Source organism: Azonexus hydrophilus DSM 23864 (genome assembly GCF_000429605.1).
GTDB classification, from domain to species: Bacteria; Pseudomonadota; Gammaproteobacteria; order Burkholderiales; family Rhodocyclaceae; genus Azonexus; species Azonexus hydrophilus.
On sequence record NZ_AUCE01000011.1, the window covers coordinates 617,738 to 675,408 of the forward strand.

Here is a 57,671-nt window from a genome sequence, read left to right on the forward strand (position 1 = left end):
TCTCTTTTTATCTGTTCGGCCAGTTGCCGGCCATTGCAACTGCCGGGCATCAGGATGTCGCTGACGACAATCCCGATGTCGGGAATCTGTCCGACCATGGCCAGCGCCTGGTCGGCATTTTCGGCCTCGATGACCGGGTGGCCGAGGTCGATCAACTGCTGGCGAACGACCTGGCGGACGTTCGGGTCGTCCTCGACGAGCAGGACCAGCTCGCCGCTGGCTTCCGGCAGACCGGGGTCGTCTGGTAAAGGAGTGGCAAGCGGCGCCGCGGTAGCCGGCAGGACGACGCTGACCTGCGTGCCATGGCCGGGCGTGCTCGACAGGCGCATGCCACCGCCCGACTGACGGATGAAGCCGGCGGCCATCGACAGGCCGAGGCCGCTGCCGAGACCGAGGCGCTTGGTGGTGAAGAAGGGTTCGCAGGCACGGGCCAGCGTGTCGCTGTCCATGCCGCAGCCGGTATCGCTGACTTCGATGCACACGTAGTCGCCCGGCGGGCAGTCGTAGCCGGCGGCGTCGGCCGCCAGCCTGGCGGCGCGAGCGGCAATTTCCAGCCGGCCGCCGTCGGGCATGGCGTCGCGGGCATTGACGGCGAAATTGAGCAGGGCGCTTTCCAGTTGCGCTGGATCGACCCGCGCGTAAAGTCCGGAATCGTCGCAGCGGATGGCGATGCCGATGTTTTCCGGCAGCGAACGACGGATCAGCCGGCCGAGGTCGTCGATCAAGCGGCTGATCGCCACCGCCTGCGGCTCCGGCGGTTGTTGCCGGGAGAAACTGAGCAGACGCTTGATCAACTGGGCGCCTCGGCGTGCCGATTGCAGCGCCGGGTCGACGAAATCGGCCACAGCCGGGTCGTTCGGGCGTTGGTCGCTGAGGGCGGCGAGGTTGCCGATGATGACCGTCAGCAGGTTGTTGAAGTCGTGGGCCAGGCCGCCGGTGAGCTGGCCGATGGCTTCCATCTTCTGCGCCTGCAGCAGCGCCGCCTGCATGCGTTTTTGTTCGGTGATTTCGTGCGAGAAAACGAAGAAGCCGAGGGTTTCACCCTGCGCGCCGCGCTCCGGGACCAGGGTGCTGTGGGCGAAGACCTGCTGTCCCTGGCGTTGCATGTGGTACTCGTAACTGACCTGCTGGCCGGCCAGCGCCCGGCGCACGAAATCGCCGACCTGGGCATAGACTTCCGGGCCGGTCACCTCGATCACCGAGCGCCCGGTGACCTGGCCTTCCGGCAGGCCGTACCAGTCCGAATAGCCCTTGTTGGCGTACTGGTAGATCTCGTTGTGGTCGACGTAGCCGATCAGGATCGGGATGGTGTCGTTGATCAGGCGTAGGCGCGCCTCGCTGCGACCGAGGGCGGCGGCGATCTGCTCCTTCTCGGCATTGGCCCGGCGCAGGTTGGCGTTGGCGTTTTCGAGCTGGGCGGTGCGCCGGCGAACCTTCTCGTCGAGTTGCAGGTTCTGGTGTTCGCTCAGGTGTTCGAGGTAGCGCTGCTCGGTGACGTCGCTGTAGAGCGTGACGAAACCGCCGTGCGGCAACGGTTCGCCGCGCAGCAACAGCAGCCGGCCGTTGGGGCGACGGCGTTCGCTGACATGGGCGGCGAAGGCGCCGGCAGCAGCCAGGCGCTCGCCCAGCAGCGCTTCGGCATTGCCGGGATCGTATTCGCCACGCTCGATGTTGTAGCGGATGAAGTCGGCGAAGGGTGTGCCGACCCGGGCCAGGTCGGTGGGAAACTCGAGCAGGTCGAGGAAGGGACGGTTCCACGCCACCAGCCGCAACTGGTCGTCGAAGACGCTGATGCCCTGATCGAGCAGGTCAAGGCCGGCCTGCAGCATGTCCTGGCAGCGGGCGGGTTCGGCAGGCGGGGCGGTGAATGGCATCGCCGGATTCTAGAACATGGCGCAATCATTGGCAGAGTCTGCAATGATTCGTTACATTGCGCCAATACTTGCGCAAGAGTGTTCTGCGATGCTTCTGCCACCAAAAAATAAGACTTGCATAAAGGGAGAACAGCACTCCAAGCAAGTAACGAGAGGAGATGGGCCGGGCCGTCAGGTCCGGCCATCCTTTTCAGTTGATGTCGTAGCCAGGTCCGCATTGCGGGCTGCCGGGCGCCTGTACGCCACGGGTGCCGTCTACCCTGAAAGGAAGCTGTGAATGAGTAATTACATTGCCCCGCTGCGTGACATGCAGTTCGTGCTCAAGGATATCGCCGGTCTGGAGGAGATCTGCGCGCTTCCCGGCAACGAGGAATGCTCGGTCGACCTGGTCGAATCGATTCTCGAGGAAGCCGCCAAGTTCGCTTCCGGTGTGCTCGACCCGATCAATCGCAATGGCGACAATCAAGGCGCCGTGGTCAAGGACGGTGTCGTCACCACCTCGCCGGGCTTCAAGGACGCCTATCAACTGTTCTGCGAAACCGGCTGGAACGCCATGCCGTTCGCCCCTGAATTCGGCGGCCAGGGCCTGCCGGCAGCGGTGACCCTGGCGGTCAACGAAATGTGGAAGTCGGCCAACATGGCCTTCGCCCTGTGTCCGATGCTGACCGGCGGTGCCATCGAGGCGATCGCCCATCACGCGTCCGACGAACTCAAACAGAAGTATCTGCCGAAGATGGTCGAAGGTACCTGGACCGGGACCATGAACCTGACCGAGCCGAACGCCGGCTCCGACCTCGCCGCGATCAGCACCAAGGCCGCGCGCGCCGCCGACGGCACGTTCCGCATCACCGGCACCAAGATCTTCATCACCTGGGGCGAACACGATGTTGCCGAAAACATCATTCACCTGGTGCTCGCCCGTCTGCCGGACGCGCCGCCGGGACTGAAGGGCATCTCGCTGTTCCTGGTGCCGAAGTTCCTGGTCAATGACGACGGTTCGCTCGGCGCCCGCAACGACCTGATCTGTTCGTCGCTCGAACACAAGCTTGGCATCCACGGCAGCCCGACGGCAGTGATGTCCTACGGCGACAAGGAAGGCGCCGTCGGCTACCTGATCGGTGAGGAAAACAAGGGCGTCGGCTACATGTTCACGATGATGAACCACGCCCGCGTCAACGTCGGTCTGGAAGGCGTCGGCATTGCCGAGCGCGCCTACCAGCACGCGCTGTGGTACGCCAAGGAGCGCATCCAGGGCGCCATCATCGGCGACAAGTCGGGCGAGAAAAAGCCCATCCTGCACCATCCGGACGTTCGTCGTCTGCTCATGGAATGCAAGGCCCGTACCGAAGCCATGCGCACGCTGGCCTATTACGCCGCCGCCCAGATCGACAAGGCGCACGCCGGCGATGCCGCCGCGCAGGCGCGCATCGACCTGCTGACGCCGGTGGTCAAGGGCTGGAGCACCGAGCAGGGCGTCGAGCTGTCGTCGACCGCGCTGCAGGTCTTCGGCGGTGTCGGCTTCGTCGAGGAAACGGGGGCCGCGCAGTATTACCGCGATTCGCGCATCACCACCATCTACGAAGGCACGACCGCAATTCAGGCCAACGATCTGGTCGGCCGCAAGCTGGCCCGTGAAAAGGTGCCGGGCGCCGGCATGAAGGCCATGCTCGCCGAAATCAACGCCACTGCCGACGAACTGGCAGCGAGCAGCGAACTGGCCGGCATCGGCGCCAACCTCAAGGCGGCTGCCGCCGCGCTGAACACCGCCACCGACTGGATTCTCGCCACCTATGCCGAGCAGCCGCAGGCCGTGCATGCCGGTTCGGTGCCCTTCCTCAAGCTGACCGGCATCGTCACCGGCGGCTGGCTGATGGCCAAGTCGGCCGCGGTCGCCGCGGCCCGCATCGCGGCCGGCGATGCCGATCCCTTCTATCGCGCCAAGCTGGCGACGGCCGATTACTTCGCCGCCCACCAGCTGCCGTTTGCTGCCGCCTACGCCGCCGAAGTCATGGGCGGTGCGGCGTCCGCACTCGGCCTGGCCGAAGACCTGTTCTGAGCGCCATCATGCGTAGCGATCGCGATGCGATGGAATACGATGTCGTGATCGTCGGCGGCGGCCCTTCGGGGCTGTCGGCGGCGATCCGCCTCAAGCAGCAGGCGGCCGCCGCCGGTCGCAAGGTGTCGGTGTGCCTGCTCGAGAAGGGCTCGGAAATCGGCGCCCATATCCTGTCCGGTGCCGTCATCGAGACCCGGGCGCTGGCCGAACTGTTCCCGGACTGGCAGGAACGCGGTGCGCCGCTGAACACGCCGGCCGGCGAGGATCGTTTCCTGTTCCTCACCGAAGGCGGTTCGTTCAAGCTGCCGACGCCGCCGCAGATGGCCAACCACGGTAACTACATCGTCAGCCTGGGCAATTTCTGCCGCTGGCTGGGCGAGCAGGCGGAAGCGCTCGGCGTCGAGATCTATCCCGGCTTCGCCGCCGCCGAAGTGCTCTATCACGAGGACGGTTCGGTCAAGGGTGTCGCCACCGGCGACCTCGGCATCGGCAAGGATGGCCAGCCCGGCCACAACTTCCAGCCGGGCATGGAACTGATCGCCCGCCAGACGATTTTTGCCGAAGGCTGTCGCGGTTCGCTGACGCGCGAGTTGTTCGAGCGCTTCAATCTGCGCGACGGGGCCGATCCGCAGACCTACGGCATCGGCATCAAGGAACTGTGGGAAATCGACCCGGCCAAGCACCAGCCGGGGCTGATCGTGCATTCGGTCGGCTGGCCGCTGAGCAACGACACCTACGGCGGTTCCTTCCTCTATCACCTGGAAGACAACCTGGTCGCCGTCGGTTTTGTTGTTGGCCTCGACTACCAGAATCCCTGGCTGTCGCCGTACGAGGAATTCCAGCGTTACAAGACGCATCCCTCGATCCGCGGTTTCTTCGAGGGCGGCCGGCGCATTTCCTACGGCGCCCGGGCACTGTCCGAAGGCGGTTTCCAGTCGGTGCCCAAGCTGACTTTCCCCGGTGGCCTGCTGGTCGGCGACACCGCCGGCTTCCTCAACGTGCCCAAGATCAAGGGGACGCACATGGCCATGCAGTCGGCGATCCTGGCTGCCGACAGCGTGCTGGAGCTGCTGGCGCGCGAAGACTGGGGCATGGAAGCGACCGGCTACAGCACGCAGGTCAGGCAGAGTTGGTTGTCGGACGAACTCCATCGCGTGCGCAACATCCGCCCGGCGTTCAAGTGGGGCCTGTGGGGCGGCCTGGCCTATGGTGCGGTCGATACCTTCCTGTTCCGTGGCAAGGCGCCGTGGACCTTCGCCCATCACGACGATCACAGCCAGCTGGGCAGCAAGACGGCTTACGCCAGGATCGAGTATCCGAAGCCGGACGGCAAGCTGACCTTCGACCGTCTGTCGTCGGTCTTCCTGTCGGCGACCAATCACGAGGAAAACCAGCAGAGCCATCTGCGCCTGAAGGACGCTTCGGTGGCCCTGTCGGTAAATTACGCCAAGTACGGCGCGCCGGAAACCCGTTATTGCCCGGCCGGTGTCTATGAAATCCTCGGTGAAGACGAAGGCGCGCCGCGCCTGCAGATCAACGCGCAGAACTGCCTGCACTGCAAGACCTGCGACATCAAGGACCCGACCCAGAACATCGTGTGGACGGTACCGGAAGGTGGCGGTGGGCCGAATTATCCGAACATGTAAGCGCAGTACCCGCAGCAAAAAAACATAAAACACACAGGAGAACAGCATGGCAATGCAACGCGAGCACGGGGCAGAACACCCCTATTGGCCGCTGGGTCCGTTCAAGATCCGGCTACCGTTCATCCACTACCGCTGGGAATTCCCGGAAATGATCCAGGGCCTGATCATGTTCGTGGTCAGCCTGGCAATGATTCCGCTGCTGATGAAGTATCTCGGCATGCCTTATGAGGCAGCGCTGGCCTTCTGCGTGATCGCCGGCATCGGCTACCTGCTGCCGGCGCTGATGGGGGTGCCGCTGGTGCCGGGCTGGATCACGCCGGCGATTCCCGTCGTGCTGCTCTATCTGCAGGGCTTCGAGCCGGGGCCGGAAGCGGTCAAGGCAATGTTTGCGCTGCAGGTTGAAGTCTTCGTCATCTTCCTCTTCCTGGGGCTGACCGGCCTGGGCAACAAACTGGTCAAGGTGATTCCCAATTCGCTCAAGTCGGGCATCATCATCGGCGCCGGTATCGCCGCCATGATGGGTGAGCTGAAGGCCGGCGGGCGCATCGACAGCACGCCGATCTCGCTGCTGATCGGTTGCATCGTCTCCGCTTACATCCTGTTCTCGCTGTCGTTCAAGCATGTGGTCGAAAGCAGCAAGCTGGCCAAGGCGATTTCCAACTTCGGCATGATTCCCGGGATGATTCTCGCCATGCTGGTTGGCTGGGCGGTGAGTGAGTACCCGCTGCCGGAAGTTCAGTGGGGAATCACCCAGCCGGACTTCGGGCTGATGATGAACTTCCTCGTCTTCAATGTCGGCATGCCGAGCATGGACATGTTCCTGCTGGCAATTCCAACCGCGATCATCGCCTACGTCATTGCCTTCGGCGACATCCTGGTCGGTTTCACGCTGTGCAAGCGCGTCGATCACCTGCGCGAGGACGAGAAGATCGAACTCGACGTTACCCGTGTTCACCTGGTGACCGCCCTGCGCAACGGCCTGCACGCCTTGCTCGCGCCCTGGCCCGGCCTGGCCGGCCCGTTGTGGACGGCGGCGCATGCCACGGTGGCCGAGCGCTATGCGCTGGGGCGCAAGGCGATGGATTCAATCTACAGCGGTGGCGGGACTTTCTGGATCACCGGCCTGATCGCCATCTTCATCCTGCCGCTGGTCAGCATCTTCAAACCAGTGCTACCGATTGCCTTGTCGCTGACCCTGGTGCTGACCGCCTACATCTGCATCATGGTCGGCATGGAGGAACTGAAGAACTCCACCGAACGCGGCGTTGCCGGCATTGTCGCGGTAACGCTGGCGATGCCCGATCCGAAGGCGACGGTCTACGCCGTGGTGATCGGCCTCGTCCTGTACTGGCTGATCGAGCGCCCGAACGCGGCGCAGCGGGCCAAGGAGGACTTGTCCATCCTTGGCGACAATACCTCTGATATCGAAGCCGGCGACAGCCACGGCGTCGCCCAGAAATAGGAACTCTGCGCAAGAGACCAGGGAGAACAGCAATCGACTTGAGTCTCTTTCCTTTCACGGGGCCATAGGCCCCGTTTTTTTTGTATGATGTCAGGCCGTTCGCCAAAAAAAAGCAAGCTCATGCGTATGTTGACCAACGCCAATCAGTTCCGGGTGCCGGGTTTGCTCGGCAAGCTGGGCATGATGACCTCGATCCGCGATACCGAGTTGCTCGAGCAAAGCCTGCTGCGCACGCTCGGTCCTTTGCTTGGCGTGCTTGATACCTCGCTCTACCGCCTGGACGATGGGCAGTTGCTGGCGCGGGTGATCCACTATCATCGTTCCAAGGTCGTCGAGGCCGACGGCGTGGCCCGTATGGTGGAGCGTATCGAGGAAATCGCCCAGGTTTCCGATGTGCAGCCCGAGATCCTTGCCTTGATGGAGAATGTTCGCCTGCTTGGTAAACCCTGCACGAGATCCTTCGCCGGTGACATGCTGACCGCCTATCCTCTGCTTGGTGGTGATGAAGTGCTGGGTTACTTCGTTTTCAAGCGCGATCATGAAGCTTCGCCCAATGAGGATGCGACCATACGCGGCGTTCTCGAAGTGTTCTCGAATTATTACGCACTGCTCGACGTCAGCCAGCGTGACCGCCTGACCGGTCTGCTCAATCGCCAGGCGCTGGAAAACAATTTCGAGCGCATCTGGTCGGCGATGGCACGACCGGACAGCTTCCATGAACGTGCTGACGGAAGGCGCAGCCAGTTGTCCGGCAAGTTCTGGCTGGCGGTCATTGACGTCGATCACTTCAAACGCATCAACGATACGTTCGGCCACATGGTCGGCGACGAAATCCTGTTGCTGGCTACGCGGCTGATGCAGGCCACTTTCCGTTCCTCGGACCTGCTTTACCGTTACGGGGGCGAGGAATTCGTCGCCATCATCTCGGCCGAGAACGAGGCCATTGCCCGCAATGTCTTCGAACGCGTCCGCCTGGCGATCGAAGCCCATGTCTTCCCGCGTATCGAATCGATGACGGTCAGCATCGGCTACGCCGAAGTCGATCCCGAAGTCCTGCCGGTGGAAGTGCTCAGCCGGGCCGACCGCAGCCTCTACCAGGCCAAGCAGGACGGCCGTAACCGTATCTACGACTTCCGCGAACTGGTCGAACGCGGCACCTTCGCCAGCCCCAGCTACGGCGAGACCGAACTGTTCTAGGTTTCTGCCGACTGGACGATCGGTAGCCAGATGCGGAAGGTCGTGCCTTTGCCCGTTTCACTGTGCACATCCAGGCGTCCATGGTGGCGCTTGACGATGATGTCGTAGGAAATCGACAGGCCGAGGCCGGTGCCTTTACCGACCGGTTTGGTCGTGAAGAAGGGCTCGAAGATGCGTTGCCGGGTTTCTGCCGACATGCCGCAACCCGTGTCCTCGATCTCGAACCAGACGTGATCGCGCTCGACGCCTGAACGCACGAAAATCTTGCCGCGCTCGGGGATGGCCTGGGCGGCATTGACCAGCAGGTTCATGAATACCTGGTTCAGTTGCGCCGGCACGCAGTCGATTTCCGGGATATCGCCGAGCTCGACGATGACGTCGGCCTTGTACTTGAGTTCGTTGCGGACCACGTTCAGCGTGCTGTTCATCGCTGCATTGAGGTCGGCCCGCTGGTGTTCGGCCTGGTCCACGCGGGAGAAGTCCTTGAGATCCTGAACGATGCGGGTGACCCGGTCGAGGCCTTCCTGCGACTCGGCCAGCAGGGATGGCAGGTCTTCGCGCAGGAATTCCAGATCGGCCGCCTGGCGGGCGGCAGCAATGGCCTGAGGCTCTCCGCTTTCGTAGGCGTCGATCAAGCGCAGCAGGTTGCCGGTATAGCTTTTCAGCGAGCCGAGGTTGGAATTGACGAAGCCGACCGGGTTGTTGATTTCGTGGGCGACACCCGCCGCCAACTGGCCGATGGCGGCCATTTTTTCCGACTGCAGCAACTGCTGCTGGGTTTCGTCGATCTTGCCGAGGAGGGTAGTCAATTCTGCGTGTTCGCGTTCCAGTTGGCGGTTGGTGCTGGCCAGCTCCCGGGTTCGAGCTTCGACCTGGGCTTCCAGCTGTTCCTGGTATTTCAGCAGTTCATCCTCAGCCAGATGGCGGTCAGTGACATCCTGCAGGGTCTCGATGGCACCGATGATGCGGCCTTCGCCGTCACGGATCGGGGCGGCGGTGAAGAACAGCCAGCGCCCGTTCTCGCCGAGGTTGGGGAAGAAGCTTTCTGCCTCGAAGGCATCCTCAATGGTTTTCGAGCGCCGGAAGAGGTTGTGATAATAAGTGTTGAACCGTTCCTCGAGGCTACCATCGACGATCAGGTCGGCCATGATCGGTCGTGCCGCAGGATAGAACGCCATCCATTGATCCCAGGTGCCGACCATGCGTTCCGCCGGCAGGCCGCTGATGTTGGCGCAGGCCTTGTTCCAGTGGGTGATGCGGTGCGAGGCGTCGATCACCAGGGTCGGTACCGGATCGCCGTCGATGATCTGCGACAGGAACAGTTCCAGATTGCGCCGGGTTTCGGTCGAGCGCCGGTGTTCGGATTCGAGCAGGCGCCGGTTGCTCTCCTTGAGGGCTTCGGTGCGTTCGGCGACTTTGGCTTCGAGGCCGCGGTTGAGTTCGCTCAAAGCGTCGTTGCGGGCGCTGATGATGCGGTAGAGCGAGGCCATCGCATCGAGCATGCTCGACGTCGCCGGGTCGGTGGTGATTTTCGCCGCCGCGTCGTAGGCCGCCTGCGGGCTGTTGCCGCCACGGATCAACTCGATCTGGCGGACCATGGCCTTGTCCATGCCGAGGATGTGCTGGGCCAGCCAGCCGGTCAGGAAATTCAGCAGGTACTCAAGATCGCTGCCATCGGCGGAAGAATCGCGCAGGCGCACGACCTGTTCGGCAAAACTGCGATGGACGGCGGTATGGCGTTCGATGAAACGCGGATCGCAGTGGCTTTCGGCCATCAGGGTTTCTTCGTGGGCAAAGTGCACGACGGCGTAATTCACCAGCTGGTCGAGTACCTGGGTGACCGTCTCGGGCGAGGCATATTTCGATTGCAGGTCGATCAGCGCATTGATGATGCGCACCAGTTCCTGATGCTCGCCGTCGACCTGTGCTTCACCGGTCATGTAGCGTTGGTCCCAGACAAAGGCGTCCATGGTTTTCCTCGTGGCGCTGTGTGCTTCAGTTGTCGTCGTCAAGGACGACCGATCCGTCCGGTCCCCAATTGACGCGCGTGATCCCCGGTTCCAGCCTTTCCAGGCGTTCGGCTTCGATCTGTTCGGCGGTCTTGTCGCCCATTTCCACGCGCACCAGGTCGGCCAGCTGGCGGTTCTCCAGCAGCAGTTCGCGATGGGCCAGGGCCTGGGCGATGGCCGACATCAGCTCGTAATCGTTCCACGGTTTACCGATGAAACGCTCGATGCCGACTTCGTTGACCGCGCGAACCAGGGCATTCAGGTCGGCGTAGCCGGACAGGATCAGGCGGGCGGCGTCGGGCTGGAGGGCTCGCGCCTGCTTGAGGAACTCGATGCCGTCCATTTCCGGCATCCGGTAGTCGCTGATGAACAGGTCGAACTCGCCCTGCCGCGCGTGCTTCAGCGCTTCGCTGGGAAATTCGCAGGCCACGACTTCGAGCGAGAACTGCTTGTTGCCATAAACGCAGGGGGCGACCCGGAGCAGGCGCTGCAGGGCTTTCAGGATGGAGATTTCGTCGTCGACGATCAGGATGCGGCTCATTTTTCTTCCTGGCGAATGTAAACCGTGAGGTGGTGTTGTTCGACCTGTTCCATGCGTTCCAGCTGGGCGATGATTTCGGCCTTGAGGAGGCTGCCGGTGGCCAGCAGCAGGTAGCCATCGCGATGCATCAGGTCGCGGCTGACGACCATGCCGGGTTTCAGGTGCATGGTGCGTAAAGGGATTTCGACCGGCCCGGTCTTCAGCGTTTCGGCAATCATCGGCACAAAGGCATCGACGGCCGCCGGGTCGTAGCGCTTGCCCCGGTTCTCGACCAGAAAATCGAGCGCTTCGGCGGGTTTCAGCGGGCGTTGCACGAGTGTGCCGACCTGCAGCGAATCGTAATCGTTGGCTACCGCCAGCAGCCGCGCCCCCTGGGGGATGGCGATGCCGGCCAGGCGGTCGGGGTAGCCGCTGCCGTCGTAGCATTCGTGATGATGGCGGACGATCAGCGCGGCATCGCGGAAGCGCTCGATGCCGAGCAGGATGTTCTGGCCGATGATCGGGTGCTTCATTACCTGCGTGCGTTGTTCGACACCGAGCAGGTTGTAGGGCTTGCCGAGCAAGTCGTCGGGCAGACCGAGCTTGCCGATGTCGTGCAGCAGGCCGGCGAGCATGATGTTCTGAACCTCGGCTTCGCCCAGGTCGAGGCGCTTGGCCAGCTTGCGGGCATTTTCGGCGACGCGTCGACCGTGCCCGGCCAGTTGCTTGCCGGCCGGGCCGCTGCGTAGTTCGATCAGGCCGGCAAAGACCTGGACGCTGGTCATGAAGGATTTCTTCAGTTCGCCGTGTGCCTGTTCGACGAAGGTCAGGGCCTGGCGCAATTCCGCCGTGCGGTCGGCGACCTTCTGTTCCAGGCTGGCATTGAGGGTTTTCAGTTCCTCGTTTTGCGCCTGCGTCAGCGCGGTCAGCCGGCGGTTCTCGGACTCCAGGCGCTGGCGCGCCAGGGCTTCGCGGACGACGGTCTGGATCTCGCTGTCGTCCCAGGGCTTGGCGATGTAGCGGTAGATTTCGCCTTCGTTGATCGCGGCCACGGTCGAACTGATGTCGGCGTAACCGGTAAGCAGGATGCGCATGATCTGAGGCCAGCGCTGCCTGACCTGCTTGAGGAAGGTGGCGCCGTCCATTTCCGGCATGCGCATGTCGGAAATGATCAGATCGACCGTTTCGCGTTCGAGAATTTCCAGGCCGGCGGCACCGCTTTCGGCTGTCAGGATGCGATAGCCCTGCGGACGGAACAGCCGGCGCAGGGCGGACAGGATGCTGGCTTCGTCGTCGACGAGCAGCAGGGTGGGCGCGTCGCTGGTCTCGCTCATGATGTTTTCTCCTGGGCGGCGCTGGTGTCGGGGTGGATGGGCAGGGTGATGCGGAAGGTCGTGCCGCGGCCGGGTTCGCTGTCTACGGTGAGCTGGCCCTGATGGCGCTGGACGATGTTATAGGACACCGACAGGCCGAGGCCGGTACCCTGGCCGACCGGCTTGGTGGTGAAGAAGGGTTCGAAGATGCGGCGCAGGTTCTCCGGCGGAATGCCCTTGCCGGTGTCGGCGATCTCGATGCATACCTTGTCCGCGTCCACTCGGCGGGTACGGATGGTGATCGTTCCCTTCTGCTCGATGGCGTGCCCGGCATTGACCAGCAGGTTCATGAACACCTGGTTGAGTTGCGAGATCAGGCAGAACACCGGCGGAAGCTCGCTGTATTCCTTGACTACCTGGCATTTGTACTTGAGTTCGTTCCAGACGATGTTCAGCGTCGAATCGAGTCCCTGGTGCAGGTCGGCCTCCTGCCACTCCTGCTCGCCGACGCGGGCAAATGTCTTCAGGTCCTGCACGATCTTGCGCACCCGGCCCAGGCCGTCCTTAGACTCGGCGAGCAACTTGAAGATGTCATCGCGGAGGAAGTCGAAGTCGCGCTCCTCGCGCAATTGCTCGATGGCTTTCAGGTTGGGACAGTTTTCTCCCTGGCGCGCCGCCGCGTCGGCGTAGGCGTCGAGGATGGTCATCAGGTCGTCGACATAGCCGCTCAGTGTGCCCAGGTTGGAATGAACGAAGCCGATCGGATTGTTCAGCTCGTGGGCAATGCCCGCGGCCAGCTGGCCGATCGAAGCCATTTTTTCCGATTGCAGCAACTGGTTGTTGGCTTCTTCCAGACGCTTGTTCAGTTGCTGCTGGCGGGCCAGGTTATCGGCGATCAGGAGCTGCTGTTCCTTGCGCTCGGTGATGTCGGTCAGCACCCCGTCGTAGAAAACCGGCAGTCCGTGCGCGTCGCGGGTCACCTTGGTCCGGTCGACCACCCAGATCACCCGGTTGTCGGCGGTGATCAGGCGGTATTCCTGTTCGTAACCGCTGGCCCCGGCTGCTGTATGGCGCATGACCTCGTCGCCGACCCGGGTCAGGTCGTCGGGGTGCACGATGCTGGCAAAGGCGGGCTGGTTGGATTGTAGTTGTTGCGGCGTGTAGCCCCACTGGCTGACATTCTCCGAAACGAAAACCACCGGCCAGCCGTTGCTGGCCGCCCAGCGGAAACAGACCACCGGGCTGGCGTTGACGACCTGCATGGCCAGCCGCAGGTCGCGGTCAGCACGCTGGCGGCGGACGATGCGCCAGGTTTCGTTGGCCAGCAACTGGACGGTTTCGACATCGTAGTTGTCGTAATCCTCGCGGCTGTTGCCGACGCTGAAGACCATCCGGACATGCTGGTTCTCGATTACGGGTACGCTGACCAGGCGATGGAGTGTGGGTAACTCCTCATCAGCAAATGCATTGATCAGCAGCGGACTTGCAGTGCTCGCAACGTCGTTCCAGGGGCCGCCAGGATTGCTGCGATAGCTTTCCGGTGTCTTGCGGGAGCACGCTTTCAAAAGGATCTGGTTTTCGCCGTCGTTGACAACATGCAACAGGGCGATCTGACTGGCGGTAAGCGATTCCGCGCGTTCCAGCGCTTGCAGCATGAACTCCTCTTCGTTCAGCGTTTCTGCTTGCTGCGGGAGCTCGATCAATGCCAGCGAACGATTGACCTGGTTGGCAAACTGCCTTTCGGCAAGCTGGCGCTGGGTGATGTCTTCGATGACCACGGTAAAATAATCGACCTGGCCGTTGTTCAGACGGACGGCCCGGGCTGCCAGGTTGACGAAGACGATGCTGCCATCAGGGCGGAGGAAGCGTTTTTCCAGCAATATTTCGTCCCGTTCGCCAGCCAGTGCGGCGTTCAACAACTGCAGGTTGTGTTCGCGATCCTCGGGATGGGTCAGCGTTATCCAGTCGCACTGGGTCAGGAAGTCCTGAGAGTAGCCGAGTATCCTGCAGAGCGCTGGATTGACCTCGATCCAGCGACGGTCGATGGTCGAGCGCGCCATGCCGACCATGGCTTGCTCGAAGAAAGCACGGAATTGACGCTTTTCGCGTTGCAGGCGGTTCTGCAACAAGCCAGGCAAGATCAGGGCGAGCAGGCCGATCAGGGCAAGCAGCAGCCAGATCAGGGGGGACTCAGTACCGGGCTCGGTCAGGGTCAAGGGGTTTCTCCATCATGGCTGTCACGCTGCTTGTCCTTGGCCAGCCGGAAGGCCTCCCGGATCTCCTCACGTAGCTGGTCGTCGTCCCAGGGTTTGGTCAGGAACTTGTAGATGGCGCCCCGGTTGATGGCACCGGTGATCGAGTCGACATCGGTGTAGCCGGTAAGGACGATGCGGATGGTTTCCGGATAAAGCTGGCGAACCCGAGCCAGGAACTCGGTGCCGGACATGTCGGGCATGCGCTGGTCGGACAGGATCACCTGGACCGGTTGTTTGGCCAGATGTTCGAAGGCGTCGAGCGGCGAGGTTGCGGTCAGGATATGGAAACCTTCTCGGCGCAACAGACGCGACAGGGCGTTGAGGATGTTCGGTTCGTCATCGACGATGAGCAGTGTCTGCTTGCCGCTCGACGGGATGTCGGCGATCGGCAGGCTGGTCCGTCCGGCGAGCAGTTGTTCGAATTCGGCAGCCGGCAGGGCCGGGCTGAACAGGAAGCCCTGGATCGCGTCGCAGCGCCGGCCGCGCAGGAAACGCGCCTGGGCTTCGGTCTCGACGCCCTCGGCAAGTATCGCCAGATTCAGGCTGCGGGCCATGACGATGGCGGCCGTGGCGATGGCAGCGTTTACCGGGTTCTCGATGATGTCTTCAACAAAGCTCTGGTCAATCTTGATCTTGTCGAAGGGAAAACGCGAAACGTAGGAGAGCGAGGAATAGCCCGTGCCGAAGTCGTCGAGCGAGAGTTTGACCCCAAGCTGCTTGAGCTTGCGGCACATGGAAATGGCATCTTCTGCGTCGTCGATGAAGGCGCTTTCGGTAATTTCCAGTTCGAGCAAGTCGGCGGGCAGACCGCTTTCGGCCAGTGCCCGGGCGACAGTCCGGTCCAGGTCGGATTGGCGGAACTGACGTGCCGACAGGTTCACTGCCAGGCGCAGGGGCATGGTCAGGCCCAGGTCGAGCCAGCGGCGCGCTTGTGCACAGGCCGTTGACAGTACCCACTCGCCGATTGGAATGATCATCCCGTTATCTTCGGCAAGGGGGATGAACTCGCCCGGGGAGACCTTGCCGAAAGCCGGGTTCTGCCAGCGCAGCAGAGCCTCCATGCCGATCACCCGGCCGCTTTCCAGGCTGACCTGGGGCTGGTAGTGAACCGCCAGTTCATTGTTCTTGAGCGCGCCGCGCAGGGCGCTTTCCAGGCCGAGTCGGCGGGCTGCGTCGGCATCCATTTCCGGCGCATAGAAGCGGAAGGTGTTGCGTCCAGCCTGCTTCGCGCGGGACAGGGCGATATCGGCTGTTTTGAACAGGTCGTCGGCAGCGTTGCCATCCCGCGGCGCCAGGCTGATGCCGATGCTGGCCGTGAGCAACAGCGTCTGATCATCTACGGTGAAAGGTTCGGCGATGGCGTCGAGCAGGCGTTGAGCCAAGTCGATGGCGTCACGCTCGTGGCTGAGGTTGGCCATGACGAAACCGAATTCGGCACCGGAGCGGCGGCCCAGGGTGTCGCCTTCACGCAGCAGGCCTTGTAGACGGCGAGCGACTTCCTGCAGCAGGGCGTCGCCGATCGGGGGGCCGTAGCTTTCGTTGACCAGGCGGAAATGGTCGAGGTCGAGCAGGATCGCTGCCGTCTGGCGCTCAAACCGGTCAGCGTTGATCAGCGCCTGGGCCAGGCGGTCGCTCAGCAGATTGCGGTTGGGCAGATCGGTCAAGGGGTCGTAGCTCGACAGGTACTGGATGCGTTCGGCGGCCTCGCGTCGTTCGGACAAGTCGCTGAACAGGCCAACGTAATGCGTCAGCTTGCCATTGCTGTCACGGACGGCGGAGATGTGCAGCCACTCGGTGACCAGTTCGCCATTCTTGCGTCGGTTGGTGATTTCACCCTGCCAGCTATCTTCGTGATGGAGGTTGTCCCACAAACCCTGGTAAAAAGCCTGGCCATGTACGCCTGACTTGAGCAGTGCCGGCGTCTGGCCGATGGCCTCCTCGGCGCTGTAGCCGGTGACCTGAACGAAAGCTTTGTTGACGGTGAGAATGCGGGCCTCCGGGTCAGTGATGCAGATCCCGTCGCTGATTCCCGTGAATACGACAGAGGTGAGTTGGCGTTCGCTCTCGATCTGCTTGCGCCGGCTGATGTCGGTGATCGTGCCAGCGCTGAGCAGCGAGCCGCCGCCTTCGTCGAGGCGCAGGGACTGACCGCGCCCCTCGACCCACAGCCAGTGCCCGTCGGCATGGCGCAAACGGAATTCCTCGACGGATATTTCGGTGCCGGGCGGTGGCGGATTCCGGATGGCGTGTTCGATGCGGGGGCGATCTTCCGGATGCAAATAAGCCAGGCTGGCATTCAATGTTTCCGGCGATTCGCTCAGGCCGAGCATCCGGCAAAGGTCGGGATTCCACACCATGCGCTCGCCGTCGCGATGAAATTCCCAGATGCCCAGGCCGGAGGCTGACAAGGTCAGTTGCAGGCGGGTGGCCAGTTGCTGATTTTCCAGCAGGCGCCGGGAAACCTCCTCCTCCAGCGAGGCGTTCTGCCGCGCCAGTTGGTCCCTGGCCAGCTTGAGCTCCAGGTGGTTGCGAACGCGAGCCCGGAAAACCGGCGCCTGCAGGGGCTTGGCGATGTAGTCGACGGCGCCTTCAAGCAGCCCGGAATGTTCGTCGCCGGGGCTGTCGAGGGCGGTGACGAAGATCACCGGGATGTGCTGGGTGGCCGGATTGCTACGCAGGCGCGCCAGCACCTCGTGACCATCCATGCCGGGCATCATCACGTCGAGCAGGATGAGGTCGGGTTGCGGAGCGAGTTCCGCGTACTGCAGCGCAGTTCGGCCGTTCTCGGCGAGGCGGATGTCCACATCCAGTTCTTCCAGCATGGCCGAGGCCACCGCGAGATTCGATGGTAGATCATCGACGGCCAAAACCACCGGGCGGGCTGTCCTGCTTGTCAGGGAATCTCGTTCTGCCATTGGTGCATCCTTGTGATTTTGTTATTATTGTTACTTATTTCATCTGTCTCGGTCAAGGCAAGCTGTCAAGGTTAAAATGTGCAACTTTTACGTGTCATGAGCAAGCGTCTGACGGCCTTGCCAGTTCGTCGGATCAATTTTCCGCAGGAAACTTTCATGCTGCAAAAACTCGCTGCTTTTCCCGGCGTTGCCGGTCCCGTCGTCGTGATCGTCATGGATGGCTACGGTTTGCCGGCCAATGATGCGGGCAGTGCCATTGCCGCTGCCCGAAAACCAAACCTGGAGCGGCTCTTCGCGATCTGTCCGAATATCCGCTTGCGGGCACACGGGACGGCAGTCGGCATGCCGTCCGACGACGACATGGGCAATTCCGAAGTCGGCCACAATGCCATCGGTGCCGGTCAGGTCTATGCTCAGGGGGCGGCGCTGGTCGCCAATGCGATAGCCGACGGCGGCATCTGGGCCGGCGAGGCCTGGCAGCAGATCGTTGCCGGCGCCAAGGCCGGGCGTGGCGTGATCCACTTCCTCGGGCTATTTTCTGACGGCAATGTGCATAGCCACATCGATCATCTGAAGGCCATGGTCCTGCGCGCCAAGGCGGAAGGCGTTGCCAGCGTGCGCATCCACGCCCTGCTCGATGGCCGTGACGTGCCGGAAACCAGCGCGCTCGACTACGTTGTACCCTTCGAAGCCTTCCTGGCCGAGCAATCGACCGGAGGGTTCGACGCCCGCATCGCCTCCGGTGGCGGGCGCCAGTACATCACCATGGACCGCTACGACGCCAACTGGGCGATGGTCGAGAAAGGCTGGAAGACGCATGTTCTGGGCGAAGGGCGGCAGTTCCCGAATGCAACGGCGGCGGTGAACGGCCTGCGGGCAAGCCATCCCGGCACCATCGATCAAGACTTGCCCGAATTCGTCATCGCCGACGACGGCCAGCCGATCGGCACCATCGAGGACGGCGACTCCGTCGTCTTCTTCAACTTCCGTGGCGACCGCGCGATTGAGATCACCCGCGCCTTCGTCGAGGCGGATTTCGACAAGTTCGACCGCATCCGCTACCCGCAGGTGACTTACGCCGGCATGCTCCAGTACGACGGTGACCTGCAGTTGCCCAAGCGTTTTCTAGTAGCGCCGCCGGCGATCAAGGACACCTCTGGTGAGTGGTTCAGCAAGCTGGGCCTGGCGCAGTTCGCCTGTTCCGAAACGCAGAAGTTCGGCCATGTCACCTATTTCTGGAACGGCAACCGTTCCGGCAAGTTCGCCGGCGAAACCTGGCAGGAAGTTCCGAGCGATGTCGTGCCCTTCGAGCAGCGGCCGTGGATGAAGGCGGCCGAAATCGCCGACGCCATGATCGCGGCGATCCAGTCCGGCCAGTACCGGGTGCTCCGCTGCAATTTCGCTAACGGCGACATGGTCGGCCATACCGGTAATTTCCGCGCGGCGACGATGGCCGTGGAAGCCGTCGACCTGGCGCTCGGGCGTTTGCTGAAAGCGGTCGAGGCAGCCGGCGGCGTGGCGCTGATCACCGCCGATCACGGCAACGCCGACGAAATGTTCGAACTCGACAAGAAAACCAGGCAGCCGGCGCAAAACCCGGATGGCTCGTTCAAGGCCAAGACCGCGCATACGCTCAATCCAGTGCCGCTGATCCTGTTCGACGCCGCCAGCGGTGGCCGGCTGGCCCTGCGTCAGACGGAAACTGCCGGCCTGTCGAACATTGCGGCGACGGTCGCCGCCTTGCTTGGCTACGACCGGCATCCGGCCTGGGACGAGAGCTTGTTGGTCACGATTTAGCCGATCGCGGACGTTCTCGTGGATACCTTACTGGCTCGGACCCTGCATGAACGCGAGCATGAATTGCAGATCATTATCGACAACATGCCGGCCCTGATCGGCTGTTGGGATAAGGAACTGCGCAACCGTTTCGGCAACCACGCTTATCGGGAATGGTTCGACATTGATCCGCAAACCTTGCCAGGAAAGCACATCAGCGAAGTGATCGGCGAGGCGCTTTACCAGAGCAACCGGCCGCGTATCGAAGCGGTCCTTCGCGGGGAAGCACAGGTTTTCGAGCGGCTCATCCCAAGACCGCACGGTGGTCCGCCACGTCATGCGCTGACACACTACGTGCCGGATTGCCTGGGCAGCGAGGTGCGTGGTTTTTTTGTCCTGGTGACAGACATGTCGGACGTCAAGGAGGTCGAGCAGAAACTGCGCGAGAGTGAAGAGCGCTACCGGGCGGTGCTCGAAGCGCAGACCGACGCTATTTCGCGTCTGCGGGCCGATGGCGTTTTTCTTTACGCCAACGATGTGTACTGCCGGTTTTTTGGCAAGGAATTGAGCGAACTGCTTGGCCAGTGCTGGCATCCGGTTGCCCATCCGGACGATCTGCCGCTGATCAATGCGAAGCTCGCTGAGTTGTCGCCTGACAATCCCGTGGTGACGATCGAAAACCGGGTGTATGCGGGGGACGGGACGCTGCATTGGATGCAGTTCATCAATCGCGGATTTTTCGATACCGACGGGAAATTGCTGGAAGTGCAGTCAGTCGGGCGTGATGTCACCGCACGCAGACAAGCCAAGCTGGCCTTGCTGGAGGCCAATGAGCAGCTTGAGCAGCGTGTTGTCGAGCGGACTCAGGCCTTGCGACGCCTGGCGGTCGAAATGGCGCTTGCGGAAGAAAGGGAACGACGGGAAATTGCTCGCGACCTGCACGATGATCTCGGGCAGTTGCTGCATGTCGTGAGATTGAAATTCGATGCGCTGACCAGCCATTGCCAGGAAGGCGAGGCACTGACCTTATGCCGGCAGCTGGATATCTTTCTGGATGATGCCAGTTCCCGGGTCCGATCGCTGACCAGCCAGCTATCTCCTCCGGTGCTCGATCAGCTCGGGCTGCTGCCGGCACTGTACTGGCTGGCCACGGAAATGGGGGATGCGTATGGACTGGAGGTTCAGGTCTCGTCTGGGAATGCAACATGCACTCGGCTTGAGCCGGTGCAGGCATCGATGCTGTTTCGCTGCATTCGCGAATTGCTGATCAATGTGGCGCGTCACGCCGTCACCGGGCAGGCTCATGTCGGGGTTGTCGAAAGCGTATCGGAAGTTGTGTTCGTCATCGAGGACAGCGGGCGTGGTTTTCAGAATGACTCATCCAGCGCGGGCTTCGGGCTGGCCAGCATCCGGGAGCGCATGGTCTATATGGGCGGAAGTTTCGAGATTGAGAGTCAGCCTGGCCAGGGAAGCCGGATCACGCTACGCATGCCCTTGAGTGGGGAGGGGTGATGCCTATACGGATCGGTTTGATCGACGATCACCGGATATTTCGTGAAGCCCTGCAGCTTGAATTGCAGCGTGTTTCCGACATCGTGATTGTCGGGGGGGCGGCCAATGCGGCAGAGGCGCTGGTGCTGGTCGACACCCAGCGACCGGATGTTGCGGTGCTCGATGTCGGTTTGCCTGACCTCGGCGGGGTCGATCTTGCCGGCCAGTTGCTGCAGTTGATGCCCAGCCTGAAGATCGTTGCCTTGTCAGGTTATGCGGAACGATTTTTCATCGAGGCAATGCTGCAGGCAGGCGCCGGTGCTTACGTCGTCAAATCGGCAGGCGGGGAAGATCTGCTGGCCGCCATCCGGGCCGTCATGGCCGGTAGTACTTATCTATGTGCCGATGCCTGCCGGGCGCTGAAGCCGAATGCCGCTTGCGGGAGCTCGCCGCTGACGGCGCGCGAAATATCCGTCCTGCGTTGTGTCGCCAGCGGCATGCGGGCCGCTGAGATTGCCGGGTTTCTGGGCATATCGACCGGGACAGTCGAGACCCACCGCAAGAACATCAAGGCCAAGCTGGGGCTTGGTTCAATTGCCGAACTGACCCAATACGCGCTGCGCGAGGGTCTGCTCAAGGGCTGAAAACCCCTTCCCGGCAGGGGCTTCTACCCGGAAATGGGGATAGTCCCTTTTCCCGATTACTTATAGAGTCGGGCCATGTTTGTCATTCGCCAAGCCGGGAGGATCCATGAATTGGTTCGATAATCTGTCAATCCGCATGAAACTGATGGTCAATTTTGCCCTCAGTGGCGGTGTCCTCATTGCCGCGATCATTTTCGCCGTGTATGAATTGCATCTGGTCCATGACGATGTCGATGTGATTGCCGAAAAGGAAGTTCCGGCATTGAAACTCGCGGCCGATATCAGTGAGCTGCGTCTGCGTTACCGTGTGCGCAGTCTGGAGTACATGTTGCCGGGATCGGCTGAGGCAAAAGCCAGGATGGCGAAGGACCTGGAGAAACTCGACGGTACGATGCGGGCGGCTTTCGCCGATTACGAGAAGTTGCTGTCCAGCGAGCGCGAGCGCCAGGTCTTCCAGGCCGCACTCAAGGCGGCCGATGCCTACAAGGCCAGTGTGGAGAAGGCCATTGCGCTGGCTGCCGGTGGCGACGAAGCCGGCGCCCAGGAGTTGCGCCGAACCGAGTGGGTCAGCAACGCCAACCAGTTGCGTGACCGGGTTGGCGAGCTTGCCGAACTCCGGCGCGAGGACACCAAGGGCTACATCGATCAGGCGCGCAATGAGCTTGATACGGGGCGAAATGCAGCATTTGCCGGGCTGATCTTCGGCTCCCTGATGGCCTTGCTGGTCGCTTATCTTATCGCACAGCGCATGACGATCCAGCTCAATGTGGCGGTCGAGGCTACCGAGCGTATTGCCGGGGGCAATCTGACCGAGCGGGTGCCGGTGGGCGGAGCCGACGAGATCGGCAAATTGCTGCAGGCGGTCAGCCACATGCAGGAATCCCTGCGCCAGACCATCAGCGAATCGCTGCAGGGCGCAGCCAAGGTGCTCGAAGCCTCCGGTTCGCTCAAGCACTCGGTTGAAATGATCGATGAGTCGTCGTCGATCCAAAGTTCCGCAGCATCGGCGATTGCCGCCAATGTCGAGGAGCTGACCGTATCGATCAACCATGTCTCCGACAGTACCGGGGAAGCGGCGCGTCTTGCCGCGGCTTCCGACAATCAGGCCGGACAGGGGCACGATGCCATTCACCGGCTGGTTTCCAGCATCAACCAGGTTTCCTCGGTGGTGCGCGATGCAGCGACCCAGATCGAGGAACTCAAGAGCGAGTCGGAGAAGATATCGAGCATTGTTCTGGTCATTCGCGACATTGCCGACCAGACCAATCTGCTGGCGCTCAATGCCGCGATCGAGGCGGCGCGGGCCGGTGAAAGCGGGCGTGGGTTTGCGGTTGTTGCTGACGAAGTGCGCAAGCTGGCTGAGCGGACCTCCGTGTCAACCGGCGAGATCAGCGCCATGGTCAAGGCAATCCAGCAATCGACCGGGCAGGTTGTCGGCGGTGTCAGTCACGGGGTGGAACTGGCCGACAGCAGCGTCAAGCTTGCCGGACAGGCGGGGGATTCGATTGCTCAGTTGCGCGACCTGGCGCAACAGGTGGCTGAAGTCATCCGCGATGTCGATAGCGGGCTGCGCGAGCAGTCAACCGCTTCCAATGACGTTGCCGTCAGGATTGAGCAGATCGCCACCCAGGCCGAGGAAGCCAGCGCCATTGCCCATGAGACGTCGAAGGCGGCGGAAACACTGGATACCACCGCCCGACAGTTGCAGTCGGCTGTTTCCCGGTTCCGCGTCTGAGTCTTGGCGCCATGCCTTCATTGACCCCTCTCGCGCAAACAGCGGGTCCGCAGCTTGTACCCGATGCCGAGCGTGCGCTTTCTCCGGCGATGCGCAGGATCCTGGCGCTCCTGCAATCCAGAAGCCCGTTGTCGGCAAAGGAAATCTCGCAGCATGCCTTTGTCGCGGCGAAAACCCTGGAGGGTGGGGGCTATCTGAAAAAAATGAAGGCCATGGGCTTGATTCGGGTGGAGGGGTGGGCAAAGAACCACAATGGATTCACCACGCCGATCTATGCAGCGGGCGCCGGTCCGGATTGTCCGCGGCCAAAATTTCAAACCAGGGATCGCGATTCGGTGGGGATGGCAAGAATCGTTGCCGCACTTGAAGGCTCAGCCAATCTTGGCTACCGGGATATTGCCGAACTGGCCGGCCTGTCGACCAATACCATCAAGAACGGTGGCTACATGGATGTGCTGATGAAGCAGGGGCGCGTTCATATTTCGGCCTGGCGGCGCAATCGCAAGGGCGGGCAGACTCCGCTTTACAGCGCGGGGCCGGGCGCAAACGCCGTGAAACCGCCTTTGCTTACCCGGCAGGAGATCATGAGCCGCTATCGAGAGCGCCAACGGGTGCTTTCCGGGCGAGCGATCTCGTTGGAAGGTCAATTCAAAGCCATGCTTTGCGCCCGTTGAGCTTTTGCGGCAAATAGCGTCGCTACGTCGAGACCAAGGCTGGCGCATGCTTAGGCACAATCCGAACTCGATCAAGCAACGCCTGATTGTGGGCGTTGCCCTGTTTCTGCTGCTGGTTCTGGCCATTACCGCCACGGTCACCTATATCTACTTCAAGCAGCAGATTCGCGAACAGGCCATGGCTCAGCAGTTTACCAGCCTGACCCACGTGGCCCGCGCGCTGGATGACAAACTGCTCTCTGCCCACCGCGCCCTGATTAGCGTGGCCCAGGTCTTGCCCCATAAGGTGCTGCGTGATCCGGATGCCGCCCAGGTATGGCTGGACAACCGTGCCGGCGTGAGCAGTTTCTTCAATAACGGCTTGTTCATCTTCAGGCCCGACGGCCGCTTGCTGGTGGAAAATCCGCATTTGCCGGGGCGTCGCGGTTTCGATGCATCTTTCCGTGAGTATTACCTGCGGACGCTGGAAACCGGCAAACCCTATATTTCCAAGCCGTACGCCTCGAGCAAGCATGGTCACCCGACGGTCATGCTGACGGCACCGATATTCGACGAACGTCAACGCTTGGTGGCGATCCTGGGGGGCGCGATCGACCTGCTGGCCGAGGGGAGCCTCTTCATGGACCTGGTTCGAGTCAAGTATGGGCATACCGGCTACTTCTTCCTGTATGCCCAGGACAGGACCATGATTCTTCATCCTGACTCGTCCAGGATCATGAAGCAGGATGTACCGCCCAGCGCCAACCGCTTGTACGACCAAGCCCTGGAGGGTTGGGAAGGAAGCGGTGAGACCGTCACCAGCCGGGGCCTGCACGCCATCTCGTCGTTCCAGCGCTTGACAGTCAATGACTGGATCGTCGGGGTCAACCTGCCGGCAGTCGAGGCTTACGAGCCGGTGAGCCGGTTCAGGTTTTTCTATCTGCTGGGGATGGGGTTGGCGTTGCTGCTTGGCATCGGCGGTATCTGGTGGCTGGGGCGAAGCATTACCAACGGCCTGACCCGGCTGACCGAGCGAATTGCCACGCTGGAGCCCAGCCAGCTGACCTACATCGATTTCCCGGAAGCAGGCAGCAGCTATGAAGTCCAGAAATTGACCGCCACCTTCAACAGCCTGATCAGCCAGGTTGAGGAGGCCAGGGCGCAACTGCGCCAGTCCAATACCGAGATCGCAAGCCACCGCGATCAACTCGAAGCGGTCGTTGAAAGCCGAACTGCCGAACTTGTCGAAGCCAGGGCCACGGCAGAGGCCGCGAGTCGCTCAAAGGGGGCTTTTCTGGCCAACATGTCACATGAAATCCGGACGCCGCTGAACGTCATCCTGGGGCTCGTTCACCTGCTGCGTGGAGAGGCGTCGCCAGTGCAGATCGAGCGGCTCGACAAGGTCAGCATTGCCGGCAAGCACCTCCTGTCGATCATCAACAGCATTCTGGACATCTCGAAAATCGAGGCCGGAAAATTGCAACTCGAGCAAGGAAATTTTCCGCTTTCCGCAGTGCTCGACCACGTCCATTCCATGCTCTCGGACGAGGCTCGCGCGAAAGGACTGGCGTTTCATGTCGATCCGGATGCGGTGCCGCTCTGGTTGTGTGGGGATGTCATGCGTCTTCGCCAGTGCTTGCTCAACTTTGCCGGCAACGCTTTGAAATTTACCGAAAGAGGTCATATCACCCTGGCCGCCAAACTGCTTGAAGAACGCGAGGATGATCTGCTGGTTCGCTTCTCGGTCACCGATAGCGGACCCGGTATTGCCGCAGAGAAGCTTGCCGGATTGTTCCAGCCGTTTTCCCAGGCTGACAACTCGACCACCAGGCAGTACGGCGGTACCGGCCTGGGTTTGGCGATTACCCGACGGCTGGCCGAGATGATGGGGGGCGAGGCCGGCGCCGAAAGTGTCCTCGGACAAGGCAGCATCTTCTGGTTCACCGCTCGCCTGAAGCGCGGACAAGCGATCCTGGCGCAGATGGATGGAGTGGGCGATGCGGCGCATCAATTGCGAGCCCGTGGCGAACAGGCCCGGGTGCTGCTGGCCGAGGATCATCCGGTGAATCAGGAAATCGCCTTTGAATTGCTGCGTGCGGTCAAGCTGTCGGTTGATGTCGTCGGCGACGGTGCCGAAGCGCTTGAATTCGCGCGTCGGCAGCACTATCACCTGGTCTTGATGGATATCCAGATGCCCAATATGGATGGCCTGGATGCCTGCCGTGCCATTCGCGCTTTGCCGGGGTGGCAGGATATTCCGATCGTTGCCATGACGGCCAATGCCTTCGAAGAGGATCGGCAGGCAACAGTCCTGGCGGGCATGAATGATCACATTGCCAAACCGGTCGATCCAGAGCAGCTATACGCCAAGCTGTGCAAGTGGTTGCCGGTCGTTCAGAAAAGCGAAACAGGGGATGGCCGGGGCGAGGTTCAGGTATCCGGCGAGGAGGAAGCACTGACGACCCGTCTGGCAGAGATACCCGATCTCGAACTGGCTGCGGGTCTCAGGCTGGCTCGCGGCAAGGTGGCTTTCTATCGGCGTCTGCTGGAGGTCTTTGTCGAGGCGCATTGCAACGATGCGCAAGAACTGACGCGCTTGATCGGCCAGAACCAGCTCGATGCTGCCGAAAGAGTGGCCCACCGGCTCAAGGGCGCGGCAGGGAATGTCGGGGCCGTACCGATTTTCCTGTTGGCGACCCTGCTGGATACCAGTCTCAAGCAAGGTGATCGGGCACGGGCCGAAATTGATCTGGCGCTACTGGCCGAGCGTCTGGCTCGACTGATAGATGCACTGAGAGCGGCTCTCAGGTAATCCGATTACCCGGAAACGGGGGCGGTTGATTGCCTTGGATTTCTCCCGGTGCTGGTTATTCCCGGGCTAACCACTTGTCGAGCATGGCGAACAGCACTTCCGGCTTGACCGGCTTGGCGATGAAGTCGTTCATGCCGGCCTCGAAGCAGCGGGCTTTGTCCTCGACGAAGGCATTGGCGGTCATGGCCAGGATGGGGGTATCGGCGTAGTCTGGGAGTTCGCGAATGCGGCGGGTGGCTTCCAGGCCGTCCATGTGCGGCATCTGCATGTCCATCAGGATCAGGTCGTAGGCGGTTGCTGACGCCATTTGCAGTGCCTTCTGGCCGTCTTCGGCGCAGTCGACCTGCAGGCCGATTTCGTCGAGCAGCATCTGCGTGATTTCCCGGTTGATCGGTTCGTCCTCGGCCAGCAACAGGCGGATGTTCCGGTTGCGTAGATATTGCGGGGGTATTGCCGTGAGTTCGTGCAAGCGCTCTTCACCGGCGGCCTGGCCGCGTTTCAGGCGGGCAGTGAACCAGAAGGTGCTGCCCTGGCCGGGGATGCTGTCGGCGCCGACCTGGCCGTCCATCAGTTCGGCCAGCTTGCGAGTGATTGCCAGGCCGAGGCCGGTGCCGCCGTATTTGCGGGTGGTCGAGTTATCGGCTTGTTCGAAGGCCGAGAACAAGCGTTCCAGCGCTTCGGGTTCGATGCCGATACCGGTATCGGCGACCGAGAAACGCAGCATCACGGAACTGCCGGCGTCTTCGAGTATTTCGGCCGACAGCTTGATGCTGCCGTGTTCGGTGAACTTCAGGGCATTGCCGGCATAGTTGAGCAGCGCCTGTTGCAGGCGGATCGGGTCGCCGATCAGGGTATCAGGCAGTGCCGGCACATTGACGATCAGGCGGATGTCCTTGCCTTCGGCCTTCGGTTGCAGCATCGAGACAATGTTGCCGAACAGGGCGGCGACATTCACCGTGGTGCTCTCCAGGGTGAATTTCCCGGCTTCGATCTTGGACAGGTCGAGTACGGCGTTGATGATGTTGAGCAGGTGGGTGCTGGCCGACTCCAGTTTGTCGAGACGTTCCCGTTGCTCGTCGGTCAGGCCGGCGCGACGGATGAGATGGGCCATGCCGGTGATGGCGTTGAGCGGAGTGCGGATTTCGTGGCTCATGTTGGCCAGGAACACGCTTTTCGCGACATTCGCACTCTCCGCGGCTTCCTTGGCGATTTCCAGTTCTTCGGTACGCCGCGCCACCAGTTCTTCCAGGTGCTGGCGGTAGTGCGCCAGTTCGGCTTCGGTGCGCCGGCTTTCGGTAATGTCGCGGGCGATGACCATCAGCGCCAGGCGGCTGCCATCCCTGGCCATGAGCGGGAACTTGCGGACTTCGCAGATGCGCTGCGGTTGATTGTCCGCATTCAGGTATTCGATGCTGCAGGAAATGTCGCCGGCGCCCCAGGCTTCCTCGTCGGTATTCGCCGCCTGCTCATGGAATTTGCGGAAGGCCGGACGTTCGTGCGCCAGTTCGCGGTTGGTTTTGCCCAGCCAGGGGAAGCCGTGCAGGGCCAGGAGATCCTCGGCGGCATGGTTGATCTGCTGCCAGCGGTTGTTGCCGTCCTTGATCACGACGACATCGGGCAGGGCATCGATGAAGCTGGCCAGGCGGGCGTTGCTGTCACGCAGCGCGGCGTGGGCGTTGTCGATGTCGGTGATGTCGCGGAAGGCAACCACCGAGCCGCAATGGCGGCCGTCGCGCCACAAGGGGTTGACCGTCAGGATGACCGGAAAACCGCTGCCATCCTTGCGCCAGAACCAGTCGTTGCCGCTGCGCAGCAAGCCGTCGGTGACGGTCTTGTGCACCGGGCAGTCGTGGGCCGGATAGACGCTGCCGTCGGCGTGGTGATGGTGGAACAGCGCGTGGGTGTCGGCGTTGAGGATTTCGTCGGCGCTGTAGCCGAGCAGTTCGCAGGCCGCCGGATTGACGAAGATGCAGCGGTGTGCCTCATCGAGGCCGAAAACGCCTTCGCCCAAGGCCTCGAGGATCGATTGCTGGCGGGTCAGATGGGCGGCCAGTTCCTCGATCCGGGTTTCGACCGCACTGGCCATGACCGCGAAGTTCTGACTCAGTTCGCCGATTTCGTCGGTGACCGTGGTCGGCAGCGGCGCCCGGTAGTCACCGGCAGCGATGCGGCTGCTGGCGGCGGCCAGCATGGCCAGGTGACGGGTCAGCCAGTAGCCGGCCGCGGCCAGTACCATCGTCGTCAGCAGGATGCCGACGATGGCGATCAGCGCGCCTTGCCAGACGAGTTCGCGACGGGCCTCGTTGAGGAATTTCAGTGACAGCCCGTATTGCAGGTCGCCGTAGTGCTGGCCGTAGATTTCGATGGGGAAGCGGGCGTGAATCAGGTCGTTGCCCTGCCGGCCAGGGGGTGGCAGGGCTTCGCTTTCCGGCCAGCGGCTGCTGGCCAGGCGGTGCCCTTCAGGATCGGTCAGCACCAGATAGTCGATGTCTTCGTTCTGCTGCCAGCCGTCGAGAATGTCGCGCAGCGTCGCATAATCGCGGCTGGCCAGCGGGACGACCACGGCGACGCGGTAGGCCTGCTGTATGGTTTCCTGATGGCGAAGCGTCTGCGTGTTGAGCCGGTCGTCGATCAGGCGCAAGCCGTTGGCGATCAGTACTGCGAGTACCAGCAACTCGATGGCGAGCGCGGCCAGGAGCAAGCGGAAACGCAAACTGCGGGTGAAGGCTGGAAGCTGCAAGCGGGTTACCTCATCATCTGCCGGGTCGGTTCGATGAATTCCTGCAAACTGTCGAGATCGCTTTGCGAGACCGGGATGTATGCCTTGTAGCCGGTTTCGATGAAGAAGGCCTTGCCTTCGGGCGTTTCGGGAAAAGTAGCGAAGGCGCGCCGGACGCGCTCAAGGTTGGCGCTGCCCAGGCGTCGGTGCGCCAGGGTCATGACGTGCGGGACGTGGATGTCGGTATCCAGCAGCCGGGTACGCGCCCGGAGGTCCTCCGGAATCTGGCGCAGCGGGGTGTGCGTGGTGATTGCCGCGTCGGCCGTGCCGGCGATGACGGCGGCGACGGCGGCGCCGTGAGAACTGAACTCGACAATCCGGAAGTCGCGGTTGAGGACGAAACCCTTGTCCTGCAGCCACTTGATGCCGCCGATTGAAGAGATCGACAGCCGGCTCGACAAGGCGATGGTCTTGCCGCGCAGCGCTTCTGCACTGATGATCGGGCCATCGCCGCGAACCACGAAAACCGGTTGCAGCTCGATCGCGTAGCGGAACAGCAACTGCATGTCACGATTGGCCGCCATGGCGCCGAAGTGCGGGCCGGTGATCGCCAGATCGAAGTCGCCAGCCAGCAATTGGTTGATGTGCGTGAAATAGTCCGTTGAGGTGAATACGACGACCTTGCGGCCAAGGCTGCGTTCGAGGTGAGCGGTCAGCGGCTGGTGCGTCTTGATCAGGGCCAGCGGGCTGTTGAAGGGCATGATGCCCAGTTTCAGCGGGGGCAATTCGCCAGCGTTGACGGCGTTGATCATACCCAGGCAAGACAGAACGGCAATGCGCAGGAGGCCGGCAAGTCGAGACGGGAGGGTCATGGAATATCCCTGAAGCGGCTGCGGGAATGCAGCGCTTGAATTGTCGCCCAGAAGGCCGGTGGCGGCAACTTCCCGAGACAGTGTTGCTGCTTAGTCCTGGCGGCTTGCCCAGCGTCGCCGGTAATGTGCCGGTGCCATGCCGGTCCATTCAACACAGGCGCGATAGAAAGCCGATGTGTCGTTATAGCCGAGATCAGCAGCGATGCGGGCGACCGGGTCGCGGGTCTTGACCAGCCGGGCCAGCGCCATGTCGCGCCGCAGCGCGTCCTTGATGCTGCGGAAACTTGAACCTTCTTCCTCCAGGCGGCGGTGCACCGTTCGCGGCGACAGGTGCAGCCGGGCGGCGACATCATCGAGTGCCAGCGGCGTCGGCATGGCGGCACGCAGCAGGTCGCGCACGCGGATGACCATTTCCCGGTCGCGCCGGTAGAGCGTGGTGATCTTGCCCGGCGCGCCGTCGAGGAAGGCGTTGAGCGCCGCCTCGTCGCGACGTAATGGCAGCTCCAGCAGATTGGCGTTGAAGCTGGCGATCAGGCTACCCTTGCCGCCCGGCAGGGTCGGTGCAAAGCGCGAGTCCTCGGTGAAGATCAGCGCGTAGTCGGCGGCGTGCGTCGGCCGGCGATAAGGGAAGATCACGTGGTCGAGCGCCAGGCCGCGCCCGGCCAGCCAGCATGCCAGGCCGTGCAGCAGGCGCAGCAGCCACTCGAAGGCGAAGACCCGGCCGGGGTCGTCGCCGGCCTCGGCCAGCCGTCGCGTCTCGGCGATGACCAGTTCGGCCTGGCCGTGCGTGCGTCGTACGGACACGGCGAGATCGGGCAGGACGATGTGCAGGAAGCGGCTGGCCCGTTGCAGCGCGTCGGCCAGCGTTGGTGCAGTCAGGCAGGCGCGGCAGAGGAATTCAAAACTGCCGCAACGCATTGGCTGGGAAAAGAGGCCGAAGCCTTCGTCGTCGAATTCGTGATTGATCCGGTTGTACAGGGCGGCGTAGCGCTCGACCGGAATGCGGCTGGCGGTGTCTGCAATATCGATGTCTGTGGCGAGCAGGAGCGGCGTAGGGTCGATGCCGCGTCGCGCCAGGCCAGCCAGCATGCCGGTAACAAAGCCCATTGCAACAGAGGCTTGCCTGCGATTGGTGGGGGTGGGATTGTTGCGATGCAGCATCGTGGCCGATTTCGAGTGGTCTGAAACATAGACTAACATCTTGGCGGAATTTGCACGATAGACGTCAATCCCCACAATGGTGCGATGGCCAAAGCGGCCTAAGATGGACGCCTTTCCATCTGCACTGTCGAGGTTGATGTCATGACCGATCTATCCGTCGCCAAGAAGCTCGTCCCCTACAAGCCGAAGAACAAGGTCCGTTTCGTCACTGCCGCCTCGCTGTTCGACGGCCACGATGCGTCGATCAACATCATGCGCCGCATCCTGCAGTCGACCGGTTCCGAAGTCATCCACCTCGGCCACAACCGCTCGGTGCAGGAGATCGTCAATGCCGCGCTGCAGGAAGACGCGCAGGGCATCTGCATCACCTCTTACCAGGGTGGCCACGTCGAGTTCTTCAAGTACATGATCGACCTGCTCAAGGCCAACGGTGGCGAGCACATCAAGGTCTTCGGCGGTGGCGGCGGCGTCATCGTGCCGTCCGAGATCAAGGAACTGCACGCCTACGGCGTGACCCGCATCTACGCGCCGGAAGACGGTGTGCAGATGGGCCTGCAGGGGATGATCAACGAAGTTGTCGAACAATCCGACTACGATGTCGCCGAGCAGGGCGTGCCGGGCGCCGAACAGGTGCTGGCCGGGCTGCGCGCTGGCGACCGCCGTCTGCTGGCGCGCGTCATCACGCTGCTCGAGAACGGTTCGGCGCCGCAACTCAAGGAGCCGCTGCTCAAGGCTGCCGCCGAACTGAGCACGCCGGTATTGGGTATTACCGGTACCGGCGGTGCGGGTAAGTCTTCACTCACCGACGAAATCGTCCGCCGCTTCCGCCTCGATCAGGGTGACAGCGTGAACATCGGCATCGTCTCCATCGACCCGTCGCGCAAGCGCACCGGCGGCGCGCTGCTCGGCGACCGCATCCGGATGAACGCGATCGAGCATCCGAACATCTTCATGCGCTCGCTGGCCACCCGCGACACCGGCAGCGAAATCTCGGTCGCACTGCCCGAGGTCATCGCCGCCTGCAAGTTGGCCGGCTTCGACCTGGTCGTCGTCGAGACTTCCGGCATCGGTCAGGGCAATGCTGCCATCGTCCCCTTCGTCGACCTGTCGCTTTACGTGATGACGCCGGAGTTCGGTGCCGCCTCGCAGCTGGAGAAGATCGACATGCTCGACTTCGCCGATTTCGTGGCGATCAACAAGTTCGACCGCAAGGGCGCCGAGGACGCGTTGCGCGACGTGCGCAAGCAGTACCAGCGCAACCGCGAGTTGTGGACGACGCCGACCGAGGACATGCCGGTGTTCGGCACCATGGCCGCGCGCTTCAACGACGATGGTGTCACCGCGCTTTACCAGGCGCTGGTCCCGGCGCTGACCGACAAGGGCCTGAAACTCAAGCCGGGCGCCCTACCGTTGGTCACCGTTCGTCAGTCGTCGGCCAGCCGCGCTATCGTGCCGACCGCCCGGGTCCGCTACCTGGCCGAGATCGCCGATGCGGTGCGCGGCTACCACAAGCATGTCGACGAACAGGTGACGGTTGCTCGCGAGCGCCAATCGCTGCGCATCGCCAAGACCGTGTTCGCCGGCTGCGACAAGAATGTCGCTGACTTTGACGAACTGCAGGCGTTCAAGGACAGCCAGCAGGACCCGAAGGCGAAGAAGCTGCTCGACATGTGGCCGCAGACCGTCGATGCTTATTCCGGTGACGAATACGTGGTGAAGATCCGTGACAAGGAAATCCGCACCAAGCTGACTTCCGAATCGCTGTCCGGCACCAAGATCCGCAAGGTGATCCTGCCCAAGTACACCGACGACGGTGAGATTCTGCGCTTCCTGATGAAGGAAAACGTTCCCGGTTCCTTCCCCTACACCGCCGGCGTTTTTGCCTTCAAGCGCGAGGGCGAGGACCCGACCCGGATGTTCGCCGGCGAAGGTGACGCCTTCCGCACCAACCGCCGCTTCAAGAAAGTCTCCGAAGGCATGCCGGCGCATCGCCTGTCGACCGCCTTCGATTCCGTGACGCTGTATGGCTGCGACCCGGACGAGCGTCCGGACATCTACGGCAAGATCGGCAACTCCGGCGTGTCGATCGCCACCCTCGACGACATGAAGGTGCTCTACGACGGCTTCGACCTGGTCTGCCCGACCACTTCGGTGTCGATGACCATCAACGGCCCGGCGCCGATCATCCTGGCCTGCTTCTTCAATACCGCCATCGACCAGCAGCTGGCCAAGTTTGAAAAAGAGAATGGCCGCCAGCCGACCGAGGACGAAGCCGAAAAAATCCGCGAGTGGGTGTTGAAGACCGTGCGCGGCACCGTCCAGGCCGACATTCTCAAGGAAGACCAGGGCCAGAACACCTGCATCTTCTCGACCGAATTCGCGCTGAAGATGATGGGCGACATCCAGGAATTCTTTGTGCACAACCAGGTGCAGAACTTCTACTCGGTGTCGATCTCCGGCTATCACATCGCCGAAGCCGGCGCCAACCCGATCAGCCAGCTCGCCTTCACGCTGTCCAACGGCTTCACCTACGTCGAAAGCTACCTGGCGCGTGGCATGCACATCGACGATTTCGCGCCCAACCTGAGCTTCTTCTTCTCCAACGGCATGGACCCGGAATACTCGGTCATCGGCCGCGTCGCCCGCCGCATCTGGGCCGTCGCCATGAAGAACAAGTACGGCGCCAACGAGCGCAGCCAGAAGCTCAAGTACCACATCCAGACGAGTGGGCGCTCACTGCACGCGCAGGAGATGGACTTCAACGACATCCGCACCACGCTGCAGGCGCTGATCGCGATCTACGACAACTGCAACTCGCTGCATACCAACGCCTACGACGAGGCGATCACGACGCCGACGGAAGAGTCGGTGCGCCGCGCCATGGCCATCCAGTTGATCATCAACCGCGAGTGGGGCGTTGCCAAGAACGAGAACCCGAACCAGGGCGCCTTCGTCATCGACGAACTGACCGATCTGGTCGAAGAGGCCGTGCTCAAGGAATTCGAAGCCATCGCCTCGCGCGGCGGCGTGCTCGGCGCCATGGAAACCGGCTACCAGCGCGGCAAGATCCAGGAAGAGTCGATGTATTACGAGCACAAGAAGCACGACGGCTCTTACCCGATCATCGGCGTCAATACCTTCCTCAATCCGAAGGGCATGGCCCAGCAGGAAATCGAGCTGGCCCGTTCGACCGACGAGGAAAAGCAGTCGCAGATCCAGCGCCTGCGCGACTTCCATGCCCGCAATGCCGACAAGGCACCGGCCATGCTGGAGAAGCTCAAGCAGACGGTGATCGAGGACGGCAATGTCTTCGCCGTGCTGGTCGATGCGGTCAAGTGCTGCTCGCTCGGCCAGATCAGCTCGGCGCTGTATGAAGTCGGCGGTCAGTACCGCAGAAGCATGTAAGCAGGGCCCCGAAAGGGGAACGGCATTCCGGACCCGAACAGGGCGGAGGAGAAAATAAGACGGCGAGGCGATGTACCTCGCCGTTTTTCATTGCAGTGCCGGTTGCTGTTGCGATGCTTGCCAAGATGCACGTGCTGGGATTTAATAACTGACCAGTCAGTCATTAACGGATGTGCCAGATGTTTTTTCCTGTTTCCCGGTGCTTCGCGCGCATTGATGCACGCTCCATGGAAGGGGCTGCGTGTGTCTGATTCCGCCATTCCCGCGCAGCGCCGCCGGCGCAAGGAAGCCCGGCCGCAGGAACTGACCGCTGCCGCCCTGACCCTGTTCGTCGAAAAGGGCTATGCGGCCACGCGCCTGGATGAGGTTGCGGCGCGGGCCGGTGTATCGAAGGGAACGCTCTACCTGTATTTCGACAGCAAGGAAGCCTTGTTCCAGGCTGTCATCCGCGAGGGCGTGGTGCCGGCGATCGAGGCCGGTGAAGCGATGTTCGCCGAGCCGGGCAGCGATCCCCGCGCTTTGCTGCGCGCCTTTCTCGAAGCCTGGTGGGAGCGCATCGGCAGTACCGAACTGGGGGGCATTCCCCGGCTGATCATGGCCGAGGCCGCGAATTTCCCCGAGGTTGCGCGTTACTACAACGATGCCGTCATCCAGCGCGGCCTGGCGCTGCTGCGCGGTGCCGTGCAGCGCGGCATCGACCAGGACGTTTTCCGGGCGGTCGATACGACGGTGATTGACGTCCTGTTGATTTCGCCGCTGATCCATCTGGCCGGCTGGCGCAGTTCATTGGCGCCCTGCTGCGGTAGCAACATCGACCCCGACGCTTATGTTCAGGCGCATATCGACATGGTCCTGAATGGCTTGGCGGCAACGCCCTTGGGAGCAAATTCATGAAACTGTCAGTCAGTTACTCCGCCTTGATCCTCTCCTTGTTGGTGAGCGCTTGCTCGCCACCGCCGGCCGCGCCGCCAGTGCCTCGGGCGGTGCTGGTGCGCACGCTGGGAGCCGCCGCCGATGCGGCGCAGGCGCAGGTTTATTCCGGCGAAGTGCGGGCTCGCCATGAGAGCGAGCTGTCTTTCCGGGTTGGTGGCAAGGTGCTCGAACGCAAGGTCGATGCCGGTGCCCAGGTGCAGGCCGGGCAATTGCTGGCCCGGCTCGATCCGCAGGACGCGCGTTTGTCGTCCAGTGCGGCGGCTGCCCAGGTGGCCGCTGCCGAAGCCGAGGCCGGTCTGGCGCGGGCCGAATTCAAGCGCAGCGAAGCTTTGCTGCAGCGTAATTTCATCAGCGCTTCGGCGCTCGACCTGCGGCGCAGCGCGCTTGACGCCGCCGAGGCGCGCTTGCGGCAGGCGCAGGCACAGGCCGCCAGCACCGCCAATCAGCAGGCGTACACCGAGTTGCTGGCCGATAGCGCCGGGGTGATCACCGATGTCAGCGTCGATGCCGGCCAGGTGGTGGCAGCGGGTCAGCGCGTGCTGCGCCTGGCCAGGCCGGGCGAGCGCGAGGTGCTGGTGCATGTGCCGGAAAGCCGCCTGGCCGGTCTGGTCGTCGACGCGCCGGCCACAGTGCGTTTGTGGATGGCGCCGGAGCGCAGTCTGTCGGGCCGGGTGCGCGAAGTGTCGCCGTCGGCTGACCGGGCGACCCGGACCTACGCGGTGCGGGTGGCGATTGCCGATGCCGACGATCTGCCGCTGGGCGCGACGGCGACCGTGGCGCTGGCCGATGGCGGGCCGGCGCAACTTGCCCTGCCGCTGGCGGCGGTGACCCAGCGCGAGGGCAAGGCCACGGTGTGGCTGGTCGACGCGCAGCAGAAGGTGGTGCCGCAGACGGTCGAGATCGCAGCCTTGCGCGAGGATGCTGCGATCCTGAAGACAGCCCTGCCGGCCGGTTCGCGGGTGGTGGTGGCCGGCGTGCACCGGTTGATCGAAGGCGAAAGCGTGCGTCCGCTGGAAGCGGGTAGTGCGCCGGCCCTGGATGTACGGCGATGAAAGCCCGGCGGGAGCGCTTCAATATTTCCGAATGGGGTTTGCAGCATCAATCGCTGGTGCTGTATTTCCTGATCGCCCTGACGGTGATCGGGCTCTATTCCTATACCCGCCTGGGCCAGTCCGAAGACCCGCCGTTTACCTTCAAGGTCATGGTGGTGCGGGCCGAATGGCCGGGCGCCAGCGCGCGCGAAATGGCCGAGCAGGTCACCGACAAGATCGAGAAGAAGCTGCAGGAAATTCCCGAGATCGATGTTGCCCGCAGCTATTCGAAGCCCGGCGAGAGCATGGTCTTCTTCCTTGCCCGCGATTCGGTCCATTCGCAGCGCATGCCGGCGGTGTGGTACCAGGTGCGCAAGAAGATCGGCGACATCCAGGGTTCGCTGCCCAGCGGTGTGCGCGGGCCGTACTTCAACGATGAGTTCGGCGACACCTACGGCAACCTGTTTGCCCTGGTCGGCGAAGGGGTGTCGCCAGCCGACCTGAAGCGCCACGCCGATGCGATCCGCAGCGAATTGCTGCGGGTGCCCGATGTGGCCAAGGTCAGCTTTTTCGGCGAACAGTCGCAACGCATCTACATCGAACTGTCGAATACCAAGCTGGCCACCCTGGGCGTCGGCATCGCCGAGATCGCCAATGCCCTGTCGGCGCAGAACGCGGTCACCGGCGCTGGCTTTTTCGAGACCGACGAGGAGCGTATCTGGCTGCGCCCGTCCGGCGCTTTCGACGAGGTCGAGGCGATTGCCGACACGCTGATCCGCATCGGCGGACGCAGCTTCCGTCTCGGCGACGTCGCCGAGGTCCGGCGCGGGGTCGAGGATCCGCCGAGCGAACGCATGCGCTTCATGGGCGAGGAGGCTTTCGGCATCGGCGTGTCGATGCGCGCCGGTGGCGACATCGTCGCTCTGGGGCGCAATCTGGACACGGCAGTGCAGCGCATCGAGGCGCAACTGCCGGTCGGCATCCGTTTCGAGCGGGTCGCCGACCAGCCGCGGGCGGTGCGCAATTCGGTCAGCGAGTTCGTCAAGGTGCTGGTCGAGGCGGTGGCCATCGTCATGGCGGTCAGCCTGCTGTCGCTCGGCCTGCGTACTGGGGTCGTTGTCCTGATCATCATTCCGGTGGTACTGGCGATCACCTTCATGTTCATGCACATGCTCGGCGTCGGCCTGCACAAGATTTCGCTCGGCGCCTTGATCATCGCCCTCGGCCTGCTGGTCGACGATGCGATCATCGCCGTCGAGATGATGGCGACCAAAATGGAGCAGGGCTGGGAACGCGCCCGGGCGGCGAGCTACGCCTACACCTCGACGGCGATGCCGATGCTGTCCGGCACCCTGGTCACCGCTGCCGGCTTCCTGCCGATTGCTACCGCGGCTTCCGGGGTTGGTGAGTACACACGTTCGATCTTCCAGGTGACGGTGATCGCGCTGCTCGTGTCCTGGGTGGCGGCGGTGTTGTTCGTGCCTTATCTGGGCTTTCACCTGCTGCCCGATTTCCGTAAAAAGCACCGCCAGCCATCGCGACTGGTCAGCCTGTTGGCCCGCCTTTCCCCGTCGCTCGGCCGCCGCCTGGCTGAGCGCGAGGCGGCGCACGAGCAGGTGCATGACGAGTTTGCGATCTATCACACGCCTTTCTACGAGCGCTTCCGCCGCCTGGTCGATGGCTGCGTGCGCCACCGCTGGCCGGTGATAGGGCTGACCGTGCTGGCCTTCGTGCTGTCCATGGTCGCCTTCGTGCGCCTGGTGCCGCAGCAGTTCTTCCCCGATTCGACGCGTCCGGAACTGCTGGTTGATCTGCGCCTGGCCGAAGGCGCTTCGCACCAGGCCACCGAAGCGGCGGTTCATCGTCTCGAACAGTTCCTGGCCGAGCAGGAAGGTATCGACAACTACGTTGCCTGGCTGGGCGGCGGCAGCCCGCGTTTTTACCTGCCGCTCGACCAGCAACTGGCGCAGACCAATTTCGCCCAGTTCGTCATTCTCACGGCCGGGGTCGAAAAGCGCGAAGCCCTGCGCGGCAAACTGATCCGCCTGTTCGAGGACGAACCCTGGCCGTTACGGGCCATGATCAACCGTCTGGAAAACGGGCCGCCGGTCGGCTTCCCCGTCCAGTTCCGGGTGAGCGGCAGCGATACCGGCGAATTGCGGCGTATCGCACACCAAGTGGCGGCGCTGTTGCGCGAGCATCCCGAACTGTCGAACGTCCACCTCGACTGGGAAGAGCCGTCCAAGGTCGTGCGCCTGAAAATCGACCAGGACAAGGCCCGCCTGCTCGGCGTGTCGAGCAGCGACATCGCCCGCCTGCTGTCGACCTCGCTGCAGGGGACGACGGTGACGCAGTATCGCGAGGGCAACGAAACCCTGGCCGTGGTGCTGCGCGGTGCCCGTTCCGAACGCGTCCATCTCGGCCAGTTGCCCAACCTCGCGGTGCCTGTCGCCGGCGGGCGCAGCGTGCCGCTGGCCCAGATCGCGACCGCCGAATACGGTTTCGAGGAAGGCGTGATCTGGCGTCGCAACCGCCTGCCGACGGTGACCGTCCGCGCCACGCTGTACGGCAAGGTGCAACCGGCGGTGGTGGTCGGCCAGCTGGCCCCGGCCATCGATCAGGTGCGCAGCGCCCTGCCGCTCGGCTACCGGGTCGAGGTCGGCGGCGCCGTTGAGGAAAGCGCCAAGGGCGGCAGCTCGGTGGCGGCCGGGGTGCCGCTGTTCATCCTGGTCGTGCTGACCGTGCTCATGCTGCAACTGCAGAGTTTCTCGCGTACCGTCATGGTCGTGCTCACCGCGCCGCTCGGCATGATCGGCGTGACGCTCTTCCTGCTCGCCTTCAACCGGCCGTTCGGTTTTGTCGCCATGCTCGGGACGATCGCCCTGTCGGGCATGATCATGCGCAACTCGGTGATCCTGGTCGACCAGATCCGCCAGGACATGGCCGCCGGCCGTCACGCCTGGGAAGCCATCGTCGAATCCACCGTGCGCCGTTTCCGGCCCATCGTGCTGACCGCCGCGGCCGCCATTCTGGCAATGATCCCGCTGTCGCGCTCGGCCTTCTTCGGGCCGATGGCGGTGGCGATCATGGGCGGGCTCACCGTTGCCACCCTGCTGACCATGCTCTTCCTGCCGGCGCTCTACGCTGCCTGGTACCGGGTCCGGCCGCCTGCCTGAGCTCGCGGGCAGCAACAATTCCTTACGCAATCGTTGCCGTTTTTGCCGGACAATTCAGCTCATCAAGGATCGCCCCGAGGAGACCGCCATGTCCAAGCACGATGAACTTTCCCGCAATCTTCAGCGCAACGGCGTCACCCGCCGCCAGGTGCTCTGGCTGTTCGGTGCGGCGGCGGTGTCCGGGTGCGCGCAGTCGCCGGTCGGCGGCAAGTCCATCCTGGTCGGCATGAGCGAGGCGCAGGAGAAGAGCATCGACCAGCAGGTCTCGCCGCAGCAGTTCTCGCAGGATCTCGGACCGGTGCAGGATGCGCGGATCAACAGTTATGTCAGTTCGGTCGGCCAGCGGCTCGACAAGCTGACGCACCGGCCGCAGATGCCGTACTCGTATCGCGTGCTCAACGCCAATTACGTCAACGCCTATACCTTCCCGGGCGGGGCGATGGGGATCACGCGCGGCATCATGGTCGATCTGCAGAACGAAGCCGAACTGGCGGCCCTGCTCGGTCATGAAATGGGCCACGTCAATGCGCGCCACGCCGCACAACGCCAGGGCCAGGCGATGGTCGCCCAGGTTGCGGTGGCCGGCGCCAGCATTGCCGCGTCGAACAGCCAGTGGGGCGGGCTGGTCTCGATCGGCAGCCAGTTGGGGGCCAGCGCCCTGCTGTCGAGCTATTCGCGCGACAACGAACGCGAGGCCGATGCCCTCGGCCAGGAATACATGGTCCGCGCCGGTTATCCGGCCAGCGGCATGGTCGCCCTGCACCAGTTGCTGGTTGATCAGCAGAAGGAATCGCCGGGCCTCTTGCAGACCATGTTCTCGACGCATCCGATGAATGTCGAGCGGCGCGACACGGCGCAGCGGCTGGCCCAGGAGAAATATGCGGCCAGCCTCAAGCGCGATGCCGGACGCGAACGCTTCATGGACAGCACGGCCAGCCTGCGCCGGATCAAGCCGACCATCGCCGCCTGCCAGAACGGTGAAATGGCGATGGCCGGCAAGCAGTACGCCAAGGCCGAAGGCGAGTTCCGCTCGGCCCTGCAGAAGACGCCGCGCGACTACGCCGGCAACGTGCTGATGGCCCAGTGCCTGCAGGCCCAGAACAAGACCGGCGACGCCATGCGTTACGCCGAGGCGGCCAAGGAAATCTATCCGCAGGAAGCGCAGGCGCACAAACTGTCCGGCGTGCTGGCGCTGGGCTTGAAGGATCCGGCCGCGGCTTTCGCCAACCTTGATCGCTACGACCGCATGCTGCCCGGCGACGCCGGCATCACCTTCCTCAAGGGCGTGTCGCTGGAGGGCATGGGCAAGCGTCAGGAAGCGGCGAATCACTACGCGGCTTTCCTGCGCCGTCAGCAGCAGGGCGACGCCGCAAAGTATGCCTACAGTCGCCTGCAGGGCTGGGGTTACGTGAAGTAAGCCTCAGTCGCCGAAGCGGCGCAGGCCGTCGAGGTCGATGACGTTGATGCCGCCGTATTCGCTGCGTACCAGGCCGGCTTCTTCCAGTACCTTGAGGCCCTGGTTGGCACGCTGGCGGGAAACGCCCGCCAGATAGCCCAGTTCTTCCTGCGAAATCTGCAGCAGGCGGTTGGTGCCGGGGTAGAGCACAGGATTGAACAGGGCGGCCAGTACCCGGGCGATCCGCGTGTCGATGTCGAGCATGCGCTCGTTTTCCATCATGCCGATGAACTGGCCCAGGCGCTCGTTCAACTGGGCGATCATGTAGCGGTTGAACGGAATGCTGTGATCGAGCAGCCACAGGAAAGTGGCGCGGTTCATGAAGGCCACGCGCGTCTCGCGGATGGCCATGACATCGTAGCGGCGCGGCTCCTCCTTGAGCAGCGAGCCCTCGCCGAACCAGCCGCCGGTGGTGATGCCGGTCAGCGAGGTGGTCTTGCCGGTGGTCCAGTGGCTGGCCATCTTGCCCAGACCGCTGACGATGCCCATCCAGTGCGTGACCGGTTCGCCCTTCATGCAGATGAAGGCGCCCGGCGCAAAGCTGCGCTCGACCGTGCCGGCCAGGGCGCGCTGCATCTCCTCTTCGCTCAGTGCCTGTCCCCACTGGGATGCGCGTAGCAGTTCCTCAGCGTTTTTCATTTTTTTTCCGGATTGTCTGCCGAACGACAATTATACGCTGCACCTGTGCTTACACTGGGTCTCAGGTCAGGAAAAGCCGGCGCCTGCAAGTCTGGTGTAAGAATGCCGGCGCCACAATGAAGCAAATGACAGATGACCGCGAACAACGAGTCGCGGCGGAGGAGACAATTTATGCCCACGCAGGCGAAAATCGCCGCGCTGGATGGTTTGCACACCTTCCCGCGCCTGCTGTTGCATCACGCATCCACTCGTCCCGGTGCGCCGGCCATCCGCGAGAAATCGCTGGGTATCTGGCAGACCTGGACCTGGTTCGACGTCGCCGAGCGCGCTCGCGCGCTGGCCTGCGGCCTGGCTGAACTGGGCTTCAAGCGCGGCGACAACCTGGCGATCATCGGTGACAACCGTCCTCACCTGTACATGATGATGGCCGCCGCCCAATGCCTCGGTGGCGTGCCGGTGCCGCTCTACCAGGATGCGGTGGCCGCGGAAATGCTGTTCGTCCTGCAGGATGCCGGTGTCCGCTTCGCCATCGTCGAGGACCAGGAACAGGTCGACAAGCTGCTCGAGATCAAGGACCAGCTGCCGGCACTCGAACACATCATCTACGACGATCCGCGCGGCATGCGCCATTACAACCAGACCTTCCTGCACGACGTGCATGAACTGATGGAAATGGGCCGCATCCACGACCGCAATCATCCCGATTTCCTCAACCGCGAGATCGAGCAGGGCCATTTCGACGATGTCTCGGTCATGCTCTACACCTCCGGTACCACCGGCAAGCCGAAGGGCGTCTGCCAGACGCACGCCTCGTTCATCGCCGCCGCCCGTGGCGGCATCGAAGTCGACCGGCTGACCGCCGACGAGGACATCCTCTCCTACCTGCCGATGGCCTGGGTCGGCGACCACCTGTTCTCGTTTGCCCAGGCGATGGTCGCCGGGTTCACGATCAACTGCCCGGAGTCGGGCGAGACGGTGATGACCGACCTGCGCGAGATCGGGCCGACCTATTACTTCGCCCCGCCGCGCGTTTTCGAAGGCCTGCTGACCTCGGTGATGATCCGCATGGAGGACGCCGGCAAGATCAAGCAGAAGCTTTTTCATCACTTCATGGATGTGGCCAAGCGCTGCGGTGCCGACATTCTCGACGGCAAGCCGGTTTCCGCCGGTGACCGCCTGCAGTACGCACTCGGCAACCTGCTGGTTTACGGGCCGCTGCGCAACGTGCTCGGCATGAACCGCATCCGCGTTGCCTATACCGCCGGGGCGGCGATCGGGCCGGAACTGTTCAGCTTTTACCGTTCGATCGGCATCAACCTCAAGCAGCTCTACGGGCAGACCGAAACCTGCGCCTACGTCTGTCTGCAGCCCGACGGTCACGTCAAGTCCGACACCGTCGGCGCGCCGGCGCCGGGTGTCGAGATCAAGATTGCCGACAACGGCGAGGTGCTGGTCAAGGGGCCGATGCTGCTCAAGGGCTATTACCAGCGTCCGGACGCTACCGCCGAATCGATCAACGCCGACGGCTACTTCCTCACCGGCGACGCCGGCTTCCTCGATGCCGACGGCCAGCTGAAGATCATCGACCGGGCCAAGGACGTCGGCAAGCTGACCAATGGCGGCATGTTCGCGCCGAACTACATCGAGAACAAGCTGAAGTTCTTCCAGTTCATCAAGGAAGTGGTCTGCTTCGGCAACGAGCGCGACATGGTCTGCGCCTTCGTCAACATCGACGTCGGTGCCGTCGGCAACTGGGCCGAACGGCGCGGCATCGCCTACGCCGGCTACACCGACCTGGCCGGCAAGCCGCAGGTGCTGGAACTGATCCGCGAATGCGTCGAGGAGGTGAACGCAGCGCTGGCCGGCGATGCCATGGTTGCCGATTCGCAGGTGCATCGTTTCCTGGTGCTGCACAAGGAACTCGACCCGGATGACGACGAGCTGACGCGCACGCGCAAGGTGCGGCGCAATTTCGTCTCGGAAAAATACAAGGTGCTGATCGATGCGCTGTACGAGGGCAAGGCCTCGCAGTTCATCGAAACCGAGGTCAAGTTCGAGGACGGACGCCGCGGCAAGGTATCAGCCGACTTGAAGATCGTCGACGCCAAGACCTTCCCGGTCGCCGGCAAGACGGCGTAAGGAGAACAGAACGTGAGCAGAAAAATCGGCGACGTCATCCTTGACCTGCAGAACATCTCGCTGCGCTTCGGCGGGGTCAAGGCACTGACCGACATTTCCTTCGATATCCGCGAGCACGAAGTGCGCGCCATCATCGGCCCGAACGGGGCCGGCAAGAGCTCGATGCTCAACGTCATCAACGGCGTCTACCACCCGCAGGAAGGCAAGATCTTCTATCGCGGCGAAGAACGTCGCAAGATGGAGCCGCACATGGCGGCCAGCACCGGTATCGCCCGCACCTTCCAGAACATTGCGCTGTTCAAGGGCATGAGCGTGCTCGACAACATCATGACCGGGCGCAACCTGAAAATGAAGACCAACATCCTGCTCCAGGCGCTGTGGCTGGGTCCGGCGCAGAAGGAGGAAATCGAACACCGGCGCAAGGTCGAGGAAATCATCGACTTCCTCGAAATCCAGCATATCCGCAAGACCCCGGTCGGCCGCTTGCCCTATGGCCTGCAGAAGCGTGTCGACCTCGGCCGGGCCCTGGCCATGGAGCCGCAGATCCTCCTGCTCGACGAACCGATGGCCGGCATGAACGTCGAGGAAAAACAGGACATGTGTCGCTTCATCCTCGACGTCAATGACCAGTTCGGCACCACCATCGTGCTCATCGAGCATGACATGGGTGTGGTCATGGACATTTCGGACCGGGTGGTCGTACTCGACTACGGCAAGAAGATCGGCGACGGCGTACCCGATGAAGTACGCAGCAATCCGGAGGTCATCAAGGCCTACCTGGGTGCCGGACACTAAGCGGAGCGGAACATGGGATTCTTTGTTGAAACACTGATCGGCGGCCTCATGGCCGGCATGCTGTATTCCCTGGTGGCACTGGGCTTCGTGCTCATCTTCAAGGCCTCGGGGGTCTTCAACTTCGCGCAGGGGGCGATGGTGCTGTTCGCCGCGCTGGCCATGGCGCGCTTCTCCGAATGGGCAAACATCGCGCTGGGCGGTGACAGCCTGTTCCTGGCCAACCTGATCGCCTTCCTCGGTGCCGGCGTGGTGATGTTCATCGTTGCCTGGATCATCGAGCGGCTGGTGCTGCGCAACCTGGTCAACCAGGAAGGTGCGACGCTGCTGATGGCCACCCTCGGTATTGCTTACGTGCTCGAAGGCGTCGGCCAGACCATCTTCGGCGGGCAGATCTACACGATCGACGTCGGCATGCCGAAGGACCCGGTGATCATGTTCGAGTCGCTGTTCGAGGGCGGCATCATGATCAACAAGGAAGACTTCATCGCCGCACTGATCGCTGCCGTGCTGGTCGGTGTGCTGACGCTGTTCTTCCAGAAGACGCCGACCGGTCGTGCCCTGCGCGCGGTGGCTGACGATCACCAGGCGGCGCAGTCGATCGGTATTCCGTTGAACCGGACCTGGGTCATCGTCTGGTGTGTCGCCGGTATCGTCGCTTTGGTGGCCGGCATCATCTGGGGTTCCAAACTCGGCGTTCAGTTCTCGCTGGCGACCGTGGCGTTGCGCGCGCTGCCGGTGGTCATCCTCGGCGGCCTGACTTCGGTCCCCGGCGCGATCATCGGTGGCCTGATCATCGGTGTCGGCGAAAAGCTCTCCGAAGTCTATCTCGGCCCTTATGTCGGCGGCGGTATCGAAATCTGGTTCGCTTATGCGCTGGCCCTTGTTTTCCTGCTGTTCCGTCCGCAAGGACTGTTCGGCGAGAAAATTATCAACCGCGTCTGACCACGGCTAAACGGGAGAATACAAAGTGATTTATCGCGAAAATGGCCAGTTCAAGACGACTTACGCGGCCGACCAACAAATCTTCACCATCGCCCAGGACAAGTGGTTCGTCCTCGGCCTGATCGCCTTCGCCTTCATCGGCGTGCCGATGCTGGCCGACGAGTACATGTTCCGGGCGATCCTGATTCCCTTCCTGATCCTGTCGCTGGCGGCGCTGGGGGTTAACCTCCTGGTCGGTTACTGCGGCCAGATCACGCTCGGGGCGGGGGCCTTCATGGCCATCGGCGCCTACGCGGCGTACAACTTCATGATCCGCGTCGATGGCGTGCCGCTGGTCGCGGCCTTGCTGCTCGGGGGCGCGACGACTGCAGCGCTGGGTATCATCTTCGGGATTCCCAGCTTGCGTGTGCGCGGCCTCTACCTGGCGGTGGCGACGCTGGCGGCGCAGTTCTTCTGCGACTGGGCCTTCCTGCGTCTGGGCTGGTTCACCAACTATTCGCCGTCGGGTTCGGTGTCGATTTCCAACCTCAGTGCGTTTGGCTGGGCGATTGACAGCCCGGTCGAGAAATACCTGTTCTGCCTGCTTTTCCTGGTCGCCTTCGCCTTCTTTGCCAAGAACCTGACGCGCGCCAGCATCGGTCGGCAGTGGATGGCCATCCGCGACATGGATGTGGCCGCCGAGGTCATCGGCATCCGGCCGATGTGGGCCAAGCTGTCGGCGTTCGCCGTGAGTTCCTTCTTCATCGGCGTCGCCGGTGCCTTGTGGGGCTTCGTGCACCTGGGTTCCTGGGAGCCGGCCGCCTTCTCGGTCGACCGCTCCTTCCAGTTGCTGTTCATGGTCATCATCGGCGGTCTCGGTTCGATCATGGGCAGTTTCTTCGGTGCCGCCTTCATCGTCATCATGCCGATCTTCCTGAACCAGGCCCTGCCGGCGCTGGGCAGCCTGTTCGGTATCGCCATCTCGACGGCGGGCGTTGCCCACGCCGAATTCATCATCTTCGGTTCGTTGATCGTGTTCTTCCTGATCGTCGAGCCCCATGGCCTTGCCCGCTTGTGGGCAATCGCCAAGGAGAAACTGCGTCTGTGGCCATTCCCCCACTGACGCGGCATGCGCAGTACCCACGCTTCACTTATAACAGGAGGAGACAACCCATGAAATTTCGTTCCCTGGCCCTTGCGGCCGCCATTGCCTCGGTTGGCCTGAGTGCCGCTGTCGTCAGCCCCAGTGCTCATGCCCAGGCTAAGGAGCAGTTCTTCCCGGTGCTCGTCTATCGCACCGGTGCCTACGGTCCCAACGGCACGCCGTGGGCCAACGGTTACGTCGATTATCTGAAGCTGGTCAATGCCAAGGGCGGCATCAACGGCGTCAAGATCAGCTTCGAAGAATGTGAATTCGCCTACGCCACCGACCGTGGTGTCGAGTGTTACGAGCGCCTCAAGGGTAAAGGCGCCACCGTCTTCCAGCCGCTGTCCACCGGGGTGACCTTCGCCCTGACGGAAAAGGCGCCGGTCGACAAGATTCCGCTGGTGACTGCCGGCTACGGCCGCAGCGAGTCGCAGAACGGTGCCGTGTTCGACTGGAACTTCCCCTTGCTCGGAACCTACTGGGTCGGCGCCGACGTCGCCATCCAGCATCTGGGCAAGCAGTACGGCGGTCTGGACAAGTTGAAGGGCAAGAAGATCGCGCTGGTTTACCACGACAGCCCGTACGGCAAGGAGCCGATCCCGCTGCTGCAGGAACGGGCGAAGATGCACGGCTTCACCCTCCAGTTGCTGCCGGTTGCCCACCCGGGCGTCGAGCAGAAGGCGACCTGGCTGCAGATCCGCCGCGAGCGTCCGGACAACGTCCTGCTGTGGGGCTGGGGTGTGATGAACTCGACCTCGCTGAAGGAAGCCCAGGCGACCGGCTATCCGCGCGAGAAGATGCTGGGTATCTGGTGGGCCGGTGCCGAACCCGATGTCAAGGACGTCGGCATGGGCGCCAAGGGCTACAGCGCGATCACGCTGCAACACGGTGCCGAGCCGAATTCCAAGGTGGTCAAGGACATGCTGGCGATGGTCCACGCCAAGGGCCAGGGGACCGGCCCCAAGGATGAAGTCGGTTCCGTGCTCTACATGCGCGGCCTGATTTCGGCCATGGTCGCCGTCGAAGGCGTGCGCAAGGCGCAGGAACGCTATGGCAAGGGCAAGGTCATGACCGGCGAACAGACTCGCTGGGGCCTGGAAAACCTGAACCTGGACGACAAGGCGCTGGCCGACCTGGGCTTCGCCGGCGTGCTGCGTCCGATCCAGACCTCCTGTACCGACCACATGGGTTCGCCGTGGGCGCGTATCCATACCTGGGACGGCGCCAAGTGGAACTTCTCTTCGGATTGGTACCAGGCCGACCAGAAGGTGCTGCGTCCGATGGTGATGTCTGCTTCGACGCGTTACGCCGAGGAGAAGAAGATCACCCCGCGTACGCCGGAACAGTGCAAGCAATAAGCTGAAACAAACGTCCGCGCCCTTCGGGGCGCGGACGTACTGAACAGAGAGTCGACGATGAATGCTGCCAACGCGACATTCCTCAATGTGAACAACATCGAGGTCATCTACAACCACGTCATCCTAGTCCTCAAGGGCGTTTCCTTCAGCGTGCCGGAAGGGAAGATCGTTGCCCTGCTGGGCGGCAACGGGGCTGGCAAGACAACCACGCTGCGCGCGGTCAGCAATCTGCTGCACGGCGAGCGCGGCGAAGTGACCAAGGGCTCGATCGAGCTCAAGGGCGAACAGGTCCAGGCGATGACGCCGGGCGATCTGGTGCGTCGCGGCGTCGTCCAGGTGATGGAGGGGCGGCATTGCTTCGGCCACCTGACCATCGAGGAAAACCTGCTGACCGGGGCGTATACGCGTACCGACGGCAAGGCCGCCGTCCAGGAAACCCTGGAAAAGGTCTACAACTTCTTTCCCCGGCTGAAGACCCGGCGCACCAGCCAGGCCGCCTACACCTCGGGCGGCGAGCAGCAGATGTGCGCGATCGGTCGCGCCCTGATGGCCAAGCCCAAGCTGGTCCTGCTCGATGAGCCGTCGATGGGCCTGGCGCCGCAGATCGTCGAGGAAGTATTCACCATCGTCAAGGAATTGAACGAGAAGGAGGGCACGACCTTCCTGCTGGCCGAACAGAACACCAATATCGCCCTGCGCTATGCCGACTTCGGCTACATCCTGGAAAACGGCCGGGTGGTCATGGAAGGGGCAGCGAGCGAGCTGCGCGACAACGAGGACGTCAAGGAGTTTTACCTCGGGCTGTCGTCGTCGGGCCGCAAGTCCTTCCGCGAGGTCAAGCATTACCGTCGGCGCAAGCGGTGGCTGTCGTGAGCTACTACGATACCCTGGAAACCCGCGCGCCGGCCGAGCGCGAGGTGCAACTGTTCGCCCAGTTGGCGCGTCAGGTGGCGCACGCCAAGGCGCATGCGCCGCATTACGTGCGTCTGCTGGCCGACGTCGATCCGGCGGCTTGCGTCAGCCGCCAGGCCTTGAGCCGTTTGCCGCTGACCCGCAAGCGCGACCTCATCGAACTGCAGAAATCCTGCCCGCCCTTCGGCGGACTGAATGCCGGGCCGCGTTCGCGGGCGCGTCGGGTGTTTTCGTCGCCGGGGCCGATTTACGAAGTCCAGAGCCAGGAAACCGATCACTGGCGGATGGCACGCGCCCTTTACGCAGCCGGCTTCCGCCAGGGTGACCTGGTGCATAACTGCTTCTCCTATCATTTCACGCCGGGTGCCTTCATCTTCGAGGGCGGCGCCCGCCAGCTTGGCTGTTCGGTTTTCCCCGGCGGCACCGGGCAGACCGAACAGCAGATCCAGGCCATGGTCGATCTGCGTCCCGATGCTTACGTCGGCACGCCGTCCTTCCTGCGCATCCTGATCGAGAAGGCTGAGGAGAGCGGCGCTGACATCCGCAGCCTGCAGAAAGCCTGTGTTTCCGGCGAGGCCTTGCCCGGCGTCGTCCGCCAGTGGCTGGGTGAGCGCGGGATCACCGTCCGCCAGTGTTATGCGACGGCCGAGATCGGAGTGATTGCCTACGAGAGCGAGCCCGATGCCGGCCTGGTGGTCGACGAAGGTGCGCTGGTCGAGATCGTCCGCCCCGGAACCGGTGATCCGGTCGCCGAGGGCGAGGTCGGCGAAGTCGTGGTCACCACCTTCAATGCCGATTACCCGCTGATCCGCTTTGCCACCGGCGACCTGTCGGCGGTCATGCCCGGCGTCTCGCCCTGCGGGCGGACCAACATGCGGCTCAAGGGCTGGATGGGACGGGCCGACCAGACGACCAAGGTCAAGGGGATGTTTGTCCACCCCGAGCAGATTGCCGAAGTGGCCAAGCGCTATCCGCAGATTTCCCGGATGCGCCTGGTCGTCGACAATCCCGACGCTCAGGACCGGATGGTGCTTTGCTGCGAAGCCGGCGCCAGCGACGCCGCACTGGCGGAAAGTCTGGTCAACGCGTTGCGCGAACAAACCAAATTGCGCGGCAGCGTGGAATTTTTTGCGCCCGGGGGCTTGCCGAACGATGGAAAGGTGATCGAAGATAAGCGGGTCTATTGATCCGGAATTTTCCAATGCGTTTTCTGGCGCTTGTCCTGGCCGTGCTGGCCTTGCCCCTGCAGGCTGAAGAGCCCGCCCTGAGGCCATCGGCGGGCTTGTTGTTCAAACATCCCGAGCTGGTCCGGCCGGGCAGTTGCGTTGCCTATCGCGAAGGCGGGGCCGGCTGGATCCTGGTCGAACCGCTGTACTACCTGCGCGGCACCGTCAGTTCTTCCGAGGTGACGACGCGCCGCCTGGTGCAGTGTCCGGCGGTCGCGGGCAAGACCCGCGAACAATACAGCCGCGACGAGTATGTCCGCCTGGTTCGAGCCACCCCCTGCCTGGCGGCCGGCGAGGCGGAACGTGAGGAACAGGTCGGCCTGGTCCGGCTGCGGGTCGAGTCCTGGGAAACGCCACACATGCGCAAGGCCGAAAATGCCGGGCGTTTGTACCGCGGCATGTTCCTCGACCAGCCCCTGAAAAAGGGCATGGAAGTCGAACTCGAGGCCGACCTGCTCGGCCCCTGTTCCTGATTCGCCTCAGCCGCCCAGCGTTACCGCGCCGAGGCTGACCAGACGCTCGATCTCCGCCTCACTCAACCCCAGTGCCTGCAAGCGTTCGCGGCTGTGCTCGCCGAGCAGCGGCGGGGCAGCCTGTACTGTCGCCGGCGTTCTTGAGAGTCGTGGTGCCGGCGATGGCTGACGCACCCCGGCGATGTCCACAAATGCTTGGCGCGCCTGATTGTGCGGGTGCTCGGTCGCTTCCCGCATGCTCAGTACCGGCCACACGCAGTCGTCGCTGTCGGCGAACAGCGCCTCCCAGTGGGCCAGCGGCTGCCGGCTGAAGATTTCGCTCAGCCGCTGTTTCATGCGCGGCCAGGTTTGCGTGTCGTACTGCCGGCCGCTGAAATCCGGATCGTCGTTGAGGCCGAGGCGGGCGACAAAGGTCGCGTAGAACTGCGGTTCGAGCGGGCAGACGCTGAGCCAGCGCCCGTCGGCGCAGCAATAGACGTCGTAGAACGGGGCGCTCGAATCGATCGCACATTGGCCGTGCCATTCGCCCAGTGCGTCGAGGTTGAACAGGCCGTGGGCGAGCAGGGCGGCGCCCTCGCACATGGCGGCATCGATGACCTGACCCTGGCCGCTGTTCCTGGCTTCGATCAGCGCACAGGCGATGCCCCAGGCCAGCAGCAGGCCGCCGCCGCCCATGTCGCCGACCAGGGTCGGTGGCGCCCACGGGGCGCCGCCGTGACGGCGACCGGTATCGAGAACGCCGGCGATGGCCGCATAATTGGCGTCATGGCCGGCGCGCGGTGCCAGCGGGCCGTCCTGGCCCCAGCCGGTCATGCGTCCGTAGATCAGGCGCGGATTGGCGGCCAGGCAGACCTCGGGGCCGAAGCCCAGACGCTCCATGACACCGGGTCGGAAGCCTTCGATCAGGACATCGGCTTCGGCGATCAACTGCATGACCAGCGGCCGCACCGCCGGATTCTTGAGGTCGATGCACAGCGATTTCTTGCCGCGGTTGGCCACGGCCTTGCGACCGCCGCCGAACAGTTGCGAGGCGAAGGTGCCACCGGCGCGTTCGAGCAGCGTGACTTCGGCGCCCATGTCGGCGAGCAGCATGCCGCAAAAGGGGCCGGGGCCGATGCCGGCGAATTCGACGACCTTGATGCCGGCGAGCGGCCCGGTGGCTTTTGTTGCTGATGTCTCCATGTGGATTTTCTCGTTGTTGATGTCGGCCAAGTATCGCATGCACCGGCGGCTTCGGGCATGATCGCGGATTCAAGAGAGGATGGGTCGATGAAGGACAAGATAGATGAGCTGCTGGCACGTATTGCGGCGCTGCAGGACGAGCTGGATAACGAATATCGCCGGGCACGCGAGGACTGGGCCCGCAAGAAGGCCGAACTGGCCGATGAGCTGGCCCGCCAGCAGCGACGCTACAAGACCGGACTGTTCCGTTTCATCGTCCGTTCGCGCATTCTGGTCCTGCTGACGGCCCCGGTGATCTACGCCGGCTGGATTCCTTTCCTGGTGATCGATCTGTTCGTCACGATCTACCAGAGCATCTGCTTTCCCGTCTATCGCATTCCCAAGGTCCGCCGGGCCGACTACATCGTCTTCGACCGCGAAGACCTGCCTTACCTGAACCTGATCGAGAAATTCAACTGTTTCTATTGTTCCTATGGCAACGGTGTGGCGGCCTATGTCCGGGAAGTGGCGGCGCGGACCGAACAGTACTGGTGCCCGATCAAGCACGCGCGACGCATCCGCGCGGCGCATGACCGCTACCCCAAGTTCTTCGATCATGGGGATGCAGAGGCCTTCCAGCAGGGATTGAACCGACTGCGCCGGCAGTACGACGACGTCGATGAGGTCAAGGCGCCGGCAAGCCGGCGCGACGACTAGGCCTTGCGTCCGAACAGGCCGCGCACCGCTTCCTGCAGGTCGGCAGGGAGAACCACCAGCTTGGCGTTGTCCTTCTCGCCCAGGCGCTCCATGGCGGCAATGTATTTTTCGCCGAGCATGTAGGACATCGGGCCGGTCTGGTCGCCGATGGCGGCGGTAATGCGGCGGATTGCCTCGGCCGAGGCCTCGGCCAGCATGACCTGGGCGTCGGCGTCGCGCTTGGCCGATTCCAGTCGCGCTTCCGCTTCCAGGATGGCCGACTGCTTGGCGCCTTCGGCGCGGGTGACCACGGCCTTGCGCTCGCGTTCGGCGGCGGCCTGCATCTCCATGGCCTTCTGCATCGATTGCGACGGCTTGATGTCCTGGATTTCGACCGACTTGACCGTCAGGCCCCAGTCCACCGCCTCGTCGGCGATGCTTTCGCGCAGTCGTGCCTTGATCTTGTCGCGCGACGACAGCGCCTCGTCGAGTTCCATTTCGCCGACGATGGAACGCAGCGTGGTCATGATCAGGTTACGGATGGCTTCCGAGAAGTCGGTGACGCCATAGACCGCCTTGACCGGGTCGGTCACTTTGACGAAGGCGATGGCGTTGGTCAGGATCACCGCGTTGTCGCGGGTGATCACTTCCTGTTCCTGGACGTCGAGGATGATGTCCTTGGTGATCAATTGGTAGGCGATGCGGTCGATATAGGGGATGACCACGTTGAGGCCGGGTTTCAGCGTGCCGTGATATTTGCCCAGGCGCTCGACGATCCACTCCTCGCCCTGCGGCACCAGGCGCACCCCCTTGGCGATGGTGACGGCGACGAAGACAAGTACGACGACACTGACGATCAGGCCTGCTTCCATGTTTAAACTCCGGTTCTGGTGACTTTGAGGAAACTGCCTTCAACGGCAACGACACGCACCCGCTCGCCGGCGGCAATGCTCTCGTCGGCCAGGCATACCCATTCGTCGGATCCCAGCAGCGGTCGCTGAAAACGTACCCGCCCCTTGGCGAAAGGTTCGATGGCGGCAACCACCAGGCCGGCCTCGCCGATGACCTCGCCGGCCGTGCCGCTGCGGGTGCGTTCGAAGCCCTGGCGGAAGACGCGGAACCAGAGCACGGTCATGGCCAGGGAAGCGATGATCCACAGGCTGATCTGGGCGGTTCCCGACAAGCCGGGAGCGAGCAGGACGATGAGGCCGACCAGCAGCGCGCCGAGACCGAACCAGATGATGTAGAAAGCGGGAATGGCCAGTTCGGCCAGGGTCAGCAGCACGCCGCCGACAATCCAGTGCCACCATTCGGGCTGCATCGGGCTTTCCTTCGAGGCTTATTTCTTGGCCGTGCTGCGACGGGATTTGGGTTTTTCCGGTGCCGGCTGTGCTGCCTGGGTGGCGGCTTCGGCATTCTGCTGCATGTGCTCGCGCATCTGCTGCATCATCTGCCAGGGCCACAGCGCGGCTTCCGAGAGTGCGCCGGGCGCTTCTGCCGGCGCCTCCGGTGCGGCTTCCTCGTTCATCTTGCGGGCGGCATCGGAGGCCATCTGGCCCATGGCCTGGACCGTGCTGACCGTGGTCCGCTGCATTTCGAGTCCCTGGATGGTCATCTGCAGCATCGACAGGTTCATGCGCAGCCAGCCTTCGACCGCCTTCATGTCCTTGATCCGCTTGTCGAGTTCTTCCAGGTCGAAGGTCGGAGCGACCATGCCGGGCAGGGAGAAGCCCATGTTGCCCCACATGTTGCGCATGAAATTGAGTGGGTCGTGTGCCTGTTCGTCAGCCATGATCGTCTCCCTGAGTTAATGCATGTGACGATCTTAAACCACTTTGTGTCGCAAAATGATAAATTACCCGTCGTTATGAAAGGGGAATAGATGCTCAAGTTGCTGGTAGTCGAAGATCACGCCCTGGTACGTGAAGGTCTGGTCGGTCTGTTATCCCAGATGGAGGATGGCGTCGAGGTGTACGAAAGCGCCGATTTCGAGAGCGCGCTGGGCATGCTCGACAGTGAGGGGGATTTCGATTTGGTCTTGCTCGATCTGGCCCTGCCGGGGATAGACGGGTTTGCCGGGCTGGACATCCTGCGTCGTCGTTACCCGGCCATGCCGGTTGCCGTGGTGTCGGCCTTCGACGACATGCCGACGGTGACGCGGGTGCTCAACCTGGGGGCTTCGGGGTTCATTCCCAAGGCCATGAACGGCGAATGCCTGCTGAACGCCGTGCGCGAAGTGCTGGCCGGGAACATTTTCCGACCCAGCGGGCAGCAGCCGGCCCGCATGGACGATGCCATTCCCGTGCCGCCGTCGAGCGTCAGCGTGCGGCCCGAGGAAATCGGCCTGACCGAACGTCAGGCCCAGGTCTTGTGCCTGATGGTGCGTGGCTTGTCGAATCGCGACATCGCCGAGCAACTCGATCTCTCCGAAGGTACCGTCAAGATCCACGCAACCGCCGTATTCAAGGCGCTGGGCGTCAATAGCCGGACGCAGGCGCTGGTTACCGCGGCGCGTTACGGCATCGATTTCAGCGACGTTTTCTAGCCGGCCTGTGGCCGGCGCAGTGCGCTGGCCCGCAACAGGGCGCGCAGGCGGGCCGGACGCAACGGCAAGCCCAGGCGGTGGCTTCCTTTGGGGAGGGGCATCTCGGGCGGGCTGCCGAGTATGATCAAGGGCATGTCCGGATCGATGTCGGGGATGTTTTCCGCATCGCAGATGACGATGCTGTCGCTGCGCAACTGAGCCACCGACGCGCAGTCGCCCTCGCTGATCCGGTAGTTCCAGCTGGCGACCAGCGCCCGCGACGCCAGCAGGTCCGGCGAATTGCCGACGAAATGCACCAGGCCGACCGTGCCGTTTTGCTGTGCCACTGTTTCCTGGGAGGGTGCCCGGGCGCGCTGAACGAGCAGGCCGAACGTCGTGCCGTTGCCGATTTCCGAATCGAGCGATACCTCGATGTCCAGGCCTTTGGCCAGGCGCTCGACGATGGACAGGCCGAGGCCGAGGCCACCGTCCTGCTCGCGGGCGACGTTGGCGACCTGGAAAAATTCGGCGAAGATCGCCGCCCGGTACTCGCGGGCAATGCCGATGCCGCTGTCGCGAATCTCGATGCGGATGGCGTCCTCCCGAATGCGGGCGCCGACCAGCACGCTGCCGCCGGCCGGGGTGTAGCGCAGGGCATTCGCGATCAGGTTGCCGATCATCCGCTCCAGCAGGCGCGGGTCGCTGCGCAGGTAATAGCGATTGGGATGAAAGCGTAGGCGCAGGCCATGGGCCTCGGCCTGGCGGTGGAAGGCGCCATGCAGTTGGCGGAAGACATCGTTGAGCGCAAACACCTGGATCTCGGGGCGGACGCCGTCGATGTCCAGGCGCGAGATATCGAGCAGCGCATTGAGCATGTCGCCCAGCGTCTGTGTCGACGCGCCGATCTGTTCGGCAATGCGCGGGACCTCGCGCAGACGGCCTGCCGCCGCCTGGCGCTGCAGGTCGGTGGTGAACAGGGAGAGGGCGTGCAGCGGTTGTCGCAGGTCATGGCTGGCAGCGGCCAGGAAGCGGCTCTTGGCCGCGTTGGCGCGTTCGGCCGCATCCTTTTCCGCCGCCAGTGCGGCGGTCGCCTGGTCGATCCGGGTTTCCAGCTGGTCGCGACTGTCGGAAAGGGCTTCGGTCATTTCCCGCAGTTCGCCGACCTGACGGCGCAAGAACATCGCGCCGCTGAACATCAGCGCGATCAGCATGGCCCCGAGCGTACCGATTTCAAAGCGCCGGTTGCGCCAGCCGGCAAGCACGGAATCGGTGGGAATGATGGCAACCATGCGCAGATCCGGGAAACCGGGTACCGGCGAGGTCGAGATCAGCAGGCCGTTGCCGCGCGCCAGGCCGGTTTCCGGAATCAGGCCGGCCGGCCGGCCGTCGAACAGGGTGCTGCCGGCCGGCCGGCCGAGGATGCCGGAATAGGTGCTCAGGTCGGCCGGGCGGCAGGAGGCGACAATTTCGCCCCGGGCATTGGTCAGCACGGCATCGAAATCGTCGGACAGGCGGTTGGACCAGCAGAAGTCCTGCATGTAGGCCGGCTCGATGGCGGCGAAGGCGGCACCGGCAAAGCGGTTTTCGGCATCGGTCAGGCGATGGGCGATGGCGTAGGTATAGCGTCCGGAATTACGTCCGACGTAGGGACCGAACGTGGACCAGGGGGCGCCGTTTTCCAGCGCGACAAAGTAGGGGCGGTCGCGTACGTTGATCGGCGGCGGCGGGAAATAGGTCGAGATGAAGCGCTGATTGCCCAGCTGGTCGAAGACGATCAGGTCGCGCAGTTGCGGCATCGCCCGGGAATGGCGCTGGGCGATGTACTCCCAGCCGCGTACCGGCTCCCAGTCGGGCCAGTTGTTGCGACTGTGGGATAGATCGGTGGCGACTTCCTTGACCAGCACGTCGACCGCCTCGAAGGCACGGGCGGTGTGTTCGGCCATCATCACCGAAAACTGTTGCAGACGCTGTTCCCCGGTGTCGATGTCGCGCTTGTAGGACAGCGTCAGGTCGACCACGAAGGCGATCAGGACGGCCAGTGTCCCGGCCAGGGCCAGGCTCAGGGCGAGCTGTTCCGGCTGGCGCTTGAACATGCGTCAGATCCGGTAGCAGTACAGCGGTCGCGGCGGCGTGCAGGCGACGTCGATAACGCATTCCGGCGCCACGCCGGGGATGGGGAAGCTGTTGCTGACCAGCAGGCTGCCCGGTTTCATCTCCGCCTTGGCCTTCTCCCAGAGTTGCGGCATCGGTGCCGGCGACAGGAAGGCATAGACCACGGCGTGCTCGTGTAGTGGCATCTGCCACATGTCGCCCCAGCGCCATGACAGATTGGGTCGGCCGACGCTGAGCAGTCGGCCGGCCAGCCAGGTGGCCGGTGCATTCTCGATGCCGGTGAATTGGCGGTCGGGCCAGCGGTCGGCCAGCGGGATGACGGTGCTGCCCAGGCCGGCGCCGAGGTCGAGGAAGCTCTCGGCTTCTTCCTTGCCGAGCAGTTCGTCGAGAGCAGCGACGGTTTCCGGATTGGACAGATAGAGCGGGACCTGGCCGCTCAGTGCGCCGCGATAGACGA

At 63.0% G+C, this 57,671-nt stretch carries 41 protein-coding genes (2 of these 41 running past the window's edge); 25 read left to right on the forward strand and 16 right to left on the reverse strand.

All coding sequences use genetic code 11. The features are described 5' to 3' along the window. A protein-coding gene (locus tag G471_RS16575; RefSeq protein ID WP_043420667.1) for a PAS-domain containing protein crosses the window boundary here: on the reverse strand, positions 1–1,874 show its 5' portion. The gene continues 148 nt to the left of window position 1, outside the view; the window shows 1,874 of its 2,022 coding nt (coding positions 1–1,874); its start codon is at positions 1,872–1,874; its stop codon lies beyond the left edge, outside the window. Between the two features lie 277 nt (positions 1,875–2,151). Between G471_RS16575 and G471_RS0103600 the strand changes: the two genes are divergently transcribed. From G471_RS0103600 to G471_RS16580, 4 genes are all read left to right on the forward strand, one after another. Continuing rightward, complete coding sequence (locus G471_RS0103600; RefSeq protein WP_028994125.1) at positions 2,152–3,930, forward strand: acyl-CoA dehydrogenase C-terminal domain-containing protein; 1,779 nt, start codon at positions 2,152–2,154, stop codon at positions 3,928–3,930. An 8-nt stretch (positions 3,931–3,938) separates the two neighbouring features. Further along, positions 3,939–5,576, forward strand: a complete 1,638-nt coding sequence (locus tag G471_RS0103605) for an electron transfer flavoprotein-ubiquinone oxidoreductase (RefSeq protein WP_245580493.1) — start codon at positions 3,939–3,941, stop codon at positions 5,574–5,576. Between the two features lie 46 nt (positions 5,577–5,622). Beyond that, entirely contained in the window at positions 5,623–7,038 is a 1,416-nt protein-coding gene (locus G471_RS0103610) for a solute carrier family 23 protein (RefSeq protein ID WP_028994127.1), read from the forward strand. Positions 7,039–7,158: 120 nt separating this feature from the next. After that, on the forward strand, positions 7,159–8,235 hold the full coding sequence (locus tag G471_RS16580; RefSeq protein WP_245580494.1) for a sensor domain-containing diguanylate cyclase: 1,077 nt from the start codon (positions 7,159–7,161) through the stop codon (positions 8,233–8,235). Here G471_RS16580 and G471_RS18605 read toward each other — a convergent pair. Genes G471_RS18605 through G471_RS16595 form a run of 5 tightly spaced genes read right to left on the reverse strand, consistent with a single transcriptional unit; the run spans position 8,232 to position 17,247 of the window. Beyond that, positions 8,232–10,205, reverse strand: coding sequence for a bacteriohemerythrin (locus tag G471_RS18605; protein ID WP_081700082.1), 1,974 nt, complete (start codon positions 10,203–10,205; stop codon positions 8,232–8,234). The two genes, G471_RS16580 and G471_RS18605, sit on opposite strands and share 4 nt — an antisense overlap. Positions 10,206–10,230: 25 nt before the next feature. Then, on the reverse strand, positions 10,231–10,785 hold the full coding sequence (locus tag G471_RS0103625; protein WP_028994128.1) for a response regulator: 555 nt from the start codon (positions 10,783–10,785) through the stop codon (positions 10,231–10,233). Further along, a complete protein-coding gene (gene nosR, locus G471_RS0103630; protein WP_028994129.1) occupies positions 10,782–12,098 on the reverse strand; it encodes a response regulator c-di-GMP phosphodiesterase, NosR family in 1,317 nt (438 codons plus the stop codon). The genes G471_RS0103625 and nosR overlap by 4 nt, the downstream gene beginning before the upstream one ends. Continuing rightward, positions 12,095–14,293, reverse strand: a complete 2,199-nt coding sequence (locus G471_RS18210) for a PAS domain-containing protein (RefSeq protein WP_051295250.1) — start codon at positions 14,291–14,293, stop codon at positions 12,095–12,097. Before G471_RS18210 ends, nosR begins: the two co-directional genes overlap by 4 nt. Beyond that, on the reverse strand, positions 14,290–17,247 hold the full coding sequence (locus G471_RS16595; RefSeq protein ID WP_081700083.1) for an EAL domain-containing protein: 2,958 nt from the start codon (positions 17,245–17,247) through the stop codon (positions 14,290–14,292). The genes G471_RS18210 and G471_RS16595 overlap by 4 nt, the downstream gene beginning before the upstream one ends. 156 nt (positions 17,248–17,403) lie before the next feature. Here G471_RS16595 and gpmI point away from each other — a divergent pair, with 156 nt between their 5' ends. The 6 genes from gpmI to G471_RS18215 all read left to right on the forward strand — a co-directional run bounded on the left by gpmI (position 17,404) and on the right by G471_RS18215 (position 26,358). Further along, positions 17,404–19,044, forward strand: a complete 1,641-nt coding sequence (gpmI, locus tag G471_RS0103645; RefSeq protein WP_028994130.1) for a 2,3-bisphosphoglycerate-independent phosphoglycerate mutase — start codon at positions 17,404–17,406, stop codon at positions 19,042–19,044. Positions 19,045–19,062: 18 nt separating this feature from the next. After that, positions 19,063–20,535 carry a PAS domain-containing sensor histidine kinase gene (locus G471_RS16600; RefSeq protein WP_051295252.1) on the forward strand — a complete coding sequence of 491 codons (1,473 nt, stop codon included), beginning with the start codon at positions 19,063–19,065 and terminating at the stop codon, positions 20,533–20,535. Beyond that, positions 20,535–21,158, forward strand: a complete 624-nt coding sequence (locus G471_RS0103655; protein ID WP_028994131.1) for a response regulator — start codon at positions 20,535–20,537, stop codon at positions 21,156–21,158. Before G471_RS16600 ends, G471_RS0103655 begins: the two co-directional genes overlap by 1 nt. A 106-nt stretch (positions 21,159–21,264) precedes the next feature. After that, the gene (locus G471_RS0103660) at positions 21,265–22,893 is read left to right on the forward strand and encodes a methyl-accepting chemotaxis protein (protein WP_028994132.1); all 1,629 of its coding nucleotides are present in this window, start codon (positions 21,265–21,267) and stop codon (positions 22,891–22,893) included. Between the two features lie 11 nt (positions 22,894–22,904). Beyond that, positions 22,905–23,567, forward strand: coding sequence for a hypothetical protein (locus tag G471_RS0103665; protein WP_157272440.1), 663 nt, complete (start codon positions 22,905–22,907; stop codon positions 23,565–23,567). An 88-nt stretch (positions 23,568–23,655) separates the two neighbouring features. Further along, positions 23,656–26,358, forward strand: coding sequence for a hybrid sensor histidine kinase/response regulator (locus G471_RS18215; RefSeq protein ID WP_169720479.1), 2,703 nt, complete (start codon positions 23,656–23,658; stop codon positions 26,356–26,358). A gap of 55 nt (positions 26,359–26,413) precedes the next feature. Here G471_RS18215 and G471_RS18220 read toward each other — a convergent pair whose 3' ends face one another. The 3 genes from G471_RS18220 to G471_RS0103685 form a co-directional block, all read right to left on the reverse strand. After that, positions 26,414–29,098 carry a response regulator gene (locus G471_RS18220; protein WP_051295255.1) on the reverse strand — a complete coding sequence of 895 codons (2,685 nt, stop codon included), beginning with the start codon at positions 29,096–29,098 and terminating at the stop codon, positions 26,414–26,416. 5 nt (positions 29,099–29,103) lie between these two features. Beyond that, positions 29,104–29,949 carry a phosphate/phosphite/phosphonate ABC transporter substrate-binding protein gene (locus tag G471_RS0103680; protein WP_081700084.1) on the reverse strand — a complete coding sequence of 282 codons (846 nt, stop codon included), beginning with the start codon at positions 29,947–29,949 and terminating at the stop codon, positions 29,104–29,106. 90 nt (positions 29,950–30,039) lie between these two features. Further along, positions 30,040–31,056 (reverse strand): AraC family transcriptional regulator, encoded by a 1,017-nt coding sequence (locus G471_RS0103685; protein WP_088177945.1) that lies wholly within the window; start codon positions 31,054–31,056, stop codon positions 30,040–30,042. Between the two features lie 195 nt (positions 31,057–31,251). On the opposite strand from G471_RS0103685, the gene icmF reads away from it, so the two are divergent. The 5 genes from icmF to G471_RS0103710 all read left to right on the forward strand — a co-directional run bounded on the left by icmF (position 31,252) and on the right by G471_RS0103710 (position 41,072). Next, positions 31,252–34,515 carry a fused isobutyryl-CoA mutase/GTPase IcmF gene (gene icmF / locus G471_RS0103690; protein WP_028994136.1) on the forward strand — a complete coding sequence of 1,088 codons (3,264 nt, stop codon included), beginning with the start codon at positions 31,252–31,254 and terminating at the stop codon, positions 34,513–34,515. A gap of 243 nt (positions 34,516–34,758) precedes the next feature. Continuing rightward, positions 34,759–35,409, forward strand: coding sequence for a TetR/AcrR family transcriptional regulator (locus G471_RS0103695; RefSeq protein ID WP_043420820.1), 651 nt, complete (start codon positions 34,759–34,761; stop codon positions 35,407–35,409). Next, positions 35,406–36,500 (forward strand): efflux RND transporter periplasmic adaptor subunit, encoded by a 1,095-nt coding sequence (locus tag G471_RS0103700; RefSeq protein WP_028994138.1) that lies wholly within the window; start codon positions 35,406–35,408, stop codon positions 36,498–36,500. Before G471_RS0103695 ends, G471_RS0103700 begins: the two co-directional genes overlap by 4 nt. Next, positions 36,497–39,655 (forward strand): efflux RND transporter permease subunit, encoded by a 3,159-nt coding sequence (locus G471_RS16615; RefSeq protein WP_043420673.1) that lies wholly within the window; start codon positions 36,497–36,499, stop codon positions 39,653–39,655. Before G471_RS0103700 ends, G471_RS16615 begins: the two co-directional genes overlap by 4 nt. 88 nt (positions 39,656–39,743) lie before the next feature. Then, a complete protein-coding gene (locus G471_RS0103710; RefSeq protein ID WP_028994139.1) occupies positions 39,744–41,072 on the forward strand; it encodes a M48 family metalloprotease in 1,329 nt (442 codons plus the stop codon). A gap of 3 nt (positions 41,073–41,075) precedes the next feature. On the opposite strand, the gene G471_RS0103715 is transcribed toward G471_RS0103710, so the two are convergent. After that, the gene (locus tag G471_RS0103715; RefSeq protein WP_028994140.1) at positions 41,076–41,750 is read right to left on the reverse strand and encodes a Crp/Fnr family transcriptional regulator; all 675 of its coding nucleotides are present in this window, start codon (positions 41,748–41,750) and stop codon (positions 41,076–41,078) included. A 171-nt stretch (positions 41,751–41,921) separates the two neighbouring features. Here G471_RS0103715 and G471_RS0103720 point away from each other — a divergent pair, with 171 nt between their 5' ends. From G471_RS0103720 to G471_RS0103755, 8 genes are read left to right on the forward strand one after another with little or no spacing between them, the layout of a single operon-like run. Continuing rightward, the gene (locus G471_RS0103720) at positions 41,922–43,889 is read left to right on the forward strand and encodes an AMP-dependent synthetase/ligase (protein WP_028994141.1); all 1,968 of its coding nucleotides are present in this window, start codon (positions 41,922–41,924) and stop codon (positions 43,887–43,889) included. Between the two features lie 12 nt (positions 43,890–43,901). Next, positions 43,902–44,684, forward strand: a complete 783-nt coding sequence (locus tag G471_RS0103725) for an ABC transporter ATP-binding protein (protein ID WP_028994142.1) — start codon at positions 43,902–43,904, stop codon at positions 44,682–44,684. Between the two features lie 12 nt (positions 44,685–44,696). After that, positions 44,697–45,626 carry a branched-chain amino acid ABC transporter permease gene (locus G471_RS0103730; RefSeq protein ID WP_028994143.1) on the forward strand — a complete coding sequence of 310 codons (930 nt, stop codon included), beginning with the start codon at positions 44,697–44,699 and terminating at the stop codon, positions 45,624–45,626. 25 nt (positions 45,627–45,651) lie between these two features. Then, the gene (locus G471_RS0103735; RefSeq protein ID WP_028994144.1) at positions 45,652–46,728 is read left to right on the forward strand and encodes a branched-chain amino acid ABC transporter permease; all 1,077 of its coding nucleotides are present in this window, start codon (positions 45,652–45,654) and stop codon (positions 46,726–46,728) included. A gap of 50 nt (positions 46,729–46,778) precedes the next feature. Beyond that, complete coding sequence (locus G471_RS0103740) at positions 46,779–48,110, forward strand: ABC transporter substrate-binding protein (RefSeq protein WP_028994145.1); 1,332 nt, start codon at positions 46,779–46,781, stop codon at positions 48,108–48,110. A 57-nt stretch (positions 48,111–48,167) separates the two neighbouring features. Next, entirely contained in the window at positions 48,168–48,983 is an 816-nt protein-coding gene (locus tag G471_RS0103745; protein ID WP_028994146.1) for an ABC transporter ATP-binding protein, read from the forward strand. Continuing rightward, a complete protein-coding gene (locus tag G471_RS0103750; protein WP_028994147.1) occupies positions 48,980–50,209 on the forward strand; it encodes a phenylacetate--CoA ligase family protein in 1,230 nt (409 codons plus the stop codon). The genes G471_RS0103745 and G471_RS0103750 overlap by 4 nt, the downstream gene beginning before the upstream one ends. A 14-nt stretch (positions 50,210–50,223) precedes the next feature. Beyond that, on the forward strand, positions 50,224–50,721 hold the full coding sequence (locus tag G471_RS0103755; protein WP_028994148.1) for a hypothetical protein: 498 nt from the start codon (positions 50,224–50,226) through the stop codon (positions 50,719–50,721). Between the two features lie 6 nt (positions 50,722–50,727). Here G471_RS0103755 and G471_RS0103760 read toward each other — a convergent pair whose 3' ends face one another. Then, positions 50,728–51,942: a CaiB/BaiF CoA transferase family protein gene (locus tag G471_RS0103760; RefSeq protein ID WP_245580495.1), complete on the reverse strand. Its 1,215-nt coding sequence runs from the start codon at positions 51,940–51,942 to the stop codon at positions 50,728–50,730. Between the two features lie 48 nt (positions 51,943–51,990). On the opposite strand from G471_RS0103760, the gene G471_RS0103765 reads away from it, so the two are divergent. Beyond that, on the forward strand, positions 51,991–52,599 hold the full coding sequence (locus tag G471_RS0103765) for a hypothetical protein (protein ID WP_028994150.1): 609 nt from the start codon (positions 51,991–51,993) through the stop codon (positions 52,597–52,599). Here the strand turns inward: G471_RS0103765 and G471_RS0103770 are convergent. The 3 genes from G471_RS0103770 to G471_RS0103780 are packed head-to-tail and all read right to left on the reverse strand — an operon-like array spanning position 52,596 to position 54,373. Then, positions 52,596–53,450, reverse strand: coding sequence for an SPFH domain-containing protein (locus G471_RS0103770; protein WP_028994151.1), 855 nt, complete (start codon positions 53,448–53,450; stop codon positions 52,596–52,598). The two genes, G471_RS0103765 and G471_RS0103770, sit on opposite strands and share 4 nt — an antisense overlap. A 2-nt stretch (positions 53,451–53,452) precedes the next feature. Beyond that, positions 53,453–53,899 carry an NfeD family protein gene (locus G471_RS0103775; RefSeq protein WP_028994152.1) on the reverse strand — a complete coding sequence of 149 codons (447 nt, stop codon included), beginning with the start codon at positions 53,897–53,899 and terminating at the stop codon, positions 53,453–53,455. 18 nt (positions 53,900–53,917) lie between these two features. Further along, entirely contained in the window at positions 53,918–54,373 is a 456-nt protein-coding gene (locus G471_RS0103780) for a PhaM family polyhydroxyalkanoate granule multifunctional regulatory protein (RefSeq protein WP_088177946.1), read from the reverse strand. Positions 54,374–54,460: 87 nt separating this feature from the next. Between G471_RS0103780 and G471_RS0103785 the strand changes: the two genes are divergently transcribed. Further along, complete coding sequence (locus tag G471_RS0103785) at positions 54,461–55,123, forward strand: response regulator (RefSeq protein WP_028994154.1); 663 nt, start codon at positions 54,461–54,463, stop codon at positions 55,121–55,123. Here G471_RS0103785 and G471_RS18225 read toward each other — a convergent pair. Next, positions 55,120–57,195 (reverse strand): sensor histidine kinase, encoded by a 2,076-nt coding sequence (locus G471_RS18225; protein ID WP_051295256.1) that lies wholly within the window; start codon positions 57,193–57,195, stop codon positions 55,120–55,122. The two genes, G471_RS0103785 and G471_RS18225, sit on opposite strands and share 4 nt — an antisense overlap. Before the next feature lie 3 nt (positions 57,196–57,198). Further along, positions 57,199–57,671, reverse strand: the 3' portion of a protein-coding gene (locus G471_RS0103795; RefSeq protein WP_028994155.1) for a class I SAM-dependent methyltransferase. It continues 277 nt past the right edge of the window; the window shows 473 of its 750 coding nt (coding positions 278–750); its start codon lies off the right edge, out of view; it ends in the stop codon at positions 57,199–57,201.

Excerpts from the sequence above, each read along its gene's own strand:
- G471_RS0103600 (WP_028994125.1), top strand. The coding sequence starts at position 2,152 with ATGAGTAATTACATTGCCCCGCTGCGTGACATGCAGTTCGTGCTCAAG.
- G471_RS0103605 (WP_245580493.1), top strand. The coding sequence starts at position 3,939 with ATGCGTAGCGATCGCGATGCGATGGAATACGATGTCGTGATCGTCGGC.
- G471_RS0103610 (WP_028994127.1), top strand. The coding sequence starts at position 5,623 with ATGGCAATGCAACGCGAGCACGGGGCAGAACACCCCTATTGGCCGCTG.
- G471_RS16580 (WP_245580494.1), top strand. The coding sequence starts at position 7,159 with ATGCGTATGTTGACCAACGCCAATCAGTTCCGGGTGCCGGGTTTGCTC.
- G471_RS18605 (WP_081700082.1), bottom strand. The coding sequence starts at position 10,205 with ATGGACGCCTTTGTCTGGGACCAACGCTACATGACCGGTGAAGCACAG.
- G471_RS0103625 (WP_028994128.1), bottom strand. The coding sequence starts at position 10,785 with ATGAGCCGCATCCTGATCGTCGACGACGAAATCTCCATCCTGAAAGCC.
- nosR (WP_028994129.1), bottom strand. The coding sequence starts at position 12,098 with ATGAGCGAGACCAGCGACGCGCCCACCCTGCTGCTCGTCGACGACGAA.
- G471_RS16595 (WP_081700083.1), bottom strand. The coding sequence starts at position 17,247 with ATGGCAGAACGAGATTCCCTGACAAGCAGGACAGCCCGCCCGGTGGTT.
- gpmI (WP_028994130.1), top strand. The coding sequence starts at position 17,404 with ATGCTGCAAAAACTCGCTGCTTTTCCCGGCGTTGCCGGTCCCGTCGTC.
- G471_RS0103655 (WP_028994131.1), top strand. The coding sequence starts at position 20,535 with ATGCCTATACGGATCGGTTTGATCGACGATCACCGGATATTTCGTGAA.
- G471_RS0103660 (WP_028994132.1), top strand. The coding sequence starts at position 21,265 with ATGAATTGGTTCGATAATCTGTCAATCCGCATGAAACTGATGGTCAAT.
- G471_RS0103665 (WP_157272440.1), top strand. The coding sequence starts at position 22,905 with ATGCCTTCATTGACCCCTCTCGCGCAAACAGCGGGTCCGCAGCTTGTA.
- G471_RS0103680 (WP_081700084.1), bottom strand. The coding sequence starts at position 29,949 with ATGACCCTCCCGTCTCGACTTGCCGGCCTCCTGCGCATTGCCGTTCTG.
- G471_RS0103685 (WP_088177945.1), bottom strand. The coding sequence starts at position 31,056 with ATGGGCTTTGTTACCGGCATGCTGGCTGGCCTGGCGCGACGCGGCATC.
- icmF (WP_028994136.1), top strand. The coding sequence starts at position 31,252 with ATGACCGATCTATCCGTCGCCAAGAAGCTCGTCCCCTACAAGCCGAAG.
- G471_RS0103700 (WP_028994138.1), top strand. The coding sequence starts at position 35,406 with ATGAAACTGTCAGTCAGTTACTCCGCCTTGATCCTCTCCTTGTTGGTG.
- G471_RS16615 (WP_043420673.1), top strand. The coding sequence starts at position 36,497 with ATGAAAGCCCGGCGGGAGCGCTTCAATATTTCCGAATGGGGTTTGCAG.
- G471_RS0103710 (WP_028994139.1), top strand. The coding sequence starts at position 39,744 with ATGTCCAAGCACGATGAACTTTCCCGCAATCTTCAGCGCAACGGCGTC.
- G471_RS0103715 (WP_028994140.1), bottom strand. The coding sequence starts at position 41,750 with ATGAAAAACGCTGAGGAACTGCTACGCGCATCCCAGTGGGGACAGGCA.
- G471_RS0103720 (WP_028994141.1), top strand. The coding sequence starts at position 41,922 with ATGCCCACGCAGGCGAAAATCGCCGCGCTGGATGGTTTGCACACCTTC.
- G471_RS0103730 (WP_028994143.1), top strand. The coding sequence starts at position 44,697 with ATGGGATTCTTTGTTGAAACACTGATCGGCGGCCTCATGGCCGGCATG.
- G471_RS0103740 (WP_028994145.1), top strand. The coding sequence starts at position 46,779 with ATGAAATTTCGTTCCCTGGCCCTTGCGGCCGCCATTGCCTCGGTTGGC.
- G471_RS0103745 (WP_028994146.1), top strand. The coding sequence starts at position 48,168 with ATGAATGCTGCCAACGCGACATTCCTCAATGTGAACAACATCGAGGTC.
- G471_RS0103755 (WP_028994148.1), top strand. The coding sequence starts at position 50,224 with ATGCGTTTTCTGGCGCTTGTCCTGGCCGTGCTGGCCTTGCCCCTGCAG.
- G471_RS0103760 (WP_245580495.1), bottom strand. The coding sequence starts at position 51,942 with ATGCGATACTTGGCCGACATCAACAACGAGAAAATCCACATGGAGACA.
- G471_RS0103765 (WP_028994150.1), top strand. The coding sequence starts at position 51,991 with ATGAAGGACAAGATAGATGAGCTGCTGGCACGTATTGCGGCGCTGCAG.
- G471_RS0103770 (WP_028994151.1), bottom strand. The coding sequence starts at position 53,450 with ATGGAAGCAGGCCTGATCGTCAGTGTCGTCGTACTTGTCTTCGTCGCC.
- G471_RS0103775 (WP_028994152.1), bottom strand. The coding sequence starts at position 53,899 with ATGCAGCCCGAATGGTGGCACTGGATTGTCGGCGGCGTGCTGCTGACC.
- G471_RS0103785 (WP_028994154.1), top strand. The coding sequence starts at position 54,461 with ATGCTCAAGTTGCTGGTAGTCGAAGATCACGCCCTGGTACGTGAAGGT.
- G471_RS18225 (WP_051295256.1), bottom strand. The coding sequence starts at position 57,195 with ATGTTCAAGCGCCAGCCGGAACAGCTCGCCCTGAGCCTGGCCCTGGCC.